Genomic DNA, 57,457 nt, shown 5'->3' with positions numbered 1-57,457 from the left:
CGCAGATCACACTCCTCGAGCGATTGTGTCTGGCTAGAAGACGTCACTGGAGTGATGCCACTGTGATCAAATCCATTGCGGTCCGCTGAACGTTGGAGACCTGGAAGACTCAGCGCGCTGTTACGTTGCCCCGCTCACGACACCGCAGCGAAGCTTGAGCTGCTCTAGGTACGCCTTGGCCAGCGGCGAGGCCACCCGGCTTCCGGACTCCCGTGAGCGCTCATCAGCTGGCTCTGGCGGGCGAATGCGCTTGCGCGGTGCTAGCGGGGCATCGCTACGGGCGGCCCACAGGGTGAAGTCCCCTTGGCACGCCCGCTTGATCAGCCCCAACAGATATGCAATCGGCTTGCGAATGTCGCCGCGGCTGCAGCGAACGGCTGCTTCATTGATCACCGCTTGTCGCTGTTCGGGCTCGAGCTGGCGCAGCGCCTGGACTGCCCGGCGCTGTTCAGTCGGGCTCAACTGCAGACCCTCTGGCCAAGCGGCGCTGCCACTGGCCGAGGCGGGCGGTACTGTACTTTTTTTGCTTTGTTTTTGTACGGTACGGTCGTGCGCTGGAATCCGAACGGCAGCCGGAGCCGGGACATTCGCGCTGGGTTCGGAATCGGTCGAGGACGCTGTGGCAAACCGAACGCTGTACGCCTCGCCTCGTTCGGAATGCTCGGCATGGCTGTCGTCCTGCAGCGGCAAGGCCTGTTGAGCGCCTGATGCGGGGAGCGAAGCCATCATGGCCAAGGCCTCGTCAGTCACCTCTGGATCCGCCCGTAGCTCCTGGAGGAGGTGTTGAGCGAGATCGCGCACGCCTTTGGTGGCATGGGACAGGTTTTGGCAGATCAGGGGCAGGTAACCGGCATCTTGGTCGATGGCTTGTGCGGGTGACAGCGGCGCGTCGTGCAGTACGTAGACACAGCCGCGCAGGCAACCCTGCGAATCGCGATATCGTTCGCTCAGGCTGAGCCAGCGGGTAGCGCGCAGCACGTTCAGCGCGCGGGCGATGGTCTCGCGTGAAGCCTGCGCACCACAGGGGCTGGTCGCCAGGTACGGCTGAAGGTCCTGATACCGTGGGGTACGCATTTGCCGTTCGGTGATCAACCAGCGCAGCACCAACCAGAGATTGCGCTCCACGGGTGTGAGCCGGCGATCCTGCAGCAATCCCCGCGGTAACGGATCGTGGCTGCCGTAGTACACGAAGCATGGCCCCTCAGCCAGCGCACGGGCGGCCCTGGCTTGTTCGGCCTGCTCCAGACAACGCTTGAGCGTGACCATGCTCTGGCGCACCACATCAGCCCAGTCCACGGTGTAGAAGTTCAGCATGGGATACCTCCGTATAGCTCGATCTGCTGCCAAATCAGGGTCAGGCTGATCTGTTGTTCCTCGGCCAGCATCATCATCGCGTCCAGCGGCTCGCTGTCCGGATCTTCAGCTCGCAACTGGCGCCAACGGTTCCACACGGCATGTTCCTGGGCTTCGCTGAGCTGGACAGGGCGGCCGCGATGGGTCTCGATCTTCAGGATTCGCCGACGCAACGCCGTGTCGGAGTGGTCGAGGCCGAAGCAGCGGTACATGATGTTCGAGCTCGCCCCAAGCTTGAGGGCACGGTTGATCAGCCGCTCGTTCAGTTCGTCGCGTTCGGCCTGGGCGATCAGGCGACGCAGCACCGTGGTGTCGACCTTGATCTCGACCCAGGCGATCGTGGTATGCGCCAGGTGGGACAAGGTGGTGGGCGGCAGCGACTGGAGCACCTCGATGTCCTCGTCGCCGAGGCCCAAGGCCTTGCACCGTTGCAGCCGGCCATGGCGCAGCTCATGCAGGACCTGGTTCAACATGGCGTGGTTCAGCAAATTGAACGACGTGCTCATGCGGCACCTCCGGGGGTCAGCGGGTGGACGACAGCGTGAGTTCGATCAGGCGTCGAGAGAGCCGGATAAGTGAAAACAGTTGCGCCAATTGAGGATCGGGGAGCCGCTCAATCCCGATCGCGAGCGGTGGGCGCTCGATCAGTGGCAGGTCGTAGGCACCCAGCAGCAGTTGGCCGAACAGCGCTGCCGGAAGTTGCTGCCGTTGCTCCCAAGCAACGTCATCCTGCACGCGCAACAGTGCGCCCAACAGCAGCTGAATCCCGGTGCGGTGGGGTGTCGAAGGCGTTGCTGTATCGGGCGCCAACGAGAAACCCAGGCCTTCTTCCGTGGCGCAGACCATGTGTGGTGCATTGGCGTAGCCAGCCAGTTCGCTGGCCAGCTGCGCGCAGGCTTGGCGCAGTTGCACCAGGTCTTCCAGAGCCGGCGGTATCGGCCAGATGGTGTCCAGTGAGTCGGGCAAGCACTGAAGCCCAGCATTGCCGAGATTGGCAGGCCGAGCGGGCGGTGGCGGAGTTGGACTATATACCTGTTCTCGGGCGGCGGCGGGAGGCTTCGTCTGGTCTGCCTGTTCGGGTTGTCTGTCAGCGGGTTGCAGAGGGCAGGCCGGTTCCGGTGAGTGGAGCCCCGTGGGAGATTCAGGCTCACTGCCGGAAGTAGCATCGGTGTCTTGGCCCACGCTCAGCGGGGGAGACAGGGACATGCCGGACGTAAGTGGCTGACGTGATGGTTGGCCACTATCCTGGATCAGCTCCAACGCCAGCAGGCGTGGTGACTGGTCCAAGGATTTCGCCATCTGTGCGAGCAGTTCGTCCTGCAGCTCGGCGGTGTCCAGCTCGGCGGTTGTGCAGTCGAACGTGGACAGCACCTCCAACCATAGCGCGGTGAAATCCAACTGTGTCGCAACGTATCGATTCCACACCGATTCGGCACGTCGACGCAGGCTAAGGGTTCGCTCGATCGAAGGTCTGCCTAAGCCGGCGTACAAGGTCTGCGGGATAGCCGGCAGCAGGTGCTCCAGCGTGTCCAGCATCCGGCTGATGTGCGATTGCGAGATCGGGTAGCCGCCGGCGGATAGTTGCGCCGCCAGTTCGCGTTGACTCAGGCTACTGCCGTCTATCAGCAGCATGTCGCGGAACTTGGCCACGGCCAGTGCACGCTCGATGAAGGTGAGTTGGCCGTGCAGGTCACTTTCGGCCAGATGGCCCAGCAGCGTATGCAGTTCCGACTGCCAGGGGCGAAACAAGCAGTGGATGCGGAAGAAGCGGTCCTCGCGGGTTTCCTGCCACAGCTCACCGAGGATACTCAGGCGGGTGTTGCCACCGTTGCGGATGATGAACTGCGGCTCACCGGGTCTGCGTGTGATGGACGGGGGCTGATCCAGGCCGCGGTCGCGGATGGAGGCCTTCAATTCCTCGTATAACGGGTTACGGATGAAGCGCGGGTTGTGCTCGTAGGGCCGCAGTTGCTCCAGGGTCACGACCATCGGTGTATCGCAGTCGGGATCGGTGGGCGGCAGCTGTGTTACCCGCTGTGGGAAGTGCCCGTGCTGGAGCTGGCGCGTGATGTCTTCGGAGGTTGGCGGTTTCATGAACTTGCCCTTGATCTGTCAATGCAGACGGACTGCCCAGGCCTTTCCGATCGGCCGCGTGAGTGAGGCAGCGAGGGATGAACGTGGCACTAAGCTGGTCGGCCGGTGATGCATTCCACTGAGGCAACGCTGTTGGGATAAGAGCGCGCACGGATCCTGGTCTGGGCCAGTCGCTGCTCCCACTCAGGGAACAGTTCATTGGCCAGTGCCCGCATGACATCGGCCGCGCAGCGACTGCGCGATCGAGGGGCGGCTTTCGACTCGACCCGATGCACCGGCAGTCCCAATGACGCGGCATTGAGGTACGCGACGCGATCGGGAATCACCGTGTTGCAGACGCTGACATGCGGGTCGGCGGCAAAGGTGTTGCGCAGGCTCTGCATGATCAGGCAGGTGTCCCGCCGATTGGCGTTCACCTGATTGAGCAGCAGTTTCACCGGGGGCAAGTCCACGCCAAGGTAGCGGTAGGGTTCCAGCTCTTCGAACAGGCCGAGCGTGCCGCGGCGCAGTTCGCGTGCCGCGAGCATTTCCGGTGGCAACGGGCATAGCGCACAATCGGAGGCGAGGATGGCCATTTCCACCACCACGCTGCGCGCGCCCTGGGTGTCGACGATCAGCACATCGTACTGATCGGCAAATGCGGGTAGCAGGTTGCGCAGGCGCAGTCGGCCATCGGGCGCGTGCAGCAGTACGGTGCCCAGGTGGCCCGCGCGGTCGTTGGAAACGATCAGTTCAAGCCGCGGGATAGCGGTGACGGAAATGATCTGCTCGGCAACCGTGAGCCGCTGCGAGATCAGTTCGTAGCTGCCCGCTTCACGTGACTCGCACAGGGCGTAGTAGCTGGACAACGTCGGTTGACTGTCCAGGTCGAGCAGCAGCACCTGCAAGCCGGCGTCGGCAAGTAGGCCGCCGAGGTTGGCGGCAACCGTGGTCTTGCCGGCGCCGCCCTTGGTCGAGATCAGCGAAAGGACTTTCATGGCACTACTCCCGAACAGACAGGCGATCCTGAACCCACTGCTCGATCTCCAGCGAGTCCCAACCGACCGCACGGGTGCCGATGCGCCGGCATTGCGGGAATAGTCCGGCCTTCATCAGGTTGTAGATGTGTGAGCGTTTGAAGCCGGTTTTTTGTTCCACCTCATCGCGGCGCATGATGTGGCGATCGGCGGAAGCTGGGGCAGGGCTGGCAGGTTGCATTCTGTCACTCCTTAGCGCCATGTGGCGCGCAGTGGGATGTGACAGTCAGTGAAGGCCCGTTGGTTTAGAAAATCATTGCCAGGCAATGGCGGTCATTGCCTGGCAATTCGATGTTCTGCCTCTACCGCCTGGGCTAACAGACGGCGAGCCTGTGCAAATTTCCGATCAAGGGTGCGTTTGCTCAACCCAGCAATACCGGGGAACAGCGTAGTGATGGCATCGACTACCGCAGTCTGGGTCTTGTAGATTGATCGCGGTTGGCCGCTTTTCGACTTTTCCAGCATGATCGCGAGCAGGGCCCCAATAATCGTGTGGTGCACCTTGGTGGATGCCTCGGATGCAGGCCCAGCCGCCTCGAATTGTGATGCCAATTCGTGCTCTTGCTTTTTATAGGCAGCCATCTCTTCGACGAGCGAATCAAAAGCCTGATGCATTTTTTCGTATTCGCGCGCGTAGAAGTCTCGCTCGGCTTGCACAGCCAAAAAAACGCTGAGATTCACGCACTCAAGGTGGTCGGTGTTCTTGGGAAATAGAAACGCGGGCTTATCTTCAGGGTGGTTCAGCGCAAACCACGTCCGTAGATCCGGCCGACGAATAGACCAATACACGCGTTCGGAGGGGTTGTTAGGCGTAATCGGACCTCCTAAGAAGGTTGCCGGTAGCTCACCGCAGGCTACAGCCTCGTATATTTGTTCTACATGAAAGTGAAGGTCGGGCCACTGTGGAAAATGCTTTAATAGCTCACCGGAATGAGCAATCTCGACCTGCAATATCTCCGCTGTGTGGTTGGCGAGGTCGCACCAAAGGATGGCGGCATCGATAGGGTGATAGCAGCTCCTAACTGAGTCCATAGCTAACAGCCTCCTGCTGAAAATCCTCCTGACCACTGACAGGGGCAACGGCTGTCAGCCTCTGTCAATCCTCACAGATTTCAATACGCTCCTTTGGATCCAAGGTTAATGACCTGAGGTTTTTTAATTGGTTCGGCTTGCTGATTGTGTTCACGACGGGTTTCGACGCGATTAACCAACCTCATCCTCTGAAAAACAGGGTCGGGAGGGGGATCTCAACCGTGCCTAGCAACCTTCTAGCTCAGGCTACTCAATAGGTTAGATAACATACGGCTTATCCGACCTTATCGTGGCGTGCAAAGCTTTGGGTCCTCGTACCGCAACTCGATATCTCTGTCACGAGTCAGCAGCCGTTTCCTTGGCCCTGCTAACGTCTTGGTAACCGCTTGCGACCACGCAGTGTGTGGGAGAGTCTGCGAAAAAAATTAGTTGATTTGGATTAATCTCACCACTGGTTTGATACTGCCAGCGTGCACTCGTCAGGCCAAGGTGGCTGCTGGAAACGCTGAAAACTTAGGAAAGCAGACGAACCACGGCTGATCCAGGCCATGGTTGAAAGGCTTGAGTAAGCACCGCACCCCTGAACTGGGGTGATCGATCACAGCTCAGGGATGTCAAAAAACCTGAACTTGTGTACATTCATCGGTGCATTTGTAAGAGGTTGTCGCTTCATGAACTCAGACAAAACCTACGTCACGCGTCGGTTGGCGCTTGATGGTGCTGTGAACTTTCGTGATATGGGGGGGTATGAGGCTTCTTGTGGGCGTCAGATCAAAGGTGGGGTGTTATATCGTTCTGATTCGCTGGCTGAGCTAACAGCCAAGGATATGTCGGCAATCCAGGCTTTGAGGCTTCGTTCTGTAATCGATCTGCGACATAACAGCGAGCGCCTCGCAAAGCCCAATCGGCTGTTGCCGAGCTGGGGCGGGCGGACTCATGCACTTGGTTTTCTGCCCCACGGTGCTGCATGCTTATTCGAAGCTGTGCGTTCTCGCAGTATTGATGCAGCCCAAGCCCGAGAATCACTATGCTCGATGTATAGGCATTTACCAACCACACAGTGCAAGCATTTTGCTCAAGTCTTACAAGTTTTGCTACAGGAACATAGTTATCCAGCCCTCATCCACTGTACAAGCGGTAAGGACCGTACCGGTTTTGCCATTGCCGTGGTATTGATGGCACTCGGAGTATCCCGAGAAACTATCATGCAAGACTATCTTCTTACCAATGACTACCGCCGTGACTTGTCATTTATGTTGGGTGAGGAAGTGGAGCCTGAAGTTATGGCTATTATAAAATCTGCATCTGCGGAGTATCTGCAGGCTGCGTTCGACGTCATTGATCGCGTATATGGGAGCAGTGAACTATTTTTGCTGGGCGGTCTAGGTCTTACCTTTGCTGATCTACGGCGGTTGGAACGTTTTTTGCTGGCGTGATACCCCGCTTGTCAAGATTGGCTAACAATTGAGCTTGCACACTTGGCCGTAGAATGTATCGATGTTGTTGCTCAATAGTCTGCCTTCTGAACCTCCTGCATACGAAATGATAGGAACCTTGAAGGTAAACGCTTAGTTTAAGATCTTGGCAAGCCCCATCCTATATTCAATTTTGCAGCGTGCTGAAGCGCAACATTACGTAGGTAGGATCACGCCTGTTACCACGTTCTCCCCAGGCAAACTGATCCAGTGGAATCGCTGCGGCAGTATCATCCCAAGTCTCAACTTTGGTCCAGTCTAATACTACAGTGCGCTCTTCAATCTTCCATAAACCTTCACGCTTGGACAGCCTGTCAACATAGCGTGCACCCATGACATCTGCTTTGGGTGGGTTGGTATTGCGACGTACCAGCGTGACGGTCACGTATGCTTCCGACCGCGCGATGCCGTCTTCAGTAATGTCGATCAGGACATTTCCCAGAGAGTGCATGGTGGCAGTGTTGGCTTCCATCAGCCGCTGTACAACGAAGTCGGCAAACTCCCACCCCGGACCAGCCCAATACCCATGATCATCATAGCTGTCCGGATGGTAGGCGGAACGGACCAGTTCGATATCACAGCGATCGACGCCACGGCAGTACGTCGCGAGCACTTCATAGATTTGTTGCTTGTCCAATAATGATTGGAATTCAGCTTGCATGCATGACCTCCTGTTGTCCTGTTACATCAATCAGTAACTTTCCCGCTACCTCTCGCGAGAGGAGTGCAGTCAGAGCGTCAGGTACCCTTGTGAGTGGGTAGCGCCCGGCAATATGAGGCGTGATCTTGCCGGTGTCGATCAACGTGGCCAACGCTCGGAAGTTTTGCTCATTGAGGTCGGGTGAGCGAGCAAGGAACTGCCCCCAGTACACTCCGATGACTTGATAGCCTTTGAGAAGGGGAAGGTTCATTGATAACTGGGGGATTTCTCCGCTGGTAAAGCCGACAATCAGCAACCGTCCGCCCCAATTCATCGAACGTGACATAGCATGGAACGCCTGACCACCCAACATATCGATGCACACATCGGCCCCTCGGCCATCAGTGGCCTGCAGTACGCCGTTGCGTATGTCTTCGTCGTCGTAAGCGATGACATGATCTGCCCCCTTTGTCTGGGCGGGCAAGGCACGCTGGTGTGTGCGGCAAACGGCAATGACGTTCGCTCCCAGGGCTTTGCCTAACTCAACCGCAGCGAGCCCGACGCCACCTGAGGCTCCCAACACAACAAGCGTTTCTCCGGCTTGTAGATTCGCGCGCTGGACCAAGGCATGAAACGCAGTGCCGTAGGCGACAAACAGCGCTGCCGCAGAGTGATAGTCCAGTCCATCCGGAATGGGGACTACCTCGTGGGCATTCGCAGCAACCTCCTCGGCGAACGCTCCATAGCCTTTGCTCGCTAGTGCCATCACTCGTTGACCTACGGCTATGTTAGTAACGGTTGGCCCCGTTTCGATGACCTTGCCAGTCACTTCGAATCCAGGGGTGAAAGGTAGTGGCGGCTTGACTTGGTATTCACCCTTGATAATCAAGCTGTCCGGAAAATTGATACCTGCAACCGCGACCTGGATGCGCACCTCGTTATCAGCCAGCACGGGCGTTTGGACCGTTGCCAGGCGCAGGTCGTGTGGTTGACCATACTGCGCACAAACGATGGCCGACATCGACGTTTTCATGCTCATGGAGTCTCCTCACTGCGTAGACATCACGGGACGGCTGCGATGATCAAAATGAATAGTTTCTGAGTTCACGCGCGATCACCAAGCGTTGGATTTCGCTTGAGCCCTCATATATCTGCGTGATGCGTGCATCGCGGTAGTACCGCTCAACCGGGTAGTCTTCAAGGTAGCCATAGCCTCCATGGATCTGCACAGCGTGAGAGCAAACCCGCTCGGCCATTTCCGAGGCAAAGAGCTTTGCCTGGGAGGCTTGTGTCAGGCACGGAAGGCCGGCAGATTTTAGACGCGCCGCGTGCAACACGAGTAATCGAGCCGCGTTGATTTGCATATGCATGTCAGCGAGCATGTTGGCAATACTTTGATGCTCGACAATGGCTTTACCGAATTGAGAGCGTTCGCGGGCGTAGAGCAGGGCTGCTTCAAAGGCTGCACGGGCAATTCCCAGTGCTTGTGCACCTATACCAATCCTGCCGCCTTCTAGGTTCGATAATGCTATGGCCAAACCTTTACCTCGGCTCCCAAGCAGGTTGCCGTGGTCAATCCTGCAATCAGTCAAAGTCACCGCACAGGTGTCAGAAGCGCGAATTCCTAGCTTGTGTTCAGTACGGTCTACCACGAAACCAGGCGTATCCGTTGGCACGAGAAACGCCGATAGCCCCTTTTTGCCAAGTTCTGGGTCGGTGACAGCAAAAACGATGGCCAGCTTGGCGCGCCGCCCATTGCTCACGAATTGCTTGGCTCCATTGAGGACCCATTGATGACCTTGTAGCTCTGCACGGGTACGCAGGTTGTGAGCCTCAGAGCCTGCGTGGGGTTCGGTCAGACAGAAGCACCCAATGGCTTTGCCTGTCGCCAGCGCATTCAGCCAGGTTTCTTTCTGTGCCGTGCTGCCGTAGTTGAGTATTGGGCCGCATCCTACGGAATTGTGAATGCTCATGAGAGCACCGGTGGCTGCGTCACCTGCAGAGACTTCTTCCACCGCAAGGGCATAGGCGACATAGTCAACGTAAGTACCGCCCCACTGTTCTGGCACAACCATGCCCAGCAGGCCCAGATCCCCCATCTGGGCTACCAAGTCATCGGGTATCCATCCGTCCTTTTCCATGCGCTGGGCATTTGGGGCAATTTCGCCGCGCGCAAATGCCTTTGCCATGTCGCGAATCATCCGTTGATCTTCACTCAGTTCCAGGTCATGCATGTGAGGTATCCCTTGATATGAGCATGAATGGCCATTCAGCACGGGAGTGCGTGGTTAGGCTCGAGTGCTGAGAACATCTGAACCTGAAGGGCCGATCTGGTTGCGAGTGCTGGCGAGATTGGATTAATAAGGCGCACTCACACCAGCACTTTTCCGATGATCAGCAGTGCTTAAAGCGGGCAGGGCGTTTCTCAACGAATGCGCGCATGCCTTCTTTCTGATCCTGGTTTGCAAAAGTCGAATGGAACATCCGTCGCTCAAAACGAACACCTTCAGAAAGCGATGACTCGAAGGCCCGGTTGAGGCTTTCTTTGAGCATCATCACTGCCGGCAGCGAAAGCTCAGCGATCTTGTTGGCCGTTTTCAGAGTTTCTTCGAGCAACGTTTCGACCGGGAAAGTACGAGCGACCAGCCCTGTCTGCTCTGCTTCTGCGGCATTCATCTGCCGCCCGGTCATGCACATCTCCATTGCTTTGGCTTTACCCACAGCCCGACTCAGACGTTGCGTTCCGCCGATCCCAGGAATTACTCCCAGCGTGATTTCAGGTAAGCCAAAACGTGCATTTTCTGCGGCATAGATAAAATCGCACATCAGCGCGACTTCACAGCCTCCGCCAAGGGCGTAGCCTGCCACGGCAGCGATCAACGGCTTGCGGCGGGCGGCGATGCGGTCTGCGGCGGAAAAGAAATCGTCCAAAAAAACCTGTGGGGCGGCGAAATCGGCCATTTCCTTGATATCGGCGCCTGCAGCGAATGCTTTGCTCGAGCCGGTGATCACCATGCAGCCAATTGCCGGATTGTGCTCCAACTCATCCAGCGCCAGATTGATCTCGGCGATAGTCTGCGAGCTCAACGCATTCAGTACAGCGGGGCGGTTCAAAGTGATGAGACCAACACGCCCATGAGTTTCCAACAGCAGGGTTTCAAAATGCATGGTTGCTACTCTCCCATTCAGGGTGTGCCTTTTTATTGTGCGAGGGCTTGCGCTGCAGCGCTCAAATGTCGTGATACGAGAAAAAGCCTTTGCCGGTCTTGCGGCCTAGGTAGCCTGCGTCCACCATTTCTTTGAGCAGAGGAGCAGGGCGGTATTTGGGATCGTTGAATCCACCTTGGAAGCTCTGCATTACAGCGAGTAGAGTGTCCAACCCGATCAAGTCCGCCAAGGCCAACGGCCCGATAGGCTGGTTACACCCCAGCCGCATGCCTAGATCGATTTCCTCTGCAGTGGCAAGCCCTTCCTGAAGCGCAAAAACGGCTTCGTTGATCATCGGGCAAAGGATGCGATTGACTGCGAAGCCTGGGCTGTTGCGCGCTGAGATGGCTTGCTTGCCAATGCGCTCTACAACGCGTATAGCGGCCGAATGGGTGGTGTCGGCGGTTTGTAAGCCGCGCACGACTTCAACTAGGGTCATGACGGGCACCGGGTTGAAAAAATGCATCCCGATGACACGCTCAGGGAGATCGACGACTGCCGCCAGCTCGGTAATTGATAACGAAGATGTGTTGGTGGCAATCAGGCACGTAGGGCTGACAACCTGCTCGATCTGCTTGAGAATCTGTTTTTTGACAGGGAGGTTTTCAGTGGCTGCTTCGATGACCAGCTGGGTCGAGCGCATCACACTGTAGTCCATGGATAGCCGAATTCGCTGCATCGCACCAGACATATCGGCGGCGCTGATCTGCTCCTTGCGAAGTTGCCGTTCCAGGTTGCTGGTTAGCGTTGTAAGGCCACTGTCTAAGGCCTGTTGGGTCAGGTCGATCAACGTTACCTGATACCCTGCCAACGCGCAGACTTGCGCAATTCCATTGCCCATCGTACCTGCGCCGATCACTGCGATGTGCTCAATCGTCATCGTTAAAACCTCATGCCCGTTCAAAAATGACTGCGATACCTTGCCCACCACCAATGCACATGGTTGCCAAGGCATAGCGCCCCCCGGTGCGGTGCAGTTCATGGATCGCTTTGGTCGCGATAATTGCCCCAGTGGCACCAACCGGATGCCCCAATGAAATGCCCGATCCATTGGGATTGACTTTGGCTGGGTCTAAGTCCAACTCTTTGGCGACAGCACACGCCTGTGCGGCAAAGGCTTCATTGGACTCAATTACGTCAATGTCGGTAATGCTTAGCCCCGCCCGCTTTAGTGCCAGCTTGGTCGCAGGGATGGGCCCAAGGCCCATAAACTCAGGTTCGACACCTGCATGAGCATGGGCAACCACGCGCGCCATTGGCTTGAGTGCGCTGTTACTCCGCAGTGCAGCGCTGGTTGCAAGCAACAGCGCGGCGGCACCATCGTTCAGCCCTGAGGCATTACCTGGTGTTACCGAACCGTGATCGAGAAACGCCGGCTTCATCCGGCTTAACTGTTCAAGCGAAATGTCACGCGGGTGCTCGTCGATGGCGAACTGGCGTACAGCTTGCCGCTCGTGAATTTCAACTGCGATGATTTGCTCGGTGAAGTGACCGTGCACGATGGCGTGGAGGGCCCGACGCTGACTTTCCATCGCCAGCAAGTCCTGCTCATCCCTGCTGATGCCAAAACGCTGGGCAATATTTTCTGCCGTTATCCCCATGTGCATTTTCTGGAAGGGGTCATGCAGTATGCCAAGCATATAGTCGATGGTTTCAATGTCCCCCATGCGCGCACCCCAACGTGTTTGCGTTTGAACATAAGGTGCGCGGCTCATTGACTCAGCACCGGCAGCAATTGCAACTTCAGTGTCACCGAGCCAGAGACACTGAGCGGCCGAAACCAACGCCTGTAGACCGGAGCCGCAGAGGCGATTCACATTGAAGGCGGGTACCTCTTTCGGCACACCAGCATTGAGCGCCGCTACCCGCGAGAGGTATGCGTCACGGGGCTCAGTGGGGATCACATTTCCCATGACGACGTGACCCACTTGGTGGGGGTCAATGTCCGCTTTCTTTATTGCTGCACTCACGGCGACCGTCGCAAGCTCGGATAGCGGTAGATTTTTTAGCGACCCTCCATAACTGCCGATGGCGGTGCGCATGGCGCTGACAACGAATACATCTGGATTATTCATCGTGAGTCCTTATTGCAAGAGCTAGCTAAACCGGCGGTGGTAAAGCGCAGTCATGTGTCAGTGACGCAACGTATGCATGAGGGGGCGCCGGGCAACCGCAAGGTCGTCCACAAAGATGTTGTCGCCTTTGTAGATAGGCAGGCAGCTGTGTTGATCGATTCGAGCGATAAACTGAGCAGCATCGCGGCTGATTTGGATGTCACCGGCTCTGCCTCCATGACTGTCGGCGATGCAGCGACAGATCGATGAACGATATCCGTGGTACACGGCGACTGCGATACGAGAACTCTCGCTGAGGACCCATTCATTCGGCCTGGCGTTAATCAATTGCTCGATCAAATAACCCGTGGTGTAGAGGTCGATCAGGTTCAACCTTCCAACAGGGCTTGCGCAGAGGAAGTCGACGTTTGGCTCTTCATGTGCCAAAAGTCGGGCCACTACCGCAGATGCGTTGAGTAGCGAGGCGGCATACATATACTGAGCACTCGCTGCCAGCTGTATCAAGGCATACGTCCCACTGGTTATTACCCACTGCTGGCCGTGAACCACGGGCCTAAACTGGCCCGATTCATCCCACCCTTTGCAATGGATTAACGGCTCAGTATTGTCGGGGTCTTTAGACCACTGCTGAGCTCTGCGATGGGCATCCAACTCCGAGTGCATCACGTGAACCGCGCTAGCGCCGTGCTCGAGTGCATGGCTGAGCACCGAAGTAGTGCCAATCACGTCAATCAGTACTGCCACATTGACGGACATCCTGCCTGGGTCAACATCTTCGATGCGGAATGTGGTGGTCAGCTTTGGCTTCATAGCGACACCTGATTCAAAAGATGATTAAGCTTGCCTGATCGGGTCACTGCGACAGTGCTTGGGATATGAATCTCAGGACAGCGTTATTGAATGCATCGTTACGGTCACCGGCGACCATATGTCCGGCGCCGCTGACGTTGGTCAGGTCAGCGTGAGGAATCAGGTCAAGCAGTGCCTGTGCCTGAGCGAGGCTTACAACTTCGCTCTCCCGACCACGAACCAGTAAGGTTGGAACCTTGACTTTGCGCGCGGCTGACTCCATACGTTGGGCAAACTGGGGGTTGGGCGAGCGACTGTCGTCTTGCAAAAAACGCGGATCCCAGTGCCAATACAGTCGTCCATCCGTAGCTCGGTTCAGATTTCGAGCTAGGCCTTCAAAGGAGCTTGGTTTCGGCCTGTTCGGGATGAACCGTGAAACTGCTTCGGCTGCTTCTTCCAGGGAGTCAAAGCCTGCGAGGGTGTTTTGCATGAAACTGCGAATGTGCTGGATCCCTGATGGCGACATGCGAGGGACGATGTCCACAAGCACCAACGCTTCAGCAATCGGTGAGTCACTTTCACCTGTCATCAGCAGCGCGGTGGAACCCCCTAAAGAGGCACCTACCAGAACAGGAGGGCGCGATAGAGTGGAAAGAATTTGCTTGAGGTCTGCTATCAACGAATCCGTTGAGTAGTCACCTGTGGGCGAGCGTTCGCTGTCCCCGTGTCCTCGACAATCTGGGCATATCACTCGGTAGCCGCGTGCCATTAAGGCAGTAGCGGCTGAACGCCAGGAGTGGCGAGTCTGACCGCCGCCGTGGAGGAGCATCACAGGAGTGCCATTGATGGGCCCGCCCACATCGGCTGTCAGCCTCAGATTTTGCGAACCGGCGAAATACTGGGTGCGCAAACCATGAGGGGTGGCATCAGCTTCCATAGCGCATTTCTCCCTCTACTGGGTACGGCGTTGAATGCCCCTGTGGGCTAACGTAGTCCACCACGTGCAGGTCGAAACCTGAGATGGCGTGATACTTGATAGGGCTACCCATCAGGCGCAATTTGCCGAGCCCTAGCGAACGCAGAATCTGCGAACCGACACCGATCATGAGCGAGCTGCGGTGGTTGGGAATATTACGTTGCCGGGCATGCGGTACATCGCTGCCTACCGACTCAAGGCTTGCGAGCACTTCATCGGCCGATTCGTCCGCAGCCAGTACGACCAATGCTCCACTGCCTGCTCCGGCAATGAACTCCAGGCATCGATGAATATTCCAGCCGCTGCTGCCTGGTACCTGAATGCTCAATGAGTCGCGGGCGCACAAGGACTGCTGGACCCGAGCGAGGGTCGGTACTTGCGTAGACAGATTGCCCATGGTCATGGCGAAATGAACGTTGCCATTGATCGTGTCGCGATAACTGTGCAGCGTGAACTCACCGAAATCGGTGGTGACCTTTTGCTGGTTTACATGCTCAATCGTGCTTTCATTGACCACTCGAAAATGGATGAGGTCAGCGATCGTCCCGATTTTTAGACCATGGCGGTCAGCAAAGACTTCAAGTTCAGGGCGGCGCGCCATTTCGCCATCGTCGTTCATGATTTCACAAATGACGGCTGACTCTTCAAAACCGGCTAGGCGGGCCAGGTCGCATGCGGCTTCAGTATGGCCAGCACGGATTAGTACGCCACCAGGTTCGGCGATCAACGGGAAGATATGGCCTGGTTGGACAATATCCCGAGCTGTCGCCCCAATCGCGGCAGCGACCTGTACCGTCCGCGCCCGGTCTGCAGCGGAGATACCCGTAGTAACTCCGCTGGCCGCTTCAATCGAGTTAGTAAACTGAGTGCCATGGCCAGAGCGGTTGTGGCGGACCATGGGGGCGAGACCGAGCTGCTGACTCTTTTTCTGGCTCAGCGGCATGCAGATCAAACCTCTGCCGTAGCGGGCCATGAAGTTAATATCTGCGTCAGTGACGCAAGCGGCCGCCATCACGATATCCCCTTCGTTTTCGCGGTCTTCATCGTCAAGCAGCACCACCATCCTTCCGGCACGAATGTCGGCGATGATTTCGCTAGATGTACTCAGAGGCATAAGAAACTCCTGGCGGTTTCTACTTCAACTGGTGTTCGCTGCCATGGGGCTCGCCACCCGGCCAACGTACGCAGCGCGATTCGGTGAGCGATGTGCCAACGTCTTCCCAAGTCCCAATGTGAATCACTTGGAAACGGCGGCTCGAGAAGCGCCAGATACCGTTTTCACGGACGTAGGTATCGAGGTAGCGAGCGGCACCAAACAAGCTGCGCCCTCCCATCGCCAATTCCAGATGTGCGCCGACATTTCCGGTGGCGTGATCCTCATTCTGGAATTCGAAAAGCGTCCAGTTCGGCGTATGGATGGTGAGTCCCATGTGGGTGCGCGCTTCGCGAATGAACCCGACAATCCGCTCCGGGCCCAGCAGAGGGGATTGGCCGTGTGCGTGAAAAGTGGCGGTTTCACTGAACAGGGTGGCCAGTGTTGCGAAGTCGTCATCGTCAGAGGCGACGAAATATCGTGCGATGAGGTCCTGAAGGGCCGCCTTGCTTTCAAGGCGTTGTATGCGCAGCTCAAGGTCGGACATGGTGAGATCTCTTGTTTTTTCTGGAGTATGAGCAGGGTAGCATCGTTAGTCAACGCATAAGTTGACTGGCGTTCAGCTGGGGAAATTCCACGTATGGATACAGGATGATAGCTTTCAACAAATCAGTTGACAGCTCAGAAGGCTGGTGCCTAGGATCAACTCGAGCGTTGATTGGTCTCGTCGATCTTAAGGCCTAATGCTGTCATTGCAGGCCTTTGTGGTTGTCGAGGAGGGCTCTCGGCCTCGTGCTGGATGTGCCTTGCAATCCTTGGGAGCGAATAATGAAAATAAGAAAGCGCTGCACGTTTGAAAATCGCAATACATTAGCTGCCGCTGTGACCATGGCAGTTTCTTCGCTGGTGTTTCAGGGTTCGGTCCAGGCGTACACCTTTGACACGGGCTCGGATTGGATCACCAATTTGGATACATCCCTGACCTACAACATGGGTTGGCGCGTCGACGGCCGAGACCACAACATCGGAAACGCGCTATCGACTGCCCAGGGCGAATACAAGTTCGACACAGGTGACATGGTCACCAATCGACTTCAGGCCTTGGTGGAGTTTCAGACTGTCTATCAGAACCGGATGGGGATGAGGCTTTCGGGGTCCGTGTGGAAGGACTTTGCTTATGACGATCATGCCGAGACCAATCCCAACCCTGCCTACACGACCGCTTACGACAACAATCGTTACTCGTCCCGGACCAAGAAATATCACATGCGCGGGGCTGAGCTTCTTGATGCGTTTGTCTTCAGTAATTTTGACGTGGGTGAGGTGCCTGTCTATGCCAAGCTTGGTCGTCTGACCCAGCAGTGGGGCAATGCTCTGTTTTTTGGATTTTCGAGCATCTCCTACGGCCAGCACCCCACTGACTTCATCAAGGGTTTCTCCCAGCCAGGTTCTGAAGTCAAAGAGCTGTTCCTACCACGTGCCCAGGCTCTGGTCACCGCAGAGCTCAGCCCGCAGTTATCGGTCAGTGCGCAGTACTTCTTTGAATACGCAGCCAACCGATTTCCGGAAGGAGGAACGTATCTGGCGCCTGCTGACATGTTGTACGAAGGCCCTGACAATGCCAGCTTTTTGTTCGGCCCGGGTTTCTCGGCAGGTAAGGCTTATGAGCCCAAGGATATCAGTAATAACTTTGGCGTGAAGGTCGATTGGTCGCCAGAGTGGGCTGGCGGTAATATGGGATTCTACTTTCGTAAGCTTGACGAGACCCAGCCTTGGGCCTTGGCGGAATTTAACCCTCAAGGCGGAGGCAATGTACACCTTTCCTACGCACGAAACGTCAACCTTTACGGCTTTTCTTACGAGAAAACCATTGGTAATACCAGCCTGGGTTTTGAACTCAACCACCGAACCAACACCGCACTGGCCAGCGCATTTACTCGCCCGGATGGGTTAGCGCTTCCTTACCGGGAAGGTGCGCGTGGCGATATTACTAACTTCATCGCCAATGCCTTCGTACAATTGGGCACATCACCGGTCTATGACACAGGCGTGTTACTGGCCGAGATGACTTATACCCACTTGGATAAGGTCACCGAGAACAAGCAATACTACATGGGGCGGGGGTATTCGGCTTGTAATGGCGGTGGGGTCAAGCAGGGCTGTGCCACCAACAGCGCTGTTGCGGTTGCCGTCTTGTTCTCGCCTCAATGGCTACAAGTCTTTCCTTCGATCGATCTCAGCGCGCCGATTTCGGTCACTTACGGTGTAGCGGGAAATCCGGCTTACGCTGCGGGCTCTTTCTACGCACAGGATTCGTTGGTTTACTCCATTGGTATTCGTGCAGACTATCGCCAGACGCAGTCACTAACCCTGGCTTATCAGGACTATTACTGGGATCACCTTGAGTCTGTAGCGGATGCTACACCTGCGGGAAAAAGCTATGCCGGTGGTAACGGCCCGTATAACTTGAATGATAAGGGTTGGGTCTCTTTGACGTATAAAACTTCGTTCTAACAAAGCCTCGTTCTAACAACAAATATAGGTATACGAGAATGTTGAATAACTGGTCATTGCCTCCTAAGTCGTTGGCGTGTGCAATTTTCTGCCTTGGCGTATCGAATGCTTCTCAGGCGGCGGTATCCGAGGTCGAGGCGAAAGCGCTTGGCACTACCCTTACGCGGTTCGGCTCGGAAATGGCAGGAAATGCAGACGGCTCAATTCCGGCCTATACCGGTGGCTTGCAGGCGCCCGCGGGCTACGACGTAGAAAAAAACAAGACCTATCCAAATCCTTACGCCAATGAGAAGCCTCTGTACTCAATCGACGCAAAGAACTTGTCGAAGTACGAAGACATGGTGACGGAAGGCAACAAGGCGATGCTTAGAAAATTTCCAAGCTATCGCCTCGATGTCTATCCCACTCACCGCAGCGTCCGTTACCCCGATGCTATCCAGGAAAACACCGTTAAAAATGCTACCACGGTCGAATTGACCGGCCCAGTAATGGGGGATGGCATGAAAGGCGCTGCTCCCGATGGGCTGCCCTTTGCTGGGGTTCCCTTCCCAATTCCAAAGAATGGCTACGAAGTCATCTGGAATCATAAGCAGTCGTACGCGCCAGCCGTCATGCATCATTTGAGTTCGGCATTCCTGGTTGACCCTAATGGTGGTATTACTGATCTACCGAAAACCAATCAGTATCACCTTCGTCCTTGGTATGACGCAAATAACAAATTGCGCGGAGAAACATTCAACGCCACCACCGGTTTCTCCGCGCGACTGACCACGCCACCTTCCGCGGCAGGGACAGTGTTTCTTAACTACTACTTGCCATCAGGGCAGCAGGAGGTCTGGTTTTATACACCAGGTCAACGCCGCGTTCGTAAAGCGCCCGAATTTGCGTATGACATTCCAATTGCAGCTTATGGCGGTGTACTGACGTGGGATGAGTTGTGGGGGTTCACGGGGCGAACCGATCGCTTTGACTTCAAGTTGGTCGGAAAAAAAGAAATGATCGTGCCTTATAACGTGTTCACCATAACCAATAACGTACCGCTGCGGGGGCAGTTAGGTAAACAGCATGTCAATCCCGATGCGTTGCGTTGGGAAAAGCATCGGGTATGGGTCGTCGAAGCCGATCGTAAAGCTGGCGCGCGCCATGCGTACAAGAAACGCCGCTTTTATATTGATGAAGATTCATGGTGCATTGTTGCCTCAGAGTCTTATGACGATGGCGGTAACCTCTGGCGGGTGGGTAACATGCAAACATTCCCTGCCTACAACATAGGCGGCACTAACAACGTGGGCTGGATTTTCAACGACCTGATCAAAGGTAATTACTTTGCCGTGAACATGTGGGGCGGCGATGAAGATTCGATTGTGAAGAATTACCCAGGGTCAGAAGGGCTGCGTATTCCAACCACGCCCAGTGCAGTGGCAGCGGGCAGTGTTCGCTGAACACGCGTAAGGCTCAGCAGTGTTTTGGCTGAGAGTGGCCAACGCCGTCGGCACGCGCCGGCGGACGCTGGCAGTTGGCCCAATACAGGTACCCGCAAATGAACAGATACAACGTGCCGCGTGATTTTCTTCGGCAAAAAAATAAGGCAATAACAGCCCGCCTGCTCATCGCTGCGATGTGCTTAATGCCAGGCGTTTTATTCGCCGTGGAGCAAATGCCTTCGAACAGCGTCGCCTTCGAGGACCCCCTGGATCACTCGGCGAAATCACAAACACACTTGCAGGATCGCCCATTGATGGCGGTGACCACTGCAGGTCAAAAGCTGATCGCGGTGGGGATGCGCGGTTTGGTCATCGTTTCCGATGACAATGGTCTGCATTGGCGTCAGGCGCGGGTGCCGGTGCAGAGTGACTTGCTTGCGGTCATGTTTCCTACGGCCAATAAAGGGTGGGCCGTAGGGCATGACGGCACCATTTTGCACAGTCAGGATGGTGGCGAAACTTGGATCCTGCAACTCGACGGCCGCGCTGCCGAGCACCAGTTCGTACCGTTCTATCAGGCCCGTGCTGATCAAGGCGACTCGCGAGCGCAAGCGATAGTGGAGGGCCTGAAGATCAACTTCCGCTCCGGCCCATCACTGCCGTATCTGAGCGTGTGGTTTGAAAACGAGTCGGTCGGTTATGCCGTTGGCTCGTTCGGTTCGATCGTTGCTACCACGGATGGCGGCAAGCACTGGCTGCCTTGGTACGAGCGTATCGAGAACCCCGAGGGACTTAACCTCAACGGGATCTATGGCGTCGGTGCAGAATTGCTAATCGTTGGCGAACAGGGCCATGTTTTCAAACTGGATCGCGACACACGGCAATTTAGAAGCATTCGGACCGGCTATGAAGGCAGCTTTTTCTCCGTGCTCGGTAACGACGAGGTGCTGGTGGCGTTTGGGTTGCGTGGCAAGTTTTTCCGCAGCACCGACCATGGAGAAACGTGGTCGGCTGGGGTGCTGCCCGCCACGTCTACGATCGCCTCGGGGGCAGCGTTAGCCAATGGGGGAGGGTTCGTCATGGTCAATGCGGCCGGGCAGCTGCTACTTGCGGACCCCGGCGCAACTCAGGTGCGGGTAGCCAGCGCCCGAAAAGCCATGAGGCTTACCGCTGTAGCTCCGCTACCAGGTAGCCAAGTGGTGGTAGCCGGCTTGCGCGGGATCGGACTGGAGCCTTTGCCGTCCCTGTCATCCCGTTAATGTCTTACGCCAGATCACGGACCCACCCATGGATATTTCAAAAAATGATGCAATGCCAGTTGTTCCGCGGGTTGAAGAATTTGATGGCCGTTCTGGATCCTTTCTGGAGCGGTTGGTTTTCAACCACCGGATCGCGTTGGTTGTGCTGTGCGCACTTACCACGGTTTTCCTCTTCATCCAGGCCTGGCAACTGGAGGTTAACGCCAGCTTCAAGAAAATGATGCCCATCTCCCATCCATTCATACAAAACTACGAGGCCAATGCAGAGGCCCTGCGTGGCCTGGGTAATGCGCTGAGGGTGGTGGTAGAGAACCCTAAAGGCGATATCTACGATCCTCACTACCTCGAAATGCTCAAAGAGATTAATGACAGGTTATTTCTGTTACCAGGCGTTGACCGGTCGTTCATGAAGTCGTTGTGGATGCCTGTCGTACGCTGGACTGAAATCACTGAGCAAGGATTCGATGGTGGTCCGGTCATGCCTGAAACATTCGACGGCAGCCCCGAAGCCCTCAACGCCTTGCGGGATAACGTTCATCGCGCCGGCATCATTGGCTCATTGGTCGCCAATGACCAGCATTCGAGTATGCTCTTTCTGCCGTTGCTTGAGCGTGACGGGGCGAGCGGAGTGGCGCTTGACTATCGATCACTGGGCGAGCAACTGGACGCCATCAAGCAGGAATACTCCGCCAAGGGCGTGAACATCCATGTGATTGGTTTCGCCAAGCTAGCGGGCGACTTGATCCATGGCTTGATCAAAGTCTTCAGTTACTTTGCCATCGCTGCCGGTTTGGTTTCACTCATAATCTACGCCTACACCCGCTGCGTCAGAAGCACACTATTGGTCATCGCCTGCTCGCTGGTGGCGGTGACTTGGCAGTTAGGCTTGATGCATCTGATGGGATATGTGCTCGATCCGTTCTCGGTATTGGTACCGTTTTTGATCTTCGCGATTGGTGTGTCCCATGGCGCGCAGAAAATGAACGGGATCATGCAGGATGTAGGGAAGGGGACCCACCGGTACGTTGCAGCCCGTTATACATTCCGTCGCCTGTTTATCGCTGGTTTGACTGCGTTGCTGGCCGATGCGGTGGGGTTTGCCGTGCTCGCCATCGTCGACATTCCTGCGATACGCGATTTGGCCTTCCAGGCCAGTATCGGAGTTGCAGTACTCATCTTCAGCAATCTATTGCTGTTACCTGTGCTTCTTTCCTATACCGGCGTCAGCCCCAGTGCTGCACAGCGGGCGTTGAGAATGAGCGCAGGCGAGCATCCGTTGCCGTTGTGGTTTGCCCAATTCACCGAGCCACGCAAAGCTAAACTCGTGTTACTGGTGACTCTGGCCGTGACGCTTGCAGGGTTGGTGGTGGCTCAGGGGTTGAAGATCGGTGACCTCGACCCAGGTGCCCCGGAGTTGCGGGCTGATTCTGAGTACAACCGAAGTAATGCCTACATCACCAGTGAGTTCGAATTGTCGAGCGATCAATTTGCAGTGATTGTCAAAACGCCTCCGGGTGGCCTGGTCAGCTTCGAAACGCTCCTTGAGATGGATCGATTGGAAGAACTACTGCGGGATGTGCCAGGGGTACAAACGACGTCATCGGCGGCCAGCGTAGGCCGGATGCTGACGTCGGCCGGTTACGAGGGATCACCGAAATGGATAACGATCAACCGCGACACGTTTGTGGTTTCTGACACGATAAACAATGTCTTCACTGCAGTGCCAGAGCTTATCAACGATACACGCACCGTAGCACCGATCATCGCGTTTCTTACCGACCACAAAGCCGAAACGCTGAGTCGCGTGGTCGCGACGGTGGAGGCTTTTGCCGAAACGCACAATGGTCCTGATCGTCAGTTCTTGCTCGCGGCCGGTAGTGCAGGCATAGAAGCGGCAACCAATAGCACCGTCGAGAAAGCCAATTATCAGATGCTTGCGCTCGTATACGCGGCCGTAATTGTACTGTGCTACATCACGTTCCGCAGTTGGCGAGCCGTGCTGGTAGCGGTCATTCCCCTGGCGGTGACATCGGTGTTGGCGGAAGCCTTGATGGTCATTCTCGGCATCGGCGTCAAAGTTGCCACCTTGCCGGTGATCGCGCTCGGTGTTGGGATCGGCATCGACTACTCACTCTACTTGTTGACGGTCTACCTGGCGCAGGCACGGTCGGGTAAGACAGTGCGCGATGCCTACCTTCAGGCACTGGTATTTACCGGGAAAGTGGTAGCGCTGATTGGTATCACGTTGGCAGCAGCGGTGTTCACCTGGCTGTGGTCGCCGATCAAGTTCCAAGCGGACATGGGTGTGCTCCTGGCCTTCATGTTCCTGTGGAACATGGTAGGTGCCTTGATCCTGGTGCCGAGCTTGGCCACCTTCTTGTTAAAACCCTCCAGTGAGGCCGTACCTCCAGTGGCGGTCGAGGCAAAAAAAAAGTCAGCACAGACCACGGCGGAGCCCATTTGATTGCGGGCGATGAGTGGCTGAGAACAATATTTTCGTAACCAGTGAGTGCCGGCAGCGGCGTATTAATGCGTCGGTGGTTCTCGGCTAAGGAGATCAAAAATGGCAGAAGCTCAAGAACTCCATCAATTTCGGCCTGATGATGCGAAATGGTTTCGCCAAGTGCTTGGCCAGTATCCAACGGGTGTGTGTGTGGTGACCGCCCAACAAGCAGGAGGCAAACCCACCGGCATGGCAGTTGGGTCGTTCACCTCCGTTTCGTTGAATCCGCCACTGGTAGCGTTCCTGCCGGATAAAAGCTCTAGCAGTTGGCCGCGCATTGAAGAGTCTGGAAAATTTTGCGTGAATATCCTCGCTGCGGAACAAGAACCGGTGTGCAGGCGGTTTGCGGCAAAAACCGAAGACAAGTTCGAGGGCCTGGAATACCGACTGTCAGCCAATGGCTCCCCGATCATCGAGCAATGCGTCGCCTGGATCGACTGCGATATCGACTGTGTGCACGAGGCGGGGGATCACTACATCGTCATTGGCAGGGTGAAGGAGTTGAAGATCGAGTCAGCGGGGCTGCCTCTGTTGTTCTTTCAAGGAGGCTATGGGCGTTTCTCGCCGCTTTCGATGGTGGCACCTGATCCACTCGGTACCATTGCCGGCCCTCTTCGGAGTATTGATCGCGCCCGGGCTGACATGGAACGACTGTGCGAGCGAATCAATGCTCGCTGTGTCGCAACGGTGCGAGTGGATGATGAGCTAATCATTGCTGCAAGTGCTGGCCGACCTCGGACAGGCGTGATTCCGACCTTGGTTGGTCAACGCTTGCCGTTTATGCCGCCAACGGGATCCATCTTCGCTGCTTGGAGCAGTGAGCCGGTCGTTACACAATGGCTGCGAGACACCGGTCATCCTGAGCGACTTGATGAATGCAGGGCCGCACTGGCGATCATCCGCGAGCGGGGATATTCGCTGGGCATGATCAGCGATGCGCAGCGGGCATTCACTTCGGCCTTGAACCAGCGAGCGCAGGACCCCGCCAACAATCAGGATGTTCGCACCTTGGTGCATGACTTGACCTACGATCCGCTGGAGTTTACCCCTGACGTGCACAAAGACGTCAGGCAGATTTCGGTGCCGGTGTTCGCCTCGAGTGGCCAGGTCGAGTACGTCCTTACTTTGTATGACTTCCCTGCGCCGGAGAGCGGCGTCGGCGTCACACCATACATCGACGAACTGCAGCACATCGCCAATTGCTTGAGTGAGGGGGCGAAACTCACGCGTTGAGCAGCTACCGGGCGCCGGTCGTGGCCACTTTCTGCAACAGAAGCAAGACGGTCGCCCTGATGGTTACATTGGGGTGACCTTACGCGTATAGTAATCGATTGACTCCATATCTCAGACGTGGACCCCTAGACCGATGATTCAAAAAAGCAACATAGCCCGACGCCGTAAAGCTGCCCAGGCAGAAGGGGGCATAGAATATAAGAATAAGCGCGATGAACTCATCCGGGTCGCGGCGGTATTGTTCAAGGAAAAAGGTTATCAAGCAACCACGCTCAACGAGATCGCCGCTGCCGCCGGCATGGATCGTGCGAGTATCTATTACTACGTCGACAACAAAGAAGAGTTTTTCCGTGAAGCAATCAAGGGCGTCCTTGATGCAAACACAACGGAGGCTGAGCGGCTTATGCGCATGCGCTCACTCAACCCCAAGGAAAAGCTCGAGCAACTGGTGACGTTGTTGATGCGTTCCTACGATGAAAACTACCCGTATATGTACCTCTACATTCAGGAGGAAATGCACGCAGTCGCCGAGCAGGAGTCGGTATGGGCGCAGGAAATGGTGCGCCAGACTCAGCGCTTCGAGAAAGTTGTCATTACATTATTCAAGAAGGGTATTGAGGACGGCCTATTCCGCAGCGATATTTCTCCTGGGTTGGCCGCCAATGCTCTGTTTGGTATGTTCAACTGGTCACATCGCTGGTACAAACCGGGTACTGGCAAGAGCGCTGAAGCAGTGGCGCAAGCTTTCTGCAAGATATTCTTCGACGGGTTCGAGCAGCGATGAGAGAAGGGGGCTCTGCTGGCAGCCCCCTGCAGGCAGGAGTCACCACTGGCTTTCGGCAACCGTCACCTCGATACCGTCCAATGCTGTACTCATGATGATTTGGCAGCTTAACCGGCTGTTGGCTTGTCGAGGAGCAGATGTACATTCCAGCATTTGGTTTTCGTTGTCAGACATGGGCGTCAATTTGCCAAGCCAGCTGCCCTCGACATACACATGACACGTTGCGCAACTGGCACTGCCACCACAGTCACCGACAATTTCATGCATGCCTTGTGATACGGCAATCTGCATCAAGCTGGTGCCAATCGGTACTTCCATTTCCTGCACGGAATTGTCCGGCAGAACAAACGTGGCTTTGGGCATCTCTTAACTCCGCTTTGTTATTGTTGTTACGGTTGGGTTGGTGTGAGGGAAGCAAGGTATCGGTTGACGAGATCTTTGAAGGGTACGGCGTCATCAGCCAGCTGTACGGGATCTACCGGTGTCTGCAGGGCAATCAATCGTTTGCTCAAGTTGAATTCCACTGCTCGGTTTACTGTATCCACAGCCAGAATGCGCTCATTCTGTAAATAAAAAGCGCAAAAGGACCTGTCCACCACCGAACCGCGAATAACCAGCTGGTCATAGCCAGCGGATAATCCAACCATCTTGAGGCTAAGATCATATTGATCCGACCAGAACCAAGGCGGCCCATCTGGACGGGGAATTTTGCCATTGAGCAGAGCAGCTATTTTTCGCGCTTGTTCCAGGGCATTCGGAACAGACTCTACTCGCACACTACGCTCATAAAGCGTACTGACGCTTCGGGCACAATCGCCGGCTGCGTAAATGCGTGCATCCGCAGTCTGCATAGTAGTGTTGACGACAATGCCATCCTGAACTTCCAACCCAGCAGTGGCGGCCAACTCGATATTGGGTTCGAGGCCGATACCAATGACCACCAGGTCTGCGGGCAGACGGGTGCCGTCCAGACAATGAATCGCTCGAATCGCCATGGAGGTTTCGTCTAGTTCAAAATGGGTGATTTGCTCGCTTGTGCGAATGTTCACGCCGTGCCCACGATGGACATCCTCGTAAAACTGCGAGAGCACTGGAGCCGTGACTCTGGCCAACACGCGCGGTGCGGACTCGAGTATTGTCACTTCCAATCCGGCTTTGATGGCGGTGGCAGCGACCTCCAAACCGATGTACCCACCACCTATGACTATCAATCGATGGCCTGGCATTAAAGCGCTTCGCAAGCGATCGGCATGTTCGGTTGTTCGAAGGTAATGCAGGTTAGCTATGCGTTGGTGATCGAGTCCCCCTAGCGTGCGAGGCTTTCCGCCCGTAGCGAGTACGAGGCGGTCGTAGGGTAAGCAGGTTCCGTCGGTCAGGCTGACGCTACGAGCGCAGCGATCGATTGCTGTTATCCTCACCCCCAGATGCAGGTGGATATCAGCGTTTTCGAAGGTGGCGAGCGTTCGCTGGCTGAGCGCGTCTCGCGAGGTCGTGCCGGCGAGGTAGCCTTTGGAGAGCGGTGGCCGATGATAGGGTAAGTCGTGTTCATCACCGATGAGAGTGATACCTCCCTGCCACCCCTCGCTGCGCGCAGCCAGTGCTGTTTCTACGCCGGCACACCCGGTACCGATCACCAGCAATTGTTCGATGGGACGCTCTGGGCTATTGCTTTCCATCGCGTCAACTCCGTTCCAATTGCGGCGAAACACCGCCCATCACGGACAGTCCGCCATCGATGTTCTGAGCTGTTCCGGTGGTGAAGTACGCTTCGTCGCTGGCCAGATAGACCACCAGGTAAGCCACGTCAATCGGCTTGCCCAAGCGCTTCAGTGGTTGGGCGGCCGCGACTGCATCCATCGCGGCCTGGTTTGGAAACGCCTCATCCACCATTGCAGTATGGATGACGCCCGGGTTGATCGAGTTGACCCGGATGTTAAAAGGCGCCAATTCGATGGCTGCGGCTCTGGAAAGTGCATCAACTGCACCCTTGCTGGCGGTGTAGGCAGTGAAGCGCCCGCAGGCGTTCACCGTAGCCAAAGAAGCAATGTTGACAATGGAGCCGATCCCGGCGTTTTTCATGTGAGGGATCACAGTCTGCATGCCGACGAACTGGCTCCAGGCATTCACGTCCATGATGCGCGACCACTGTTCGTAGGTAAGGATATCGTATGTGGCGGGTGCAAGAATTCCTGCGTTGTTGACCAAGACGTTGATGGGCCCATAGGCATCAACTGCTGCCTCCACGACTGCCAGCCAACTGGCTTTGGAGGCGACATCATGTTTCAACGCCAGCGCAGCTCCGGGGTATTCCCGGTTGATGTCGGCCACCACTGCGCTGACACTTTCGAAGTCGATGTCTGTGGCGATGACTTTGGCCCCGTACTGGGCCATCAGTCGTGCCTCGGCTGCACCTTGTCCTTTGCCGGCACCGGTAACCAAGGCAACTTTTCCTGCGAGTCTGCTCATTGCTGTCTTCCCTTGCTGTTTGGATTTATTGTTTTCAAGTTCAGTAGCGAAACCGAGCGGGAGTCAGGTTAGCGAACCCCGCGGTGAAACGTTGAGCGGCCAGCCAGATCCAAAGCCTGCAGTATCACAGTACGTGTGGCGCCAAGCTTTAGGGCATTACGCACATGTAGTCGTAAGCCAGGCAGGAATCGGTGTGAAGGCGTGGCGTCCACGGCCAGGGAGATCAGCTCCTTGGTGAGCGCACGTAGAGCGCCGGTTTTCCACGGTACCGCGCAGTAATTGAAAAAGGCTTCAAAACCTATCGGTGATAGCCGCAACAGACTATCGAGAAAACCTGGAAACTCTTTCTCCATCGACTTCCAATACGGATCATCACCCACATACTTAGCCAGTAGTCCCTGGCGTTCATCGTCCAGTGGGCAGGTCATACTGGAGTGTTGGGCGTCTTTGAGCATTTGCCCGATTCTGGGGCTTCCAACCAGCAGGGTATGGACGCCTAGGCCAGATACCAAAAGCAGCACTTCATGGACCTGCTCTGCCGTTGCCCCTGCTTCCAGAGCTTGGCTCGCATAGTGCTCCGTTGCGCCAAGGTCCAAAGTTGCCGGGGAAGCGTGCACCGCCAGATTGATCAGCGCGCATTCCAATGCCGAGAGTGGTTCCCCTTCAGCACTGCCGTCGAGCAGCTGGTTAACCTGCAGTTCAATTTCTTGAAACGAGAGAATATCGTCGACTGGCAACATGTGAGGTGTCCTGTCTGCAACGTAGTTGCGTAGATTTCAAGAAGATTGGGCGAGCAACTGTGGGGAGTGTGCGTCTGCGATCAGTGCACGTAGCGCACGCTTATCCACTTTGGTTGCCGACATGGGCCACTGCTCCGACGTCATGAAATACACTGCACGGGGAATTTTGAAGCTTGCGATGCGACCGTTACAGAAAGCGATCAGCTCCGCCGCTTGCAATTCGTGCCCAGCACGTAGCTCGACAAAGGCAATCGGGACTTCGTCCAGACGGTCATCAGGCGAGCCAACGACCTCAGCAAGTTTGACCGCTGGGTGCTCGCAGAGAAACGCCTCGATTTCGATGGCCGCGACGTTTTCGCCGCCAACTTTCAGCATGTCCTTCAGGCGTCCGCTGAAGACCAGGGAGCCGTCGACCGTGGCGCTATACAAGTCGCCGGTGTGAAGCCAGCCCTCCCTGTCCATAGCTTCCCGGGTTTTTGCTTCGTCGTTGTAGTAGCCTTCCATGACGCAGTAACCGCGCACCAAGATCTCACCGACCTCGCCCGGAGCGGCGACACCTCCGGTATCCAAGCTGGCAATCTTGACCTCGATACCCGGCACCGCCCGACCTTGAGTGGTTGCTTTGCTGAGCGGTGACTCGTCGACATTGCTGAGGGCAAAAATGCCAGCGGTTTCAGTCATGCCGCAAGCTTGAGCAACCTCTGCTTGCGGGAATAGCCGCTGAACGCGTTCAACCATGGGTTTGGGGCCAATCAGTACTACGCGTTCGATGCTCTTCAAATTTGCTGAATCGAAATCAGGGTGGTCGATCAAGGCCTGGACAATCGCGGGGAACCAAGGCCAGATCACCGTGGCATGGTGTTCGGCAAGCAGCTTCAGCGCACGCCCAGCTTCGAAGTAATGGTCGGTCAGGTATGTTCCGCCTGCGCCGATGCTGCCGACAAAGGGGGCGAGTGAGCCAATATGGAACAGAGGCCCTGCCCCCCAACTCACATCGTGTTCTGCCACCGCCAGGCGCGTGCTGGCTCGGTCGACCGGGCCGCGTGTCATCGCTTCGTGAGACAACATGCAACCCTTCGGGTGGGCGGTGGTGCCCGAGGTGTACATGATGATTGCAATGTCGCGCACGCGAACGCGGCGCCGAAGCTGTTCGATGTCCTCGGCGGAGACCTGTCCAGCGAGTACGTCGAATGCTGGGCGTCCTAGGAATCCACTACGGTCATCCCCACGGAGTAAAACCGTGTTGCGTAGCAGCGGAGCCTGGGTCAATGCGAGGCATGTTGGGTCCGTTTGTTGGGACAATTCAGGCAAGGCTGTGCGAAATACCGAGGTGAAATCGACATATTCCTCAGCATTGGCGGTCGTTAAAATTGCAACCAGGTTTGCGTTGGTGGTGATGTAGGCGAGTTCAGTTGCTTTGTGTCGGGCATTGAGCGGTACCGTCACGCAGCCCAAAAAAGCGATGGCAAACAGCGCTTCAATGAACTCCGGGCTGTTGGCAGCCATCAGCCCAACGTGCTCGCCAGGTTGTATGCCCAAGGCATGCAATCCTCGTGCGATGGTCACAGCACCCTGATACAGCTCGGCATAGGTATGGCAGGAATCGGTGAAAGCAACCGCCACCCGATCGGGATGCTGCTGGGCTCCGCGTACCAGCAAATCGCCAAGGGTCGTGACTTCACACCAATCAAAACGACTTGTCATGCAACCTCCTGCTCCGAATCGGCAAGTCCGCGTGGTGATTGCCGTTCTGTTTTTATTGATCTTGTCCTTAACAATGCCACTGCTCAAACAGGCGGTCAACATTGATGTTGATCTGCTCGCATTCGGGAGTTTTTGTCTGAGTGATCGCGTTGACACGTCTGTTGATTACTGCCTACTATCAACACTCACGTTGACAAAAAAGGTGATTGCAAATGGACCTTCAAGCTGAAAAACAAGAACAAATTCAGAAGCTTATTGACTCCGAGGCTATCCGTCGGCTGCTGTACGAATACGCTTTTCATCTGGACATGAACCATACCCAGCAGTTGGCTGACCTCTTCGTGGAGGACTGCACAGTGATCTATGGGCCGGACTTTGGTGCTGAAGGCAAAGAGGCCTACTGCAAGACCCTGGAGGGTGTAGGGACTTACTTCGTGGCAACCAGTCATCACGTTTCAAATACCGTCATCGACTTCGTAAGTCCCACCGAGGCCAAGCTGTGCTCGGTGCTTTATGCGTGGCACCGCTATACCCGCGAGCGTCCGGATGGCTACCTGTTCGGTCAATACCATGACGTGGTCGTGAAGGTGGACGGCCAATGGCGGTTCAAGCGACGGGAGCTGCGCACTACGGGCGTCCAGGATTTTCACGTCAAATCGACCCTGCCAATCGGTCGTGCATGATGGACCGGCCATCGATCCCAGCTTACCGCACCCTGCGCATCGAGCATGCGGGGCCCTTAACCTGGATCGTGCTGAATAGGCCGGACAAGGCCAACGCACTGTCCAACGAGTTGCTTGATGAGTTTTCCGATGCGCTGGAGCGCTTGAAAGACCAGGGTGGGCCGGTTTTGGCCATCCGCGGTGAAGGTGCAGGATTCTCTGCGGGCTACGACCTGGATCAGGTCGGTAAGCTGACTGCTATCAGTGATCCTATTGCTGATCGCGAGCGTCTGCAGCGCAATGTCAACCGCTACCTGGCGATCTGGGATCATCCCAAGCCCGTAATCGCTGCGGTACATGGCTATTGCATCGCGGGGGCAACGCAAATGTGCGTCTATGCCGACATTACCATTGTTGCCGATGACGCCCGTATCGGCGAGCCAGGACTACCAATCGGGGGCGGATATATCGCTCCGTTATGGGCACCGCTGGTTGGCCCAAAACGAGCGAAGGAGCTCGCCTTCGTGCCCGGTAATAGCATCGATGGACCAACTGCTGTCGAGTGGGGGTGGGCCAACCACAGCGTGCCAGCGGACCAGCTGATTGACGCAGTCAGCAGCCTGGCCGAGCGCATTGCTTTGATCCCCCCTCCAGTGCTTCGAATTAAAAAGCTTGCCATCAACCGCGCATGCGAGGGCAACGGTTTGCGGGCGGCGGCGGGTGAGGTGGCGCAGATGGACGCCTTGTTGCATCTGTCACAGCCGGTGATCGATCTGAAGCATTGGATTACCGAGGTCGGCATGAAGGAAGCCTTGCGTAAGTATCGAGTGCCTCGCACCACTCCGCTTGTCCCCAACCAACAAAAAGAAAAGGAGTAAGACCATGGCTGACGTGGAATACACAGTTGAAGGGCATATTGCCCATGTGCGCCTTAACCGGCCGAAATCACTTAATGCCATCAGTGCAGAAATGGATCGGATGTTGCTGGACGCGTGGACCGATATCAACAACAACCCGGAAATCTGGGTTGCAGTGCTCTCGGCCGAAGGGGAGAAGGCATTTTGCGCCGGTGGAGACATCGCTGCTGAGGCTGAGAACACGGGGCGGTTGGCATTGGGCGGTGGACTGACCGGTGTAGGGGGGCCTCTGCTCAAGCTCAAGAAACCTCTGGTTGCAGCAGTCCAGGGCTATGTGCTTGGCGGCGGCTTTGAGCTGGCTATGTGCGCCGACGTTATTGTCGCTGCAGACACTGCACAGTTTGGCATGCCGGAAACTAAAGCGGGCATTATCGGCGAGGCGGGCATCATGCACCGGGCGATTCGACAATTGCCCTACCGGATCGCAATGGGCATGATCCTGACTGGGGACCGGCTAACTGCAGCAAAAGCATTCGATTACGGCCTAGTTAACGAAGTCGTCGAAATGGATACGCTACTGGACTCGGCGATGACTTGGGCAAGTCGCATCGCCAGCGCGTCGCCACTGGCGAATCAGGCGGCTAAAGAGGCGGTACTACGCTGTTTGGCAGATCCACTGGAAGCAGCTTTGAGTACCCGATTTGAATTGATCGAGGCTTACGCCTTCAGCGAAGATCGAATGGAAGGGCGTCGGGCCTTTGGCGAGAAGCGCAAGCCGCAGTGGAGTGCTCGCTGACGATCTAGCTTGCTTGTATTAAGCAAAAGCCCCAGTCGCTGGGGCTTTTGCATTACAGGGCGGTCATGACTGCACTACCAGACCAACGGCAGCGACTCCACAGAACCAACAACTCCCCCGTGGTGTTTGATAATTGCTCCAGGCGCTACCTGAAAGTCAGGGATGCGTTTTAACCATTCCTGCAGCGTGATCACTACTTCCAAGCGTGCCAAGTGGGCGCCAGCACAGTGGTGGGCACCATGGCCGAAAGTAGTATGGGTTACGTTTTCCCGCTGGAAATTTACCGACATAGGGCAGGCATTTTCCCGTTCGTCTAAGCCACTCAACAGTTGCGGCAGCAGAACCATATCACCGGCTTTGAGCAGCACCCCGTCAACCTCAGTGTCGGTTTTTACCATACGTCCGTCGGCTACTAAGGAAAATCTACGTAACAGCTCTTCGGTGGCGGCGGGGACCCGGTCAGGGTGTGCTTGCAGTTCGGCACGATGAGCAGGGCTTCCCGCCAGAAACTGCATGACAAAGCTCAAGAAGTTCACCACGGTGTCCAATCCGGCCAACAGCAAAAGCCCACCAATCCGAGCAGCTTCTTCCCGATCCAGAGGGCGTCCATCAATACTGCCGTTGATGACTGTGGAGAGTGCGTCGGTACCTGGTTTTCCGCGACGTGCATCAATGATTGGCCGCAGATAGTCAAACAACCCCTCGCTGGCTTCGCGCATGCTCAAGGAGCCATCTGGACGGGTAATCTGATCAGCCAGGTGCTTCAGATAGGGGGCATCACGCTCAGGCAAATCGACCATCATCAGGAACACACGTACCGGAAACGGTTCGGCGTAATCATGAGTGAAGTTGCACGCGCCTTGGTCCTTGATGGCTTCGATCAGTTCGATCGAGAGTTCACGGATCCTCTCTTCCAATCCTTTTACCACCGCCGGGCCAACCGCTTTACTGATCAGGGCGCGGTAGGGGCGATGCTGTGGTGGATCCATGGACGTAGGTATGAATTCGTACTGTTCGCCGGCCTCCTTGGGAATGAAAGGGCATTCGCTGGAGAACCGCTGATGATCCATGAACATGTCGCGAATCAATTTTCCTCGTGTGGCTATCCAGTGCCCGCCGTTGTGGTCGGTCCACACAAGATCGGGCACACCCGGCTGATGTAGGCGGCTCCAAGCTACCTGCAGCCCATCCTCCAGTCCGGGGGGGTTGTACATGTCGAAATTTACGATACGGTTGAGCGGAACGTGTCCGGGGCGTGTACCGGTCGTACTTTGCGGTTGCTGGCTCATGGATGCCTCCTTGTTATTATCATTGTGCGGCTACATTCAGGTACGTGTTTACATCGAGGGGTCAATGACTGCTTTCAGGGTCTGGCCACCCTTGATGGAGGCCAAGGCTTGGGCTGCGTCTTTGATGGCATATCGTTGACCGATGAGAGCAGCCAGGGGCAAGCGCTCCTGCATGCGGGCTGCGAGGTGCATGGCTTGGTAATAGTGTTTGGGTTTGGGGAAGGTGGCACCGGCAACACGCATATTGCGGATGGTGATATCACGTGGTGCGATAGCCGCATTACCGATAGCACCCCATAACCCCAGAATGATGTAGCGGCCATGTTTGCCGGTCAGGTTCACACCTTCTGGAAATGCAGCAAGGGCGCCGGCTGCTTCTACAACTACGCTCGCACCTTGTGGGCCACACAACTCGCTCACCTGACCTAAGCGCTCCTCGCTGCTGAGCTCACCCAGTGCCAGAGTCGCTGTTGCACCGAAGCTGCGAGCCACCGCGAGTCGTTGAGGCGAATGGTCAAGAACGATGATCTGACGCGCCCCACAGAGTTGAGCGACCATGACTGCCGCCATGCCTACTGGGCCCGCGCCCTGAATCACTACCGAATCGGTGTAACTGACCGGTCCGCATTGTTCGAATCCGCGCAAGACTGTAGGCAGGGCACAACCTAATGCTGCGATGGCATCGACATCGGCCCCTTCAGGAAGGCGATAAAAGGCCATGCCATTGGGCAGCCAAGCATAGTCAGCGTAGCTGCCCCAATTAGGCTTCGATGCATTTTCAAAGAATGACGAGTTGTCGCAAGGCGTCTCGTCAAGAACGGTGCACGAATGGCAGCGGTGACACAGAGCTATAGGCGACCAATACACCAAATCACCGACGTTGATCGGCACTCCCGCGTAATCTGTAGTGACTCCGCTGCCTAACGTATCGATTCTGCCCACGCCCTCATGGCCTAGGACTACCGGAAAAGGCATCTGGCCTGCCGCCCCTGATGCGATGTGCTCATCACTTCCGCAAACGCCGCCCACCACGACCTGAACAAGAATGCCGCCAGGTTCTGGCGGCATGATGGGTACTTCCCAGGTTTCAATTGTGGCCGTTTTCACCAAAACAGCTGCTTTTCCGTATCTCATGGCAAGCTTCCTACTGCTAGTGTATGTTTTTGATCGGGGTGTTGCTGGTGGGCGCGTTGGTGGCAAGGGGGTGTTTAAGAGGTTGCAATGCGCGCATTACGTTGTGCAACCACGACACCGTGCGGTAACTACCGATCTCGTCGAAGGGAACCCAGCAGCCGGCATCGTTCTCCCAATTGAGGGTGATAGTGTCGACCATGCTGAAAAAATGAAAGGCATGGACTCTCCAGACCAATCCATCGCCGCCCACTAGGTCGATCTGCGCAGTCGCCCCCAGAATTAAGCTGTCGCTACTAATCCCAACCTCTTCCTCAACCTCCGTGACGGCCTGAGTCAATGGTGAGTAAGAGTCGGACAGATAGCCGGTGATGCAATGCCACAGTCCAATATCGCCAGTGACTTGGCGGCTGCGGCGAAACAATCCGATTCGGCCCTGATGCGAGAGAAGGGCTGCCACCACTTGGTGGTCTGCCAAGCGGCAGGGTTGTTCTTCTTCAATAACATCGAATGACATTTTGACCTCCTCACCCCGAGATGAAGCCGCAGGCGGCTCCACCCCAAGGATGCATGAGCTGTCTGTCAGCTTTGGTTGACCAGGGGGATTACTTCCTTGGCCAAGCGCTGCAGCGACTCAATGTACGGCTCAGGATTATCAATATTGTCGTGTGAGTTCACGACAATTTGTCCCAAGCCACCGCAGTGCTCAATCATGCGTTCGATCTTGCGTGCTACGGTTTCCGGAGAACCGCAGAGCCAGACATGCTCGGCTAGGAAGTCAAGGTCGACTTGGCTGGGGTCGATGTCCTGGCCGGAGTCTTTGATGATGCCTTCGAAGAGGTTGAACTTCTTGTAGATGGGGAACAGGTAGTGTTTCCAGCTTTCTCCGAGGCCACTGGCAATCGCACGCCTCTTGGCCTCGGCGTCGCTGTCGGCGACGAAGATATCCCTGGTCACCCGAAAGCGTGAGCGAGCCGTCTCAAATCCATTCGCTTGCGCTGCGGTCGCCCAGGTATCCCAGTGCGAACGCATGACTTCAAAGCCGCCAAAAAAAGAGATAGGGCTGTAGTTGCGTTCACCGGCCCACTTGAGTGAGGAAGAGTTCTTGGTGAGACCGGTGACGGCAATTTCCATGCTGTCGCGTCCACCGTACGGGCTGTTGTCGGCTAGAATCACGTCGTAGCCGGGCATGTCGTCCGGGCCTGGATACCCGGCCTGGAAATACTTGCCGGTTTCCTGGAATGGTTCGCGCTTCCAAACCTTTTCAATCAGGTCCAACGCTTCGAACATCTGTTCCTGCAACACACTGATGTTGGGGAAGCCATGTAGAATTGCATCAGTATGATGGCCACCTGGAGCGACGCCCAGGAAGTAACGGCCTTCAAGCACCTGCGACAACCAACCCACTTGAATAGCAAGGGTGGCGGGGTTGTGATAAGGCAGCAGGTGCGCCATGGGCGCAAAACGGATCTGCTTTGTCAAATTGGCAGCCGCGCCGATGATGATTTCCGGGCAGGGCACATTTTCCCAAGCCAGCGTCGAATGCTCGCCAATCATGAAATCGGCGTAGCCGGCTTGATCTGTAACAGTTGCCATGAGCAGCGACCAGTCGAAGACTTGGCGAGCCGTACGATGGGGAAGGGTGTATGGGGTGTGGAAAATGCCGCATTTCATTGTGCTTCTCCTACGTTTTTATTCTTGTTCAAAACCCAGTGATCAAACGTATATGCCAGTCGCATCCTTGCTGGAGAAACGCGGCGCAACCAGACTTGCGAATTTCTCCAGTTCCTCGTTGTTCTGATCAGGGTTGAGGTGACCTTGACCGAACATGAGGAACAGTTCGTTGAAGCCCAACCGGTCATGCGCCTCACCAATGCGGTCGGCAATTTCATCGGCTGAGCCGATGAGGACATTGGGCATGCGCTGACCGAACGGGATAAACCACTTGTCCCAGAACCATTGATGTTCAGCCATCAGTTCCTTCGCCTTACCCTTGTCATTGGTGAGCATCAGGAAACCACCCCAGGCCGCAACTTCTTCACGTGGAACTTCGTTGCCTGCCGCCTTGGCGCTTTCGGCATAGCGTTTCCACAAGGCCTCACAGAAATCGAGATCGCCGGAGAGGACAATGGGCTTACCGCCTTCTCGCGCCCAGAAATCGACGGTTTTCATGCTGCCGGCGAAGCCACCATAAATGCGTGGGTGGGGCTTTTGGTAGCAAAGGGGGGCAATGCCGATCTGACGGACTATGCCATCCGCATCCATCCCTTTGCCAAACTCAGCATAAGCGGGGTGCCCGGCTGAACCGCCATTTGGTGGGAACTGCCAGTGCTTGCCTTTGTGGCTGAACACATCGTTAGTCCAGGCCTTTTTGATGACTTGAAGCGACTCTTCGAAGATTTCCCGATTTAGCTCGTCCATGGCGTCTTTGGACTTGACCATGTCAACGGTAGTCGCTGAAACCCCGCGGATTGCTGCGTAGGAATCAACCCAGCGGGCGTGATAGCCACGGGTAAAACCAACGAACAAGCGACCTTGCAGCATGTGGTCGAGCGTGGCGATCTCTTCCGCGATGCGCACCGGGTTATGAGTGGGCAGTGTGTAGCCCATGATGCCAGCCTTCATGCGCTTGGAATGCATCCCCACATACAGGCTGAACATGCCAGGATGGTTATTGATTTCGAAGCCTTCGATCTGGAGGTGGTGTTCCGGCTGGCAGTACCCCGCATACCCCAGTCCATCGGCAAGGCTCACGTAACCACGAACCTCTTCGAGGAATCGCTGGTACAGCTCAGGCCGTTGACCGGCCATTCCCGCTTCAATTTCGTAGCGTCTGCCAATTACTCCAGTCTGCATGAGATTGAATTTCATCTTCCGGCCTCTTTTTCTTGTCGTCACTAAGAGAATGTGTCAGGTTTTGTGCGCTGTCAACGCAGAAGTTGATTAGCACGGTAATCATTGCGGTCGTCGGGCAACCTTGTCAACTGAGGTGTTGATCGTGATTGCGGACGGTGTAGGATTGACCGGGAGTCGATCAACACAGGAGTTGAAAATGATGCGTGATACGGTTAGCGGTCAGGGAGAAGGGGCTTCCCTCGTGATAGAAGGACGCGTGGCAACCATCACCCTCAATCGTCCAGAGACATTCAATGCGCTGGATATCTCCATGGCTCGCTGCTTGGCGCGGCAGGCACGAGAGGTCGAGTCATGCACGGATGTGCATGTATTGGTGCTCCAAGGAGCAGGGAAAGTGTTTTGTGCGGGTGGTGACATCGGATTGTTTATCGCCAACGCCGCCAATCTGGCCCCGGCTATCTCTGAGCTTCTCACCCACTTGAATGATTTTTTGCTGACGCTAAGGCGCATGCCTCAGCTGGTGATCATGCGCATTCATGGCATAGCTGCGGGGGCTGGAATGTCGCTCGCTGGTATGGGGGATATCTGCATCTGCACTAAAACCAGTAGGTTCCGACCCGCCTATGCAACACTCGGTGTATCACCCGATGCCGGCGCGTCGGTTGGCATAGTGCAATCGCTTGGCGCACCTCAAGCGTTGCAGCTGTTCCTGTTACAGGATGAGATTACGGGCCCAGAAGCCCTGCAGTGTGGGCTGGCGACACAGGTAGTTGATGACGATCAACTCGATGCCGTCATTCACGCTCATGTCCAGCGGCTTTCCCACTTCAGCTCAGAAGCGATAGCGGCCACCAAGCGTCTGTTCTGGCAATCAGCGCAGACCCCAATGGGGCAGCAGTTGGGGGACGAATTGAGGGCAATCCTGAATTGTATGGCCACCGCACAATTCCACGACAACATCGAACGGTTTGCCGCTCGCCGAAAGTCGTAGACACTGCGCCATCTCAGCCCCCGGCAGGGGGCAATCGCAGTTGAGATTCATGCATCGCCTACCAATCAGGACTCTCCTGCCCGCTCGATCAGGTGAAGCACCTTGGCAACCGCATTGCCTTCTTCTGCACTGATCGCTGAAAAAAGCTGTTCGCGCAAATCTGTAAGAATCTGATCAAGCTTGTTAGCCAGGTCCCGTCCGGCTTTGGTCAAGTGCAGGGTATTGGCGCGGCGATCACTTGGATCACTTTTCCTCTCGAGCAGACCACTCTGTTCAAGTTCATTAAGTGAGCGGACAACCGCTGCAGGATCGATGCCTGCTGCTTCGGCTATGGCTTTCTGCCTCAGGCCATCGCCTTTGTATGCCAGCACCAGTACCGGCGCAGCCAGCGATAGCGAAATCCCATGGGCAGCAAACGCATTACCGACTACCCGTTGCCAGGCCCTCCCAGCCGGGAGAATGGTCCACGTGAGATCCACCTTCCAGTCGCCAGTCGAGTTAATTGTCGAGTCAATCATTGGGGTGTTCCAAGTTTATTGCGCAGTTCGAAGCGGCCAGTGCCTACGGATGCACTCATCCGTCCGTGCGTTGCCGCGGGGAGTAAAGCATGGGCGCGCACAACAGAAAAGCGATGTGAGTCAACCAAGCTGCAATTTAACGGTGAAGGGGGTTCACATTTCCTGTCGTGGGAGTCACGGCTGCGCCACTGAATGCGCTTACCGCACGGATGGGCTCCACCTGTCGCTGCAAGGGCAAATCCGATGATGGCACATTGAAATAGTTGACGCGTCAATGAATGTTCTATTCAATGTTCATGCAAGCTAGGCCTGAAGGGATTCCGCAGGCACGGTCGTTTCCATTAATCCAGAGCAAATCGCCGGGAGGCAGCATGGGCAGAGTTAACGGGAAAGTCGCCATCGTAACGGGTGCAGGGGGTGGGCAAGGCGAAGCTGAAGCTCGCCTGCTCGCTGCTGAAGGAGCGAAAGTGGTTGCTACAGATATTAATCTGGACCGTGTCACACGGGTGGTGGCGGAAATCAACGAGCAATACCCGGGCAGTGCGATGGCCCTCTGGCATGACGTATCGTCGCAATCGGACTGGCAGGACGTGGTGGAGCAGACGGTTGCTGCGTTCGGTCCGATCACTATTTTGGTTAACAACGCAGGGATTTTGGCGCCTGCTGCCTATGACAAGGTGACATTCGAACACTGGCAAAAAACCATGAATGTCAATGCCTGGAGCCAATTCGTAGGCATGCAGACTGTTATTCCGCACATGCGCGCGGCAGGTGGTGGTTCAATCATCAACGTTGCCTCGTTAGCGGTGGTTAATGCCTGCGGCCGCTTCACGGCGTACACCGCCAGCAAGGGAGCTGTGGATGCGATGTCGCGGGCGGCAGCGATCGAACTGGCCGGTGATAATATTCGGGTCAACTCGGTCAACCCAGGGGTGATTCACACCGACATGGTCGATGATGCATTCCCAGACCAACAGGCCATGGATGAAGTCATTGCCGCCCAGCCGTTGCGTCGCATGGGGCGACCCATCGATGTGGCTTATCTGGTCCTGTACTTGGCCAGTGACGAATCGTGGTTCACCACCGGCACCTCTCAAACGATCGATGGCGGTATGTCTGTAATGGGCGGCGTTTCACCGCACATTGATCGTTGATCCCTGGCAAAAAATCTGAAATCACGTTCGCACATTAATCGTTTGTCGATTTAAAGGTGTGAAGAACTACGGGCTGCGTAGATTGCATTCCTGCGGTTGTAATTTGCGCAGCCTTTAGCGCCGGATAGTTATGAATACCAAGTAAGCCTCTCTGTGAGGCTTCTTGGCATGCTCCTGCGCTCAGTACATTGATATGAGTATGGCTCTTAGTGCAAACACTGAATGGGCCATATATGTGGAGAAATACAAAATGCGTTTAAAGAGATCTAGAACTATTGCCCAGGTGTTCGTGCCAATGGCAATAGTCGCCGCCCTGAGCGGTTGCAATCAGGAGGAGGCGGTAGTCGCTGCGCCTGCACCCAAGGTCGGGGTCTTTACCGTGCATGCCCAACCCTTGGCACTGACCAGTGACCTGCCGGGCCGCACGGTGGCTTATCGTGTAGCAGAGGTACGCCCTCAAGTATCAGGCATTTTGCAAAAACGGCTATTTGCTGAAGGCGCTCAAGTTCGCGAAGGGCAGCAGCTCTATCAGATCGACCCACGCACCTACGCCGCGCAGTTGGCACGTAGTGAGGCAACGCTGGCAACTACTGGCAATCTCGCCAAGCGTTATGAGCGTCTATTGCAGGCGAATGCCGTCAGTCGGCAAGAGCACGATGATGCGGTGGCAGCCTGGCAGCAGGCGCAGGCCGATTATCAGATGGCCCGAATCAATGTGCAGTACACCAAGGTCATGTCGCCTATCTCGGGACGGATCGGTCGCTCTGACGTCACAGAAGGTGCATTGGTTACCAACGGTCAAGCCCAGCAATTGACCACGATCACCCAGCTGGATCCGATCTATGTGGATGTAACCCAGCCGATCACCAAAATGCTCGGCTTGCAGAAAGCAGTTGAGTCTGGCCGGTTGCAAGGGAGTGGTGAAGAGCAGGCAAAGGTCAGCTTGGTGCTGGATGACGGAAGTACTTATCCGATTCCTGGCGTTCTCAAGTTTTCCGAGGTTCGTGTAGACCCGACCACAGGCTCGGTAACCTTGCGGGCCGAATTCCCGAACCCACAGCACAGGTTGTTGCCGGGCATGTTTGTGCGGGCGCAGTTGACCGAAGGCGTACAACAGCGAGCCATGCTGGTTCCGCAGCAAGCTGTCGTTCGGGATGCTCGCGGTAATCCATCGGTCTGGGTAGTCAAAGCCGATAACAGCGTCGAGCGTCGCGCTGTCGAAACCTTGAGAACCGTGGGTAATGCCTGGCTGGTTGGGAACGGAATCAATGATGGAGATAAGGTAATCACCGAGGGTGTGCAAGCGGTCCGTAACGGCATTGCCGTAGAGCCACAAGCCGCGTCGAATGTAAGCCTGGTCGCAAATTTCGATCAGCCTGCAGTTGCAGCCGACTGAGGAGCTATTGTCCATGTCCCGTTTTTTCATCGATCGACCCATTTTCGCTTGGGTAATAGCGATAGCGGTCATGCTCGCCGGTGCCGTTTCGCTGATCAAGATGCCGATCAGCCAGTATCCGAACATTGCCGCGCCGGCCGTGTCGATACAAGTGTCTTACCCCGGTGCCTCGGCACAAACCGTACAAGATACCGTTGCCCAAGTAATTGAGCAGCAACTCAGCGGTCTTGATGGCTTCCGTTACATGTCGGCTGAAAGTAATTCCGACGGCAGTATGACAATCATCGTGACCTTCGAGCAGGGTGTCGATCCAGACATTGCTCAGGTCCAGGTTCAGAACAAGTTGCAGCTGGCCACTCCAAGACTTCCTGAAGAGGTGCAGCGTCAAGGTCTGCGCGTGGTGAAGTATCAGCAGAACTTCTTTTTGGTTATCGGCTTAGTGGACAAGAGCGGCAATATGTCGAGCTTCGACCTGAGCAACCTGATTGCCTCGGACCTGCAAGATTCGATTTCCCGTGTGGATGGTGTCGGCGACATTTTGTTGTTCGGCGCACCCTACTCAATGCGCATCTGGCTTGATCCTGCCAAGCTCAACAGCTATCAGTTGACCCCAACTGATGTTGCCACTTCGATCAAAGAGCAAAACGTACAGGTCTCTTCTGGCCAGCTGGGCGGCCTGCCAACACGCAGTGGCGTCCAGCTCAATGCCACCGTGATCGGCAAAACGCGCATGACCACGCCGGCTGAATTTGATGAAGTGCTGCTGAAGGTCAATGACGACGGATCCCAGGTTCGGGTCAAAGATGTGGCCAAGGTGGAGCTGGCTGCTGACACATATTCGATCAGCACTAAGTTTGGTGGTCATGCATCGTCAGGGCTGGCATTGCGCCTCGCACCTGGAGGCAATTTGCTGCATACCGCCGAGGCTGTTAGGGCTGTGGTGGAGAAGTTCGAGAAGAACCTACCTGAAGGCGTCGAAGTCAATTACCCCTATGACACGACACCCGTGGTGGACGCATCGATCGAGTCAGTCCTGCACACGATTTTCGAAGCGGTGATCCTGGTGTTCATCGTGATGTACCTGTTCCTGCAAAGTTTCCGCGCAACGCTGGTACCCACCTTGGCGATCCCTGTAGTGTTGCTGGCTGCGTTCGCGGTGTTGCCGATGTTCGGTATCGGCATCAACGTGTTGGTGATGTATGCGATGGTCCTGGCGATCGGCTTGCTTGTGGATGATGCCATCGTGGTGGTCGAGAACGTCGAACGGCTGATGCACCTCGAAGGATTGTCTCCGAAAGAAGCTACCCGCAAGTCCATGGGGCAGATATCCGGCGCACTGGTCGGTATTGGCATGGTGCTATCCGCAGTTTTTGTGCCAATGGCTTTCTTTGGGGGCTCTGCCGGCATCATCTACAAGCAATTTGCTGTGACGGTGGTGGTCTGCATGGCGCTGTCGGTGCTGGTAGCGCTGATCTTCACGCCCGCCTTGTGCGCCACCATTCTAAAAGCTCCGCACGCCGGCGAGCATCATGAGAAAAAGGGCTTCTTCGGCTGGTTCAACCGTAGCTTCGACAATGGTACGCAGCGTTTCGAGCGCGGCGTCGGCGCAATGCTACGAAGCCGTGGCAAATACCTGGTGATCTTCCTGCTCATCACGGTCGGTACCGGATTCCTGTTTACTCGCATTCCGAGCGCGTTCTTGCCTGGCGAAGATCAAGGCGTACTGATGGTTGAGGTCCGGATGCCGGCTAATGCTTCAGCAGAACGCACGGAAGCCGTACTTACGCAGGTACAGACATACCTGCAAGAGGAGGAGGGTGACACGGTCAACTCTACCCTCACGGTCAACGGCTTCAACTTCGCCGGCCGTGGGCAGAATGCTGGGCTTGGCCTGGTCATGCTCAAGGACTGGGGGGAGCGTAAAGGTAAAGGACAGGACGTTGTCAGTCTGGCGGAACGTGCCAACAAATATTTCGCCACTATCAAAGATGCGACAGTGGTTGCCTTTGTGCCGCCTGCCATTTTCGAAATGGGCAACGCAATGGGCTTCGACCTCTACCTTCAGGACGATGCTGGCCGCGGCCATACCGCGCTGATGGAGGCGCGCGATCAGTTCCTGCAACTGGCAGGTGAAAATCCGGTACTACGCTCTGTCCGTGCTAACGGCAAGGATGACGAGCCGCAGTACAAGGTCAGTATTGATGATGAAAAAGCACGAGCGCTGCAAGTCAGCATCCAAGATATCAACGACACCATGTCGGCAGCCTGGGGCTCGATGTACGTCAACGATTTCATCGACCGCGGACGCGTGAAGCGTGTCTATCTGCAAGGTGTGGATACCGCCCGTATTTCGCCCGAGGACTTTGACAAGTGGTATGTCCGTAACAAAGTCGGTCAGATGGTGCCATTTTCCGCCTTTGCCAAAGGCGAGTGGGTCTATGGATCGCCCAAGTTAGAGCGCTTCGGTGGTATCTCAGCCGTACAAATTCTGGGTGAACCAGCTCCAGGTTACAGCTCCGGCGAGGCGATGATTGCGATCGCGCAAATCATGCAGAAACTGCCTGAAGGCGTCGGCTTGAGTTACAACGGCTTGTCCTATGAGGAGATCAAGACTGGCAGCCAGGCGCCCATGCTCTATGCCTTGACCGTACTGATCGTGTTCCTCTGCCTGGCTGCTTTGTATGAAAGCTGGTCCGTGCCGGCGGCCGTGATGCTGGTGGTACCGCTGGGGGTTCTCGGTGCGGTACTCGCTACCTTGTGGCGTGATCTGACCGCTGACGTGTACTTCCAGATTGGTTTGATGACGACCGTAGGCTTGAGTGCGAAGAACGCCATCCTGATCATTGAATTTGCCAAAGAGCTGTACGAGCGTGAGGGCATGCCACTGGTGAAAGCTGCAGTCGAAGCAGCACGGTTGCGTCTGCGTCCCATCGTGATGACATCGCTTGCTTTCACCTTCGGTGTCTTGCCTATGGCTTTGGCAACTGGTGCAGGCTCTGGTAGCCAGCACTCGATTGCCACGGGTGTGGTAGGTGGGATGATCACCGCGACGGTGCTCGCTGTGTTCTTCGTTCCCCTGTTCTATGTGGCTGTCGTGTCGCTGTTTGAGCGTCGCAAGAAATCCGCATTGGTTGAGGGAGAGCAAGCATGAAATTCACTATCTTGCCTCTAACCTTCGTCATGGCCCTAGGTGGGTGCTCACTGATACCTGACTACCAACAGCCGGACTCGCCCATTGCGAACACGTGGCCACAAGGCGAGGCTTATTCTGCGTCAGCAAGCACGAACACCGCACAGTCGCTTCAGTGGCAGCAGGTATTTCGTGACCCGGCGCTGCGCCAACTCATCGGCTTAGCCCTCGAGCATAATCGCGATTTGCGTCAGGCGGTATTGAACGTCGATGCTTATCGTGCGCTGCACCGCATTCAACGCTCAGCGCTTGCGCCGAGCGTTGAAGGAGGATTCGCCAGCAGTCGCACGCGCTTGCCGAAAGACCTCTCCACCACTGGGGAGTCGGGCATCCAGAGTGAGTACGATGTGACGCTGGATGTTGCCTACGAGGTCGATATTTTCGGCCGCCTGCGTAGCTTGAGCCAGGCCGCTCAGGAGGAATACCTTGCTTCTGAGCAGGCACGGTACGGCGTTCAAATCACGCTCGTTGCCGATGTGGCCAACGCCTATCTGGCCTGGGTAAGCAAACACTCTCAACTATCGCTTGCTCGATCATCCCTACGTAACTACACAGCCAATCTCGAGTTGATCGATCAACGGTTTGGGTCGGGTACCGCTTCTGAGATTGACGTTCGACAGGCCAAGAGCTTGGTCGGGGAAGCGCAGGCACGCGAAGCGCGCTACCTGAGGGAAGTGGCGCAGGCGGCTAACGCCCTGGAGGTGCTGATCGGCACTCAATTGCCGAATGCAACCGCACCACGCGATAGCCTGGATGAGGAGATGATCGCGCAATTCCCGGCGGGCCAGCCTTCTAGTCTGCTGCTGCGGCGACCGGACATCAGCGCTGCCGAGCACCGACTGTTGGCTGCGAATGCCAACATCGGCGCTGCCCGGGCCGCTTTCTTCCCCAGCGTAACACTCAGTGCCGCTGCGGGTACTGCAAGTAGCGACATCGGTGGGTTATTCAACGGCGGTTCAGGTGTGTGGCAATTTGTCCCGCAAGTTAATATTCCGATCTTCAACGCAGGACGTTTGAGTGCCAATCTGGACTATGCGCAGATTCAGAAGGACATCAATGTTGCGCGCTACGAGAGCAGCATTCAAAGCGCCTTCCGAGAGGTCGCAGATGGCCTGGCGGCGCGAGCGACTTACGGTAAACAGCTGCACTCGCAGTCGATGTTGGTGGATAACAATCAGCACTATTTCAGCTTAGCTCAACAACGCTACAGCGAAGGCGTGGACAACTACCTGGCTGTGCTCGACGCCCAGCGCGAGCTTTTCAGTGCCCAGCAGCAACTGATTGAGGATCGACTGAATCAGCTACAAAGCGAAGTGAATCTGTTCAAGGCGCTCGGCGGGGGCTGGCAGAGCGAACCTTCGTCGCTGGCTAAGGATGCTTCCTATCCAGCTCCGGCCGCCTAGCGGAGTACGTTTTTCTTGCCACGTGCAAGTCGCCAGTCAAGGGAGTGGCTGGCATTTTTTTGCGTCCGAGTATGCACAGAAGCATGCGAGGGGAGCGATGGAAGCAAAGACTCAAAATATTACCGTCTCAGCGAAGTGCGTTGATGGTGAAACTCATCGCAGGGGCAGAGTGAAGCGGATAGGAGGGCTAATGGATATCTTCAACGCTATTAATGTATTCGTTCATGTTGCAGACAAGGGCAGCCAAAGCGCTGCGGCGGATTCACTCCACTGTTCCAAGCCTCAAGTGTCGAGGGTACTGTGTGAGCTGGAGCAGCATTTACAGGTTAAGCTCATTCACCGAACAACCCGCCAGCAGGCGCTGACGGATGCTGGCGCACGCTTCCTGCAACGCTGCAGGCTCCTGCTGGAGGATCTCGAGTCTGCTCAATTGGAGGCTGTCCGTTCGCGGCAAGAAGTGGCAGGCACATTGCGTATGCATGCACCCAACGGAATAGGTAAGCATTACATCATCCCGTTGATTGCCGAATTCCGCCATCAACATCCCGATTTAAGTATTGATCTTACGCTGAATCCAACTCCGCCGGACATGCTGGCGGGTGGGTATGATGTGGTCATTCTGGACAGCTGTGAGATTCCGGACTCTGCATTCATCTGCCAAACACTAGGGCGCTCGTACAGTGTGATTTGTGGGGCACCAGAATATTTGGCGAGACGAAGCGTACCTCACACCTTGTCCGATCTTTATGCGCACACCTGCCTTGAATTGGATGACGCAGCATTTCCGCATGGGTGGGAGATCGCTGGGCTGGATGCTGCTAAGTTTGAGCTTGGTCAGCAAGCCTTCAAAACCAACTTGGCCGATGGGGTAGCTGAAGCTGCGAAAGCTGGTCTCGGTCTGGCATTGCTCCCAGGTCACGCGGCAGCAGCAGGTATACGCTCGGGGGAATTGATCCGGGTGTTACCGGACGTTCAGGCCCATCATCGAGGAATCACTGCGCTCTATCCCTCTCGACGTTTCCTTTCGGCCAACGTGCGTAAGTGGATCGAGTATCTCAAAGTACAGATCCCCGCGCGTCAGCAAAAAGATAACGAAATCTTGAGCAGGTTCACGCGATCTGATCTATCGCGTCCGCCATTGCATAAAGTACCTGTTTATAATTGGTAACGCGTAGAGTATGAACTAGAGCTTACAGATGAATGCTGCCTTTACGTACCCGACAAAAAAACCAATAGGGGGGTGTATGAGTTGTCTTATTTGCGCAGGCCATGCTCAATCGATCGATTGCCCGGCAGGTTGGGAGGAGCGGAGCTGCCCGGCATGTGGGGACTACCTGATGTCGCATGCACTGATCATGATGATGATGGAAGAAGGGCAGATTTTTGATACCCGCCGCATGCGTGAGTGGCTCAAGATTCGACGCAGGGTGACGCTCAAGCCGACCGTCGATGTGCTGGAAGCCATTTTGCTCAGTTAGGAGAGGGGCGCGGAGGCCGGTTCTTTGATGACGACTGGCCCCCTCACACGTACGCCACCCAGGACGTCGACGAAAGAGTTTTTATGATTTGCTTAGATGACTCAAAATCCGCTCTTCAAAGGCCCGCAGGGTTCTGACGGCTGATTCAATTTCATCAGGATCAATGCCTGCAAACATTTCTTCGCGCAGTTCAGCTAACTGGTGTTCTACGCGAGTGGCCAATACTTTGCCTGCGGGCAGCAAATGCAGGGGCTTGATTCGTCGGTTGTTCGAAATTTCCCGCCGCTCACAAAGCCCCAGGGCTTCTGCCTGGTCCAATGTCCGCAGCATGGCTGCGGGGTTTACTCCCGCCAATTCTGCTAATGTGCTTTGTTGTGCACCGTCTCCAAGACGTGCCAGCAGAACGACTGCAGTCGCCACCGGAAAAGGTATCCCACTGTCCGCTGTTGCTGCTGCTGAAGCCTGTATCCACGCTCGCCTGACCGGTTGCAGTGCATTAGTAAGTTCAAACAGCCAATTTGATTCGCTCATCTGAAAGACGTCCTGAAATTATTGCCTTGTAAATTATATGTCTTTGTCTCCTCGAGTCAAAAGCGGACTGGTCTGCGGGCTGCGATGCTCTCATTGGTTGGTAATTCCTTACAACGAAGGTAATTCCGGCCACGCTACCAGCCTCCGCCGAGCGCAAGGAAAATTTGCACGCGGTCGTCTGCCAATTGGCCGCGAGCGGCCACGAGTGCGCTCTCGGTGGCTGCTAGTGTGCGCTCAGCGTCGAGTCGATCGAGGGTGGACACCGTCCCGCCAATGCCTCGGCGGTGGACAATATCCAACGACTTGCGACTCTCTTCACGTGCGACTTCAAGATCACGATACCAGTCCAGATGGCCTGCATAGGTCGCCAGCGCATCTTCCGTTTCCTGCAACGCCTTGAGCACTACGGCATCGAAGCGCGCCAGTGCAATACGCTCTTCTGCACCAGCCGCATCGATGCGTGCATGAGCGAGCTGCCGGTTAGGCAATGTCCAGGATATGACCGGCCCCAGACTGTAGTGAATGGCGGCATTGGCTAATGCATCGGTACCCATGCGGGCTGTAGTGCCAAGCCCGGCGCCCAAGCTTATAGAAGGGTATAGTTCAGCCGTTTCCACCCCGATTTTTGCCGTAGCGGCAGCTAATTCGCGTTCGGCTGCGCGCACGTCGGGGCGACGCCTGAGCAAGGTCATTCCGTCTCCAACGGGGATTGGTCGGGTCAATTGCGGAGGTGTAACGCACTCCTGCAATTGTGTAGGGAAATTTTCCGGACGACGGCCCAGCAACACCGCCAACTCATAGAGCGAAGACTTGCGTTGCGCTTCCTGCAATGGGATCTCAGCTCGCAACTGGGCGAGGAGTGCGCGCGCACGGGATAGGTCCAGTGAGGAATAGATGCCAGCCGTCGCGCCGCGCTGCAGCAGCGTCAAGCTCTGTTGTTGAAGAGCAACCGATTGTTGTGCAACGGCTTTCCTCTCACCTAACGAACAGATTTTGCCATAGGCCCGCACGACACGGGCAACAACTGTTGTGCGTGCTAAGTCGCGAGCGGCGGCAGTTGCTTGCAAGCTGGCTGTGCTCATCTCAAGAGTACGGCGCAGCCGCCCCGCGACATCGACCTCGTAGGAAATGCCAAGGGAAATATCATACTGACCGTGCGCTTCACCTGCGGGGGAAAGACCTTTATTGGAGGATTGTGTCCAAGCAATTGCCGGCGCACCTTCGGGGGTGGCGACGTGCGTCTGTATGCTGCCTTGGCTCTGAACACCACGCAACGCAGCCTCGGAGACTTCGATGTTAGCGATAGCGACGCGAAGGTCCGTGTTGTGCGCTATGGCCTCTGCAACCAAATCGTCCAGCGCTGGAGCAGCATACAGTCGCCACCAATCTGACGGTAAATCTTGAGATTCATAGATGAGCTCATCCGAGGCTTCAAACTCCACCTGTGGCTTTTGCGACAAGCCCGCAGGCAACTGCGGTAGTTGGTAGTCCGGTCCTACTGCAGAGCAGGCTGAGAGTAACATACAGACAGCCGGTATGAATCGCGGTAGCCATCGACGCGGAGCTATTATCGGCATGCTCATTGCGCCATTTCCATATCTTCAAGCTCTATGGTCGCGGTGCGTCCGGCAATCAGGTGAACGCCTTCTGGCACCTCATCCAAGGTGATGCGCACTGGAATTCGCTGTGCTAAGCGGACCCAACTGAAAGTGGGATTGATGTTGGCCAGCATCGAGCCGGTCGATGTGCTGCGCTCCCGATCTTCAATGCCGGCCGAGAAACTTTCGACATGGCCCGACAGCGGGCGCGTTTCACCCATTATCTGGACTTTTGCCAAGCTTCCCGTGCGTATGCGTGCGAGCTTGGTCTCTTCGAAATAGCCCGCGATGTAATAGCTGTCTTCATCTACCAACGCCATGACGGGCTGGCCGGCCATGGCATAGGCGCCGGGCCTGAGTGAGAAATTGGTGACGATCCCGTTGACTGGGGCGCGCACCCTCGCACGGTCGAGATCAATTCGCGCACGCTCAAGGTCTGCGGCTGCCTGCTGGCGCCTTGCTGCGGCTTCTTTGGCCGCGGTCACACGCTGGTCGAATGCTTGCGGTGGGACCACGCCTTGCAAATTACGATATCGGCGCTGCTCGCGCTGCGCTGCTTCGTTCTGCGCTTCAGCAATAGCCAAGACAGCTTCAGCAGTTTTAAGCGCATTGCTCAACCTGTCTTTATCGACCGTGAAAAGCAGTTGCCCTTTTCGTACGCGCTGGTTGTCGCGCACTGAGACCTCGTCGACGCGGCCCGATACATCAGCGGCAAGCGCGACTACATCCGCGCGCACTTTTCCGTCGCGCGTCTGCGGGGCATATGTGTAGTACACGTAGATATACCAGGCAGCCGCCAAGGCCAGTGCACTCACGCTGAGCGTACCAGCGGTCTTCAGTAATCGAGACGACAAGTTGGAAAAGACACTCATATCAGGGATCAGCCATGTAGCCAGTGCGGGGTGGCAACCAGAACTACGAAGGCCAACCCCACCAGGACGAAGAAAACAGAAAGATCGAACAGCGTCCGACGCCAGATGTAGCGATAAAGATCAAGCGCGGCTAACAGGCGCGACAACAGGAGGCGACCGAGGAATGCGATCATCAAACAGAGCATCAGAGGCGAGAAGAGTACGCCTGCCACATTCAGTTCACCCGTCATACCGGCTCCTTTACAGGCTGCTGCGCTGCGCATAGTGCAAGTCGTAGCCCTATGAGCCCCCTTACCAGGCTATCGGGATACGGCCTGGCCTGGCGCCATACAAGGGCGATGGTCGTATCAATGGCATCGGTGAGCTCTGGGGTAAGTGCGAGTTCGTCACCCTTCAACGCTTCTCGTATGCGAGCGAGCAGACCCTCGCATACCCGACGGCGTTGGCCAGTCACGCCCTCCAGCGCTCGACGTGTGCTGCCGACCGCCATCCCAAGGCGCAGCCAGGCCAGCAGGCCAAGGCGTTGATATTGCAGTTGGTCATCCGCAGTGATCCGTGTTGCCAAGGCTGCTGCACGGTCCAACGCGCGGTTGGCATATTCGCCCAAGCTCCTTGCATCAGCGCGGTAGCTCAGTTTCAAGACATCGCGTCTCTCGAGCTTTATGAACCGTTCGCGCAGGTGCGCCGGTCCCATGTGGCGAATGGTTACCAAACAGAAGTAGCCCGTCAGGATACCCAATAAGCTGCCGCTGGCCGTATCAAGGAAAACCCCGAATTCCAGAGGCGTGTACTGAGCTTGAAGATTGATATTGCTCAGCGCGATGGCCATCATCAGCACAGCCATTGGATTGGTAGCGGCCCAGGCGCCGAGGGGCAGCATTACCATGGCCAGGACGAGCGCCAGGGATGGGAAGTCTTGAGCGAAGGGCAGCAGCCCATAAGCAACCACCGCCGCCAGCGCAAGGGCTAGAGCGTTGAACTTGCCGAATTTACCAATAGCCTTGCCGGCTTCGTCCAGATGACCAAAGAACCCAATTGCCACCATGCCCATCAGCGTCGCGTTGGCGCCCTGAGTCCAGCCGGTAATACACCACAGTGCAGCAACGGCGCTATAGGCCAGCGCAGCTGCCAGAAAAACCCGCCGGGCCATATAAAAGTCCGGTTGCAGGGGAAATGGCGCAGTTCCATGTGCCAGCGCTTTAAGCGCTGGGCTAAGCCGTTGGGGCTTTGCCAACCCCTCGGCAAGATGCTGGATGGTGCCCCAGATGCGCAGCACATCGCCGGCGACGTGTCGCAGATTGAGTTCTATCAACGTCGGCCATTCGTCTGCGGCGCTTGGCGTTGCTTCTGGTGAGCGCAGGTGCTCGTCAAGCTGGCTGTCCTGTGTGTTCGCCACTCGCCAGGTTGCTTCCAGCCACGCCAGCATTCTGCTCCGGCGATCTGGCTCAAGGCAGTCGAGATGCCCCCTGATTGAAGAGAGCATGGGCATCAACTGCAGCAGCCGATGCTGGATGGCCACTGCGTATTCTCGCTCCTGCCGATTCACCATCGGGTCGTAATCCAATTGGCTCACGAGCAATGACAGTGAGGTGATGTCGGTGATGCTCTTCTGTTGTTCAAGGCGGCCCTGTTCGCTATTGGGGCGGACGAGAAATTCGTCTTCAAGCCAACTACGCATATGGGGAATCCATTGACGGATCCGTTGGTGCAGTACGGGAGCTAATGAGCGTGGTGCAAGGATGCTATCGACTATCCAGCAGCAGAAGATGCCCAGACCGATCTCCAGAACGCGCGCTGCAGCGGTGTCGAATATCAACTGCGGTTGATCGATGCTGGCCAGTGCAACCAAGAGCAGTGTGACGCCGAAGAGTTGGTAGCCATAAGCCCTCGGTGTACGGTCAAGTACGGCCCAGGCAAAGGCTGCACAAGCTATCAGCCCGCTGACGGCCACCAGCATCAAAGGAATGGTGCTCAACATCCCAGCCAGTATGAGGGCACTTACGCCACCACACAGCGTGCCGGTGAAGCGATAGACGCTCTTGGAATAGACACCGCCCGTGGTCGGATTCATCACTACGCAGCAGGTCACGACGGCCCAATAACTCTGCGGCAGTGCCAGATGGACTGAGAGCCAGTAGGCCAACATGGCAGCTAAGAATAATTTAATGGAAAAGGTCCATCGGGACCGTTCGAAGAACATCGGCCTTACACTCGCGAAGCGTGCTGCACGCACACCGGTTCAACTGAGCCGGAGTTCGCTTCGGAGCCAATAGCCACAAGTGGAGTGGGCATCGGACGTCGGTCAGTACACCCTTGATCAGTTAGCATGGAATGCCTCTGCCATCACGCGTCGAAGTCATGCTGAATCGGTCGCTCATCAATGAATCGAGAAGAATTTACAAGATAACGATTTACAAGGCAACTGTTAGCATGGCATCTATTTATTCCTGCTCAGTCTGCAACGCTCGAAGGTTGGCGACGCCCTACGCTAGGTGAGGATTGACAGTGGCAAGGGGAATGCAATGAATTGATCTTGCCCAGTCCCAGTGGACACCCCGTTAAGCGATAAACTGCAACGAGGTGAATCATGGCAAGACAAGCAACCCCAATGAAACAGACCCGCACCCGCCATTCCCAAGCCTACAAGGACGAAGCGCTGGCTTTGGCCGAGCGCATTGGCGTCAGCAAGGCTGCCGAACAGCTCGGCCTGCATGCTTCCCAGCTCTACGGCTGGCGGAGCAAGAAGCACCAGACTCAGGCCGGCAGCGAGCGCGAGCAGTCGCTGGCCGACGAGAATGCCCGACTCAAGCGGCTGTTGGCCGAGCACGCCGAGGAGCTGGCCATCGTAAAAAAGGCCGCCGCGTACTTTGCCAAGAGCCTCAAGTGAAGTACGCCTTCATGAGGACTCATACCGCGCATTTCTCGATCCAGGCCATGTGTCGCGTGTTGGGCGTTGCCCGCAGCGGTTACTACGCTTGGTGCTCTCGCAGGCCGTCAATGCGCCAGCGGCGAAGAGCCGAACTGGATCGGCAGGTCGCTCAGGCATACAGCGCACGCAAGGGCCGCAGCGGGGCTCCACGGCTGTGCCACGACCTGCGGGAAGCCGGCCTACCCTGCAATCGCAAGACGGTAGCCGCCTCGATGCAACGGCAAGGACTGCGTGCCAAGGCCGCCAAGAAGTTCAAGGCCACGACCAATTCTCAGCACTCCCTGCCAGTGGCAGAGAACTTGCTCAAGCAGGATTTCAAGGCATCTGCGCCAAATCAGAAATGGGTGGGTGACATCACCTACCTGCATACGGAGGAAGGCTGGCTGTATCTGGCAGTGGTCATCGATCTGTATTCACGGATGGTGATCGGCTGGGCCATGAACGAACGCATGACGGCCGACTTGGTTTGCTATGCCTTGCACATGGCGCTGTGGCGACGCAGGCAGCCTAATGACGTGATCGTGCATAGCGACCGCGGCAGCCAGTACTGCTCAGCGGCTTACCAGGAGCTGATCCGCGCCCATCACTTGCGATGCAGCATGAGCGTCAAAGGCAACTGCTACGACAATGCCTGTGCAGAGAGCTTCTTCCACAGCCTGAAGGTCGAGTGCATCCACGGCGAGCGCTTCACGAGCCGCGCCCAGATGCGTGAAACCGTGTTTGAATACGTCGAAACCGATTACAACCGCCAGCGGCGACACAGCACGCTGGGGCACATCAGCCCAGAGGCCTTCGAGGCCAGGATGTGTGCTTAAACCCGTGTCCACGGCTGCTGGGCAAGATCAAACCGGTAAGGAAGTTCCCTATGTGGACATTCCAGTAAATGATTACGCGGCGGCGCTCAAGCAGGCAGGACTACCGGAGGCTTTTGCTTTGGGATTGGCATCCTGGGATGTTGATGCCGCCAACGGCGCGCTATTCAATCAGGACCACCAATTGTCCAAGCTCTTAGGACGTCCTACTACGCCATTTGAGGACGTTGTCAAAGGTGAGCTGGGGCGGCTCGCGGCCCGATGATTCTTGATGTTCGCAAGAGATCATGCCATGGATAGCTGCTCCTCCAATCGCCGCCAAGGCGCCAGGAGGATAAGGAGTGAAGGCATTTGGGGGTACGTCGTGTGAGGGAAGAGCCCATCCATACGATTAGCTAGGAGCCCCATCTTTGGGTGTTCAGCGCCTCGACAATCGAAGTGGCTAGGTTGCCTGAGAATACTGGCAACTAATGACTTATTAATATATTAATGAATGTGCTGGCATCAGCCAGCACCATTCATTTACATGATCCTCAGGCCCGCATGCACCCCCGAACACCCTCACTCACCCTCACGCTTTTACAGGCTCGAGAAGCCACGATGGCATTCTTTCGCCCTTCATTGAATACTCATGAACTGACAGAACAACAATGGCGTGTCGTCCGTATTCTGCGCAGACAAGAGGAACTGGAAAGCTATCAGTTGGCGGAGCTTGCCTGCATTCTCAAGCTCAGTATGACCGGCGTCCTGAAGCGTCTTGAGCGAGACGGGCTGGTGGCCAGGCGCAAGTCGCAGGTCGACCAGCGAAGGGTTTTGGTCAGTTTGACAGTGAAAGGCCATCAGGCCTTTCTGGCAATGAGCGAGGAGATGAAGGACGGCTATGAAAAAATCGTCAAGCAAGTTGGTGAAGACAATCTGCAGCTACTCATGCAGCTACTCAATGACATGAAAAATATCAAGCCCTAAGCTAAAGGTCTTTGTCCTTTATTGGCTGACTAATTGAAGCGCTAACAGAAAACGGCGCCAGTGGCACCGCTTTCACCAGCAAACTAAAATTCAGTAGACCCCATCGCGTGCAGTGTTTTGTTGTGGGGCTTCCTTAAATTTTCCGACAAGGCCCTGAAGACCTCGCATCAGCACCGTGGTATCGACGCCGACTGCCACGAAGGCGGCGCCCAGCTCGATGTACCTCCGAGCCAGTTTCTCGTCCGCGCTGAGAATGCCCGCAGCCTTGCCCGCCTTGCCAATGCGCGCGATTGCGTCTTCAATCGCCGCCTGCACCTCCGGGTGCCCGGGGTTGCCCCGATGCCCCATGGCCGCACTCAGGTCCGCAGGCCCGATGAACACGCCATCCACACCCTCCACTGCAACGATCTCGTTCAGGTTGGCCAGGCCTTCCTTGTTCTCGATCTGCACCAGCAGGCACATCTGCTCATCAGCGTGGTCCAGGTAACCGGGGATGGTGTTCCAGCGCGAAGCCCGCGCTAGCGCACTCCCCACCCCGCGAATGCCCTTGGGCGGGTACTGCATGGCATTGACCAGTTGCTGCGCCTGTTCAGCAGTTTCCACCATCGGCACCAGCAAGGTCTGCGCGCCGATATCCAGCACCTGCTTGATCAGCGCGGTGTCACCGATCACCGGGCGGATCACCGCCTGGCTGGGGTAGGGCGCCACCGCCTGCAACTGGGCGAGCATGCCGCGCAGGTCGTTGGGCGCGTGTTCGCCGTCGATCAGCAGCCAGTCGAAACCGGCATTGGCCGCCAGCTCGGCGCAGTAGGCATCGGCCAGGCCGAGCCACAGGCCGATTTGCGGTTCACCGCTGTGCAGGCGTCGCTTGAAGTGGTTGATGGGCATGTCCATGAGCAGGTCCTTAAACGAAGCGGCAGGCGATGGAGCCGAGCATGTCGTAGTCGACGTGGAAGGTGTCACCTGGGCGAGCGGCGACCGGGCGGGTGAACGAACCCCCAAGGATGATCTGGCCGGGCTGCAAGGTGACGTCGTACGGCGCCAGTTTGTTGGCCAGCCAGGCAACGCCTTTGGCCGGGTGGTTGAGCACGGCAGCGCTGACCCCGGATTCCTCGATCACGCCATTGCGGTAGAGCACCGCCGGCACTTTGCGCAGGTCGATTTCGGTGGGGCGCACGGCCCGCCCGCCCATCACCACGCCGGCATTGGCGGCGTTGTCGGAGATGGTGTCGAACACCTTGCGGGTGGCCTGGGTTTGCGGGTCCACCTGCTGGATGCGCGCGTCAATGATTTCCAGCGCCGGGATCACCCACTCGGTGGCGTCCAGCACATCAAACACGGTGATGTTCGGGCCCTTCAGCGGCTTGCCGAGGATGAACGCCAACTCCACTTCAACCCGCGGCACGATGAAGCGCTCGAAGGGGATGTCGCTGCCTTCGTCGAACAGCATGTCGTCGAGCAAGGCGCCGTAGTCGGGCTCGGTGATGTTCGACGATACCTGCATGGCGCGCGAGGTCAGGCCGATCTTGTGGCCCACCAGCTTGCGCCCGGCGGCGATCTTTTTTGCCACCCAGGCGCGCTGGATGGCGTAGGCGTCTTCGATGGTGATTGCCGGTTGCTCCAGCGAGAACTGGCGCACTTGCTCGCGGGA

Annotated in this window: 54 protein-coding genes; 20 read left to right on the top strand and 34 right to left on the bottom strand. The window is 56.3% G+C overall.

Annotation, left to right across the window (positions count from 1 at the left end; translation table 11 throughout):
* Positions 1-120: 120 nt before the first annotated feature.
* From E8E78_RS19215 to E8E78_RS19190, 6 genes are all read right to left on the bottom strand, one after another.
* A complete protein-coding gene (locus E8E78_RS19215; protein ID WP_063423920.1) occupies positions 121-1,314 on the bottom strand; it encodes an STY4528 family pathogenicity island replication protein in 1,194 nt (397 codons plus the stop codon).
* Complete coding sequence (locus tag E8E78_RS19210) at positions 1,308-1,859, bottom strand: DUF2857 domain-containing protein (RefSeq protein ID WP_280337074.1); 552 nt, start codon at positions 1,857-1,859, stop codon at positions 1,308-1,310. Before E8E78_RS19210 ends, E8E78_RS19215 begins: the two co-directional genes overlap by 7 nt.
* 16 nt (positions 1,860-1,875) lie before the next feature.
* A complete protein-coding gene (locus E8E78_RS19205) occupies positions 1,876-3,447 on the bottom strand; it encodes a ParB family protein (protein ID WP_280311639.1) in 1,572 nt (523 codons plus the stop codon).
* Between the two features lie 89 nt (positions 3,448-3,536).
* Positions 3,537-4,424 carry a ParA family protein gene (locus E8E78_RS19200; RefSeq protein WP_280337073.1) on the bottom strand — a complete coding sequence of 296 codons (888 nt, stop codon included), beginning with the start codon at positions 4,422-4,424 and terminating at the stop codon, positions 3,537-3,539.
* 4 nt (positions 4,425-4,428) lie between these two features.
* A complete protein-coding gene (locus E8E78_RS19195) occupies positions 4,429-4,644 on the bottom strand; it encodes an AlpA family transcriptional regulator (protein ID WP_010799440.1) in 216 nt (71 codons plus the stop codon).
* A 92-nt stretch (positions 4,645-4,736) separates the two neighbouring features.
* The gene (locus E8E78_RS19190; protein WP_280337072.1) at positions 4,737-5,495 is read right to left on the bottom strand and encodes a hypothetical protein; all 759 of its coding nucleotides are present in this window, start codon (positions 5,493-5,495) and stop codon (positions 4,737-4,739) included.
* 671 nt (positions 5,496-6,166) lie between these two features.
* On the opposite strand from E8E78_RS19190, the gene E8E78_RS19185 reads away from it, so the two are divergent.
* Positions 6,167-6,931 carry a tyrosine-protein phosphatase gene (locus tag E8E78_RS19185; protein WP_159266441.1) on the top strand — a complete coding sequence of 255 codons (765 nt, stop codon included), beginning with the start codon at positions 6,167-6,169 and terminating at the stop codon, positions 6,929-6,931.
* Between the two features lie 166 nt (positions 6,932-7,097).
* Here E8E78_RS19185 and E8E78_RS19180 read toward each other — a convergent pair whose 3' ends face one another.
* The 10 genes from E8E78_RS19180 to E8E78_RS19135 all read right to left on the bottom strand — a co-directional run bounded on the left by E8E78_RS19180 (position 7,098) and on the right by E8E78_RS19135 (position 16,297).
* Positions 7,098-7,631 carry a nuclear transport factor 2 family protein gene (locus E8E78_RS19180; RefSeq protein ID WP_179027759.1) on the bottom strand — a complete coding sequence of 178 codons (534 nt, stop codon included), beginning with the start codon at positions 7,629-7,631 and terminating at the stop codon, positions 7,098-7,100.
* Positions 7,621-8,649: an NADPH:quinone oxidoreductase family protein gene (locus E8E78_RS19175; protein ID WP_244965057.1), complete on the bottom strand. Its 1,029-nt coding sequence runs from the start codon at positions 8,647-8,649 to the stop codon at positions 7,621-7,623. The genes E8E78_RS19180 and E8E78_RS19175 overlap by 11 nt, the downstream gene beginning before the upstream one ends.
* Positions 8,650-8,692: 43 nt before the next feature.
* Positions 8,693-9,844 (bottom strand): acyl-CoA dehydrogenase family protein, encoded by a 1,152-nt coding sequence (locus E8E78_RS19170; protein WP_179027758.1) that lies wholly within the window; start codon positions 9,842-9,844, stop codon positions 8,693-8,695.
* Between the two features lie 160 nt (positions 9,845-10,004).
* Entirely contained in the window at positions 10,005-10,778 is a 774-nt protein-coding gene (locus E8E78_RS19165; protein ID WP_159266438.1) for an enoyl-CoA hydratase, read from the bottom strand.
* A gap of 61 nt (positions 10,779-10,839) precedes the next feature.
* Positions 10,840-11,697: a 3-hydroxybutyryl-CoA dehydrogenase gene (locus tag E8E78_RS19160; RefSeq protein WP_179027757.1), complete on the bottom strand. Its 858-nt coding sequence runs from the start codon at positions 11,695-11,697 to the stop codon at positions 10,840-10,842.
* 10 nt (positions 11,698-11,707) lie between these two features.
* Positions 11,708-12,892 carry a beta-ketothiolase BktB gene (bktB, locus tag E8E78_RS19155; protein WP_179027756.1) on the bottom strand — a complete coding sequence of 395 codons (1,185 nt, stop codon included), beginning with the start codon at positions 12,890-12,892 and terminating at the stop codon, positions 11,708-11,710.
* Positions 12,893-12,949: 57 nt separating this feature from the next.
* The gene (locus E8E78_RS19150; protein WP_179027755.1) at positions 12,950-13,702 is read right to left on the bottom strand and encodes a 2-phosphosulfolactate phosphatase; all 753 of its coding nucleotides are present in this window, start codon (positions 13,700-13,702) and stop codon (positions 12,950-12,952) included.
* Between the two features lie 43 nt (positions 13,703-13,745).
* A complete protein-coding gene (locus E8E78_RS19145; protein WP_179027754.1) occupies positions 13,746-14,618 on the bottom strand; it encodes an alpha/beta hydrolase in 873 nt (290 codons plus the stop codon).
* Positions 14,608-15,771, bottom strand: a complete 1,164-nt coding sequence (ribB, locus tag E8E78_RS19140; RefSeq protein WP_159266433.1) for a 3,4-dihydroxy-2-butanone-4-phosphate synthase — start codon at positions 15,769-15,771, stop codon at positions 14,608-14,610. The genes E8E78_RS19145 and ribB overlap by 11 nt, the downstream gene beginning before the upstream one ends.
* A 19-nt stretch (positions 15,772-15,790) precedes the next feature.
* On the bottom strand, positions 15,791-16,297 hold the full coding sequence (locus tag E8E78_RS19135; RefSeq protein ID WP_179027753.1) for a nuclear transport factor 2 family protein: 507 nt from the start codon (positions 16,295-16,297) through the stop codon (positions 15,791-15,793).
* A gap of 281 nt (positions 16,298-16,578) precedes the next feature.
* On the opposite strand from E8E78_RS19135, the gene E8E78_RS19130 reads away from it, so the two are divergent.
* The 6 genes from E8E78_RS19130 (at position 16,579) to E8E78_RS19105 (ending at position 25,467) form a co-directional block, all read left to right on the top strand.
* Complete coding sequence (locus E8E78_RS19130) at positions 16,579-18,264, top strand: DUF1302 family protein (protein ID WP_179027752.1); 1,686 nt, start codon at positions 16,579-16,581, stop codon at positions 18,262-18,264.
* 38 nt (positions 18,265-18,302) lie between these two features.
* Positions 18,303-19,706, top strand: a complete 1,404-nt coding sequence (locus E8E78_RS19125) for a DUF1329 domain-containing protein (RefSeq protein ID WP_179027751.1) — start codon at positions 18,303-18,305, stop codon at positions 19,704-19,706.
* A gap of 98 nt (positions 19,707-19,804) precedes the next feature.
* Positions 19,805-20,947, top strand: coding sequence for a YCF48-related protein (locus tag E8E78_RS19120; protein ID WP_179027750.1), 1,143 nt, complete (start codon positions 19,805-19,807; stop codon positions 20,945-20,947).
* A 28-nt stretch (positions 20,948-20,975) separates the two neighbouring features.
* The gene (locus E8E78_RS19115) at positions 20,976-23,411 is read left to right on the top strand and encodes an MMPL family transporter (RefSeq protein WP_179027749.1); all 2,436 of its coding nucleotides are present in this window, start codon (positions 20,976-20,978) and stop codon (positions 23,409-23,411) included.
* 99 nt (positions 23,412-23,510) lie between these two features.
* Positions 23,511-24,683 (top strand): flavin reductase, encoded by a 1,173-nt coding sequence (locus E8E78_RS19110; RefSeq protein ID WP_179027748.1) that lies wholly within the window; start codon positions 23,511-23,513, stop codon positions 24,681-24,683.
* 133 nt (positions 24,684-24,816) lie between these two features.
* On the top strand, positions 24,817-25,467 hold the full coding sequence (locus E8E78_RS19105) for a TetR/AcrR family transcriptional regulator (protein ID WP_159266426.1): 651 nt from the start codon (positions 24,817-24,819) through the stop codon (positions 25,465-25,467).
* A 39-nt stretch (positions 25,468-25,506) separates the two neighbouring features.
* On the opposite strand, the gene E8E78_RS19100 is transcribed toward E8E78_RS19105, so the two are convergent.
* From E8E78_RS19100 to E8E78_RS19080, 5 genes are all read right to left on the bottom strand, one after another.
* Positions 25,507-25,830 (bottom strand): 2Fe-2S iron-sulfur cluster-binding protein, encoded by a 324-nt coding sequence (locus tag E8E78_RS19100; protein ID WP_179027747.1) that lies wholly within the window; start codon positions 25,828-25,830, stop codon positions 25,507-25,509.
* Positions 25,831-25,856: 26 nt separating this feature from the next.
* On the bottom strand, positions 25,857-27,143 hold the full coding sequence (locus E8E78_RS19095; RefSeq protein ID WP_159266424.1) for an FAD-dependent oxidoreductase: 1,287 nt from the start codon (positions 27,141-27,143) through the stop codon (positions 25,857-25,859).
* A 4-nt stretch (positions 27,144-27,147) separates the two neighbouring features.
* Positions 27,148-27,933 (bottom strand): glucose 1-dehydrogenase, encoded by a 786-nt coding sequence (locus E8E78_RS19090; RefSeq protein WP_159266423.1) that lies wholly within the window; start codon positions 27,931-27,933, stop codon positions 27,148-27,150.
* A gap of 68 nt (positions 27,934-28,001) precedes the next feature.
* The gene (locus E8E78_RS19085) at positions 28,002-28,673 is read right to left on the bottom strand and encodes a carboxymuconolactone decarboxylase family protein (RefSeq protein ID WP_179027746.1); all 672 of its coding nucleotides are present in this window, start codon (positions 28,671-28,673) and stop codon (positions 28,002-28,004) included.
* 36 nt (positions 28,674-28,709) lie between these two features.
* Positions 28,710-30,377 carry a class I adenylate-forming enzyme family protein gene (locus tag E8E78_RS19080; protein WP_159266421.1) on the bottom strand — a complete coding sequence of 556 codons (1,668 nt, stop codon included), beginning with the start codon at positions 30,375-30,377 and terminating at the stop codon, positions 28,710-28,712.
* Between the two features lie 212 nt (positions 30,378-30,589).
* Between E8E78_RS19080 and E8E78_RS19075 the strand changes: the two genes are divergently transcribed.
* From E8E78_RS19075 to E8E78_RS19065, 3 genes are read left to right on the top strand one after another with little or no spacing between them, the layout of a single operon-like run.
* Positions 30,590-31,060, top strand: coding sequence for a nuclear transport factor 2 family protein (locus E8E78_RS19075; protein WP_159266420.1), 471 nt, complete (start codon positions 30,590-30,592; stop codon positions 31,058-31,060).
* Positions 31,060-31,917 carry an enoyl-CoA hydratase-related protein gene (locus E8E78_RS19070; RefSeq protein ID WP_159266722.1) on the top strand — a complete coding sequence of 286 codons (858 nt, stop codon included), beginning with the start codon at positions 31,060-31,062 and terminating at the stop codon, positions 31,915-31,917. The genes E8E78_RS19075 and E8E78_RS19070 overlap by 1 nt, the downstream gene beginning before the upstream one ends.
* Positions 31,918-31,921: 4 nt before the next feature.
* Positions 31,922-32,692: an enoyl-CoA hydratase-related protein gene (locus tag E8E78_RS19065; RefSeq protein ID WP_179027745.1), complete on the top strand. Its 771-nt coding sequence runs from the start codon at positions 31,922-31,924 to the stop codon at positions 32,690-32,692.
* Between the two features lie 74 nt (positions 32,693-32,766).
* Here the strand turns inward: E8E78_RS19065 and E8E78_RS19060 are convergent, their stop codons facing one another.
* The 5 genes from E8E78_RS19060 to E8E78_RS19040 all read right to left on the bottom strand — a co-directional run bounded on the left by E8E78_RS19060 (position 32,767) and on the right by E8E78_RS19040 (position 37,983).
* Entirely contained in the window at positions 32,767-33,981 is a 1,215-nt protein-coding gene (locus tag E8E78_RS19060; protein WP_159266419.1) for a cytochrome P450, read from the bottom strand.
* 48 nt (positions 33,982-34,029) lie between these two features.
* Positions 34,030-35,115, bottom strand: a complete 1,086-nt coding sequence (locus E8E78_RS19055) for a zinc-binding dehydrogenase (RefSeq protein ID WP_179027744.1) — start codon at positions 35,113-35,115, stop codon at positions 34,030-34,032.
* 16 nt (positions 35,116-35,131) lie between these two features.
* The gene (locus E8E78_RS19050; RefSeq protein WP_179027743.1) at positions 35,132-35,629 is read right to left on the bottom strand and encodes an NUDIX domain-containing protein; all 498 of its coding nucleotides are present in this window, start codon (positions 35,627-35,629) and stop codon (positions 35,132-35,134) included.
* Between the two features lie 65 nt (positions 35,630-35,694).
* Positions 35,695-36,786 carry an LLM class flavin-dependent oxidoreductase gene (locus E8E78_RS19045; RefSeq protein ID WP_179027742.1) on the bottom strand — a complete coding sequence of 364 codons (1,092 nt, stop codon included), beginning with the start codon at positions 36,784-36,786 and terminating at the stop codon, positions 35,695-35,697.
* A gap of 42 nt (positions 36,787-36,828) precedes the next feature.
* A complete protein-coding gene (locus E8E78_RS19040; RefSeq protein WP_159266415.1) occupies positions 36,829-37,983 on the bottom strand; it encodes an LLM class flavin-dependent oxidoreductase in 1,155 nt (384 codons plus the stop codon).
* Between the two features lie 181 nt (positions 37,984-38,164).
* Between E8E78_RS19040 and E8E78_RS19035 the strand changes: the two genes are divergently transcribed.
* Positions 38,165-38,959 carry an enoyl-CoA hydratase/isomerase family protein gene (locus E8E78_RS19035; protein WP_179027741.1) on the top strand — a complete coding sequence of 265 codons (795 nt, stop codon included), beginning with the start codon at positions 38,165-38,167 and terminating at the stop codon, positions 38,957-38,959.
* A gap of 65 nt (positions 38,960-39,024) precedes the next feature.
* Here the strand turns inward: E8E78_RS19035 and E8E78_RS19030 are convergent, their stop codons facing one another.
* Positions 39,025-39,477, bottom strand: coding sequence for a MarR family transcriptional regulator (locus tag E8E78_RS19030; protein ID WP_044288738.1), 453 nt, complete (start codon positions 39,475-39,477; stop codon positions 39,025-39,027).
* 278 nt (positions 39,478-39,755) lie between these two features.
* Between E8E78_RS19030 and E8E78_RS19025 the strand changes: the two genes are divergently transcribed.
* The 6 genes from E8E78_RS19025 (at position 39,756) to E8E78_RS19000 (ending at position 48,098) form a co-directional block, all read left to right on the top strand.
* Positions 39,756-40,631 (top strand): glucose 1-dehydrogenase, encoded by an 876-nt coding sequence (locus E8E78_RS19025; protein WP_218647996.1) that lies wholly within the window; start codon positions 39,756-39,758, stop codon positions 40,629-40,631.
* Positions 40,632-40,881: 250 nt separating this feature from the next.
* A complete protein-coding gene (locus E8E78_RS19020; RefSeq protein ID WP_159266720.1) occupies positions 40,882-42,027 on the top strand; it encodes an efflux RND transporter periplasmic adaptor subunit in 1,146 nt (381 codons plus the stop codon).
* Between the two features lie 13 nt (positions 42,028-42,040).
* Entirely contained in the window at positions 42,041-45,178 is a 3,138-nt protein-coding gene (locus E8E78_RS19015; protein ID WP_280313791.1) for an efflux RND transporter permease subunit, read from the top strand.
* Entirely contained in the window at positions 45,175-46,620 is a 1,446-nt protein-coding gene (locus E8E78_RS19010; protein ID WP_010792960.1) for an efflux transporter outer membrane subunit, read from the top strand. The genes E8E78_RS19015 and E8E78_RS19010 overlap by 4 nt, the downstream gene beginning before the upstream one ends.
* A 190-nt stretch (positions 46,621-46,810) precedes the next feature.
* Positions 46,811-47,788, top strand: coding sequence for a LysR family transcriptional regulator (locus E8E78_RS19005; protein WP_179027739.1), 978 nt, complete (start codon positions 46,811-46,813; stop codon positions 47,786-47,788).
* Positions 47,789-47,957: 169 nt separating this feature from the next.
* Complete coding sequence (locus E8E78_RS19000) at positions 47,958-48,098, top strand: hypothetical protein (protein WP_179027738.1); 141 nt, start codon at positions 47,958-47,960, stop codon at positions 48,096-48,098.
* A gap of 81 nt (positions 48,099-48,179) precedes the next feature.
* Here the strand turns inward: E8E78_RS19000 and E8E78_RS18995 are convergent, their stop codons facing one another.
* The 5 genes from E8E78_RS18995 to E8E78_RS18975 form a co-directional block, all read right to left on the bottom strand.
* On the bottom strand, positions 48,180-48,629 hold the full coding sequence (locus E8E78_RS18995) for a MarR family winged helix-turn-helix transcriptional regulator (protein ID WP_179027737.1): 450 nt from the start codon (positions 48,627-48,629) through the stop codon (positions 48,180-48,182).
* 134 nt (positions 48,630-48,763) lie between these two features.
* Positions 48,764-50,152, bottom strand: coding sequence for an efflux transporter outer membrane subunit (locus E8E78_RS18990; protein WP_179027736.1), 1,389 nt, complete (start codon positions 50,150-50,152; stop codon positions 48,764-48,766).
* Between the two features lie 56 nt (positions 50,153-50,208).
* Positions 50,209-51,099 carry an HlyD family secretion protein gene (locus E8E78_RS18985; protein ID WP_179027735.1) on the bottom strand — a complete coding sequence of 297 codons (891 nt, stop codon included), beginning with the start codon at positions 51,097-51,099 and terminating at the stop codon, positions 50,209-50,211.
* A gap of 8 nt (positions 51,100-51,107) precedes the next feature.
* Positions 51,108-51,329, bottom strand: coding sequence for a DUF1656 domain-containing protein (locus tag E8E78_RS18980; protein ID WP_159266407.1), 222 nt, complete (start codon positions 51,327-51,329; stop codon positions 51,108-51,110).
* Positions 51,326-53,299: an FUSC family protein gene (locus tag E8E78_RS18975; protein WP_179027734.1), complete on the bottom strand. Its 1,974-nt coding sequence runs from the start codon at positions 53,297-53,299 to the stop codon at positions 51,326-51,328. Before E8E78_RS18975 ends, E8E78_RS18980 begins: the two co-directional genes overlap by 4 nt.
* A gap of 387 nt (positions 53,300-53,686) precedes the next feature.
* On the opposite strand from E8E78_RS18975, the gene E8E78_RS18970 reads away from it, so the two are divergent.
* The 3 genes from E8E78_RS18970 (at position 53,687) to hpaR (ending at position 55,806) form a co-directional block, all read left to right on the top strand.
* Positions 53,687-54,843 (top strand): IS3 family transposase gene (locus tag E8E78_RS18970; protein ID WP_179027733.1). Its coding sequence is split into 2 segments (ribosomal slippage): positions 53,687-53,945 and positions 53,945-54,843, totalling 1,158 coding nucleotides; the frame shifts between segments, so codons are not numbered across the junction.
* 52 nt (positions 54,844-54,895) lie between these two features.
* Positions 54,896-55,105, top strand: coding sequence for a hypothetical protein (locus E8E78_RS18965; protein WP_280313786.1), 210 nt, complete (start codon positions 54,896-54,898; stop codon positions 55,103-55,105).
* A gap of 278 nt (positions 55,106-55,383) precedes the next feature.
* Positions 55,384-55,806 (top strand): homoprotocatechuate degradation operon regulator HpaR, encoded by a 423-nt coding sequence (gene hpaR / locus E8E78_RS18960; RefSeq protein WP_179027869.1) that lies wholly within the window; start codon positions 55,384-55,386, stop codon positions 55,804-55,806.
* Between the two features lie 90 nt (positions 55,807-55,896).
* Here the strand turns inward: hpaR and hpaI are convergent, their stop codons facing one another.
* On the bottom strand, positions 55,897-56,700 hold the full coding sequence (hpaI, locus tag E8E78_RS18955; RefSeq protein ID WP_280337132.1) for a 4-hydroxy-2-oxoheptanedioate aldolase: 804 nt from the start codon (positions 56,698-56,700) through the stop codon (positions 55,897-55,899).
* A 10-nt stretch (positions 56,701-56,710) separates the two neighbouring features.
* The coding region (gene hpaH, locus E8E78_RS18950) for a 2-oxo-hept-4-ene-1,7-dioate hydratase (protein WP_280337131.1) at positions 56,711-57,457 on the bottom strand (747 nt) is incomplete at its 5' end.

The sequence above is a fragment of the Pseudomonas sp. BN505 genome (genome assembly GCF_029873175.1).
Classification (GTDB): Bacteria; Pseudomonadota; Gammaproteobacteria; order Pseudomonadales; family Pseudomonadaceae; genus Aquipseudomonas; species Aquipseudomonas putida.
This window is presented reverse-complemented; position numbering and strand designations above follow the sequence as displayed.

Coding starts and splice junctions, on each gene's coding strand:
- E8E78_RS18995 (WP_179027737.1), bottom strand. CDS start 48,629: ATGAGCGAATCAAATTGGCTGTTTGAACTTACTAATGCACTGCAACCG.
- E8E78_RS19185 (WP_159266441.1), top strand. CDS start 6,167: ATGAACTCAGACAAAACCTACGTCACGCGTCGGTTGGCGCTTGATGGT.
- E8E78_RS18985 (WP_179027735.1), bottom strand. CDS start 51,099: ATGAGTGTCTTTTCCAACTTGTCGTCTCGATTACTGAAGACCGCTGGT.
- E8E78_RS19075 (WP_159266420.1), top strand. CDS start 30,590: ATGGACCTTCAAGCTGAAAAACAAGAACAAATTCAGAAGCTTATTGAC.
- E8E78_RS19035 (WP_179027741.1), top strand. CDS start 38,165: ATGATGCGTGATACGGTTAGCGGTCAGGGAGAAGGGGCTTCCCTCGTG.
- E8E78_RS19025 (WP_218647996.1), top strand. CDS start 39,756: ATGTTCTATTCAATGTTCATGCAAGCTAGGCCTGAAGGGATTCCGCAG.
- E8E78_RS19110 (WP_179027748.1), top strand. CDS start 23,511: ATGGCAGAAGCTCAAGAACTCCATCAATTTCGGCCTGATGATGCGAAA.
- E8E78_RS19055 (WP_179027744.1), bottom strand. CDS start 35,115: ATGAGATACGGAAAAGCAGCTGTTTTGGTGAAAACGGCCACAATTGAA.
- E8E78_RS18975 (WP_179027734.1), bottom strand. CDS start 53,299: ATGTTCTTCGAACGGTCCCGATGGACCTTTTCCATTAAATTATTCTTA.
- E8E78_RS19045 (WP_179027742.1), bottom strand. CDS start 36,786: ATGAAATGCGGCATTTTCCACACCCCATACACCCTTCCCCATCGTACG.
- E8E78_RS19090 (WP_159266423.1), bottom strand. CDS start 27,933: ATGAGCAGACTCGCAGGAAAAGTTGCCTTGGTTACCGGTGCCGGCAAA.
- E8E78_RS19080 (WP_159266421.1), bottom strand. CDS start 30,377: ATGACAAGTCGTTTTGATTGGTGTGAAGTCACGACCCTTGGCGATTTG.
- E8E78_RS19215 (WP_063423920.1), bottom strand. CDS start 1,314: ATGCTGAACTTCTACACCGTGGACTGGGCTGATGTGGTGCGCCAGAGC.
- E8E78_RS19145 (WP_179027754.1), bottom strand. CDS start 14,618: ATGGAAGCTGATGCCACCCCTCATGGTTTGCGCACCCAGTATTTCGCC.
- E8E78_RS19190 (WP_280337072.1), bottom strand. CDS start 5,495: ATGGACTCAGTTAGGAGCTGCTATCACCCTATCGATGCCGCCATCCTT.
- bktB (WP_179027756.1), bottom strand. CDS start 12,892: ATGAATAATCCAGATGTATTCGTTGTCAGCGCCATGCGCACCGCCATC.
- E8E78_RS19030 (WP_044288738.1), bottom strand. CDS start 39,477: ATGATTGACTCGACAATTAACTCGACTGGCGACTGGAAGGTGGATCTC.
- E8E78_RS19050 (WP_179027743.1), bottom strand. CDS start 35,629: ATGTCATTCGATGTTATTGAAGAAGAACAACCCTGCCGCTTGGCAGAC.
- E8E78_RS18990 (WP_179027736.1), bottom strand. CDS start 50,152: ATGTTACTCTCAGCCTGCTCTGCAGTAGGACCGGACTACCAACTACCG.
- E8E78_RS19180 (WP_179027759.1), bottom strand. CDS start 7,631: ATGCAAGCTGAATTCCAATCATTATTGGACAAGCAACAAATCTATGAA.
- E8E78_RS19085 (WP_179027746.1), bottom strand. CDS start 28,673: ATGTTGCCAGTCGACGATATTCTCTCGTTTCAAGAAATTGAACTGCAG.
- E8E78_RS18980 (WP_159266407.1), bottom strand. CDS start 51,329: ATGACGGGTGAACTGAATGTGGCAGGCGTACTCTTCTCGCCTCTGATG.
- E8E78_RS19205 (WP_280311639.1), bottom strand. CDS start 3,447: ATGAAACCGCCAACCTCCGAAGACATCACGCGCCAGCTCCAGCACGGG.
- E8E78_RS19015 (WP_280313791.1), top strand. CDS start 42,041: ATGTCCCGTTTTTTCATCGATCGACCCATTTTCGCTTGGGTAATAGCG.
- E8E78_RS19135 (WP_179027753.1), bottom strand. CDS start 16,297: ATGTCCGACCTTGAGCTGCGCATACAACGCCTTGAAAGCAAGGCGGCC.
- E8E78_RS19175 (WP_244965057.1), bottom strand. CDS start 8,649: ATGAGCATGAAAACGTCGATGTCGGCCATCGTTTGTGCGCAGTATGGT.
- E8E78_RS19095 (WP_159266424.1), bottom strand. CDS start 27,143: ATGGAAAGCAATAGCCCAGAGCGTCCCATCGAACAATTGCTGGTGATC.
- ribB (WP_159266433.1), bottom strand. CDS start 15,771: ATGCCTCTGAGTACATCTAGCGAAATCATCGCCGACATTCGTGCCGGA.
- E8E78_RS19105 (WP_159266426.1), top strand. CDS start 24,817: ATGATTCAAAAAAGCAACATAGCCCGACGCCGTAAAGCTGCCCAGGCA.
- E8E78_RS19210 (WP_280337074.1), bottom strand. CDS start 1,859: ATGAGCACGTCGTTCAATTTGCTGAACCACGCCATGTTGAACCAGGTC.
- E8E78_RS19020 (WP_159266720.1), top strand. CDS start 40,882: ATGCGTTTAAAGAGATCTAGAACTATTGCCCAGGTGTTCGTGCCAATG.
- E8E78_RS19200 (WP_280337073.1), bottom strand. CDS start 4,424: ATGAAAGTCCTTTCGCTGATCTCGACCAAGGGCGGCGCCGGCAAGACC.
- E8E78_RS19000 (WP_179027738.1), top strand. CDS start 47,958: ATGTCGCATGCACTGATCATGATGATGATGGAAGAAGGGCAGATTTTT.
- hpaR (WP_179027869.1), top strand. CDS start 55,384: ATGCACCCCCGAACACCCTCACTCACCCTCACGCTTTTACAGGCTCGA.
- E8E78_RS19120 (WP_179027750.1), top strand. CDS start 19,805: ATGAACAGATACAACGTGCCGCGTGATTTTCTTCGGCAAAAAAATAAG.
- E8E78_RS19170 (WP_179027758.1), bottom strand. CDS start 9,844: ATGCATGACCTGGAACTGAGTGAAGATCAACGGATGATTCGCGACATG.
- E8E78_RS19040 (WP_159266415.1), bottom strand. CDS start 37,983: ATGAAATTCAATCTCATGCAGACTGGAGTAATTGGCAGACGCTACGAA.
- E8E78_RS19115 (WP_179027749.1), top strand. CDS start 20,976: ATGGATATTTCAAAAAATGATGCAATGCCAGTTGTTCCGCGGGTTGAA.
- E8E78_RS19160 (WP_179027757.1), bottom strand. CDS start 11,697: ATGACGATTGAGCACATCGCAGTGATCGGCGCAGGTACGATGGGCAAT.
- E8E78_RS19070 (WP_159266722.1), top strand. CDS start 31,060: ATGGACCGGCCATCGATCCCAGCTTACCGCACCCTGCGCATCGAGCAT.
- E8E78_RS19010 (WP_010792960.1), top strand. CDS start 45,175: ATGAAATTCACTATCTTGCCTCTAACCTTCGTCATGGCCCTAGGTGGG.
- E8E78_RS19005 (WP_179027739.1), top strand. CDS start 46,811: ATGGATATCTTCAACGCTATTAATGTATTCGTTCATGTTGCAGACAAG.
- E8E78_RS19060 (WP_159266419.1), bottom strand. CDS start 33,981: ATGAGCCAGCAACCGCAAAGTACGACCGGTACACGCCCCGGACACGTT.
- E8E78_RS19100 (WP_179027747.1), bottom strand. CDS start 25,830: ATGCCCAAAGCCACGTTTGTTCTGCCGGACAATTCCGTGCAGGAAATG.
- E8E78_RS19065 (WP_179027745.1), top strand. CDS start 31,922: ATGGCTGACGTGGAATACACAGTTGAAGGGCATATTGCCCATGTGCGC.
- E8E78_RS19130 (WP_179027752.1), top strand. CDS start 16,579: ATGAAAATAAGAAAGCGCTGCACGTTTGAAAATCGCAATACATTAGCT.
- E8E78_RS19125 (WP_179027751.1), top strand. CDS start 18,303: ATGTTGAATAACTGGTCATTGCCTCCTAAGTCGTTGGCGTGTGCAATT.
- E8E78_RS19150 (WP_179027755.1), bottom strand. CDS start 13,702: ATGAAGCCAAAGCTGACCACCACATTCCGCATCGAAGATGTTGACCCA.
- E8E78_RS19165 (WP_159266438.1), bottom strand. CDS start 10,778: ATGCATTTTGAAACCCTGCTGTTGGAAACTCATGGGCGTGTTGGTCTC.
- E8E78_RS19195 (WP_010799440.1), bottom strand. CDS start 4,644: ATGCAACCTGCCAGCCCTGCCCCAGCTTCCGCCGATCGCCACATCATG.
- hpaI (WP_280337132.1), bottom strand. CDS start 56,700: ATGGACATGCCCATCAACCACTTCAAGCGACGCCTGCACAGCGGTGAA.